This window comes from Streptomyces sp. NPDC059037 (assembly GCF_042740015.1).
In the GTDB taxonomy this organism is placed as follows: domain Bacteria; phylum Actinomycetota; class Actinomycetes; order Streptomycetales; family Streptomycetaceae; genus Streptomyces.
Genome location: NZ_JBHYIG010000009.1, coordinates 1 through 45,484 on the forward strand (window position 1 = coordinate 1; position 45,484 = coordinate 45,484).

Here is a 45,484-nt window from a genome sequence, read left to right on the forward strand (position 1 = left end):
GGTCCGACGGGTCCGACGGGTCCGACGGGTCCGACGGTTTCAACGAATCCGACGGGTCCGACGGTTTCAACGAATCCGACGGGTCCGACGGTTTCAACGAATCCGACGGGTCCGACGGTTTCAACGAATCCGACGGGTCCGGCGGGTACGGCGGGTCCGGCGGGTCCGGCGGGTCCGGCGGGTCCGGCGAGTTCAACGGGTCGGAAGGCGAAGGCCCTTGGGCCCACAACGTCTCCGGTCGGCTGGGCAGTGGGCCTACGGCGGAGCACGAGCGCGAGCTGACCCAGTGGCCTCCCTCTGGCGCCGAGGCACTCGATCTCACCGACGCGTACGCCGCGGTCGCCGCTGCCGGACTCGCCTACGGGCCTGCCTTCCAGGGGGTCGGCGCGGTCTGGCGGCGCGGCGACGACGTCTTCGCGGAGGTCCGGCTGCCCTCGTCGCACATCGGGGAAGCGGGCCGTTTCGGGCTGCACCCGGCGCTGTTCGACGCCGCGGCGCACGCATGTCTGTTCGCCGCACCCGCCGACACGGGCACGGTGCGGGTGCCGTTCGCGTGGAGCGGGGTGCGCCTGCACGCCTCGGGAGCCACGGAACTGCGGGTCCAGGTGGTTCGGACCGGCGCGGACACGGTCTCGCTCACGCTCGCCGACCCGGCCGGGCGACTCGTGGCCTCCGTGGACTCCCTCACCACGAGGGAACTCCCGGCCGAGACCACGAGTCAACTCCCCGCCGATCGTGCCGACATGACGGACGAGCTCGCGGCAAGGGCTCTGCTGCGCCCCGAATGGGCCGCGCTCGAACTCTCCGGTGACGCCGATGATCGCGGCTGGACGGTGCGGGGCCGGGACGACTTGAACCTCGCCGGGTTCCTGCCCACCGCCGCACACCCTGAGTTCATGGCCGTCAGTGCTGTCACCGCCGCCGCGACCGGGTCCGACCCGCTGTCGGCCGTACACGAGTCGACCGACCGCATGCTCACGACACTGCAGGACTGGCAGGGCGATCCGGGCGCGGCGGGCTCACGCCTGGTGGTGGTGACGCGCGATGCCACGGCCCCGGTGCCGGACCTGGCGGGTGCGGCGGTGTGGGGACTGGTGCGTACGGCCCAGGCGGAACTGCCCGGTCGTGTCGTCCTGGTGGATGCGGACGGGCGGCCCGAGTCCCTGCGGCTGCTCCCCGCGGCCGTCGCCACCGGTGAGCCACAACTCCGGGTACGGGACGGGCAGGTGACGGTTCCGCGACTGGCCGTGGTCAAGGATGCCGAAGGCTCAGCGGTGGCCGCCTTCGGTGCGAACGGCACGGTATTGATCACCGGAGGAACCGGCGCGCTGGGCGCGGAAGTGGCGCGTCACCTCGTGACGGAACACGGCGTACGGCATCTGCTGCTGACCGGACGCCGTGGCCCGAAGGCGCCCGGAGCCGAGCAACTGCGCTGCGATCTGCACAAGTTGGGGGCACAAGTCGACATCGTCGCCTGCGACGCGGCCGATCGTGCCGCACTGGCCAGGGTCGTCGAGCGCTGCGATCCTCCGCTGGCGGCCGTGGTGCACGCCGCCGGGGTCCTCGACGACGGCGTGCTGGACTCGCTGACTCCCGATCGGATGGCGGCCGTTCTGGGACCCAAGGCAGACGCAGCCTGGCATCTGCACGAACTGACCCGGGGCATGGGCCTTTCGGCGTTCGTCGTGTTCTCCTCCGTCTCCGGTCTGCTCGGCCGGGCGGGCCAGGGCAACTACGCGGCCGCGAACGCCTTCCTCGACGCCCTCGCCCACCGCCGCGCCGCCGAACGACTGCCGACGCTCTCGCTGGCATGGGGCCCGTGGGAGCACTCCGGCGGCATGGCGGCGGGGCCGGTTCCCGACCAGTCCCGACAACGTCCACAGCCACGTGAAGTGCTCGTGCCGCTGTCGACTCAGCGGGGCCTCGCCTTGTTCGACGCCGCGTTGCGCTCGACGGAGCCGGTACTCGCGCCGATGCTCCTCGACCGAGCCGCGCTCCAGGCAAGTACGGAGCACCAACTCCCGGCGCCGTTACGCGGATTCGTCCACCGGAAGCGGCCGACCGCGGCCACGACGACCACGGGCTCGGGCTCCGGCTCCGGCCCCGAGCAGGCCGTTGAGCCGGGAGCCTGGCGGAAGCTCCTGGGCCAACTGCACGCGGACGAGCGGGAGTCGGCGCTCGTGGAACTGCTGCGGGCCGACGTTGCCGCAGTGCTCGGGTACCCGCACGCCGACGCGCTGCCGGTCGGCAAGTCCCTCGCCGAGCTGGGGTTCGACTCCCTGACCGCCGTACAGCTCCGCAATCGGCTGAGCACGGCGCTCAAGGTCCGACTGCCGGTGGCAGTGGTGTTCGAGCACCGCACCGCCGAGGAACTGACACGCCACCTGCTCGGCATGCTGGACGACGAAGCAGGTGCCGCAGCCGCCCCTGAGCCCTCTGGGGCACCCGAGACCCCCTGGGCCGAGCGCCCCACGTACACCCTCTCCTCTCTCTTCCGGAAGGTCAGCGCCGCCGGACAACCGGTGGCGGCGATGCACCTGCTCGTCACCGCCTCCTGGGCGCTGCCCACCTTCACGGCCGCCCAAGGCCACGAGCACGCCCTGCCACCCCGCCGCCGCAGCCACGGACGCCGCGCCCCCGGAGGGCCGACCGTCGTCTACTTCCCGGCCTACCATCCGTCGCTCGCACCGGACGGCGGAGACTTCCCCCGCTTCCACGAAGCCCTCCAGCACAACCAGAACGACCTGCACGACCTGGGCACCCTGAACATCCTGGAGTTCCCACACCCCGGCATCGGCGCCGGCGCCGCGGTGCCGGAGGACCGCGCCGCCCTGGCGCGCACCCAGGCGGAGAGCGTGCTGCGGCATGTCGGTGACGGGCCCTTCGTGATCGTGGGACGCTCGGCGGGCGGCAATGTTGCGCACCTGGTGGCCCACCACCTGGAAGGCACGGGCCGGGCACCGACCGGCCTCGTACTGCTGGACACGTACCACATCACCCCACACAACAGCGGCAAGGACTGGCTGCTGTCCCTGGCCGCCCCACCGCCGCGCGAGACCAGAGGGACCGACTTCGGCGACGACGACAGCACTCTGGCCGCGGTGGGCGCCTACAACCGGATCTTCCTCGACTGGGCTCCCGAACCGGTCGCCACGCCCACCCTCCTGGTCCGCGCGTCGCTCCCCACGCCGGCCATGGCGGCCTACGCGGAGGCCGACGACTGGCGGACGTCCTGGCCGTCGGCGCACGAGGTGGTGGACGTCCCCGGCGACCACCTGACGATGATGCGGGAGCACGCGGAAACCACCGTGTCGGCGATCCACACATGGATCCGGGCATGCACGGCGAAAGCGACCTCCTGAGCGGCGCGCGCACGAACGACGAAGGAGGACCGGCGAGTTCAGCACAGCCCCGGAAAGAGTTCGCCGTCATCGCGGTCGGCGGCGAGTCCCTGCTCCCCTGACGACGGTCACAGCGGCCCAGAGGCCGATGGCGGCCGCGCCTACGCGTCACATCACTGATCGCGCAGCTGCTCGGCGGCTTCCTGGTACGCCTCGGCGGCACGGGCGAAGTAGTCGAAGAGGACGTCGAGTTGCTCCGGTGAGTACCCCTCGAGAATCTGCCCGATCTTCTGCCGCGCGGGGGCCATGACGCGGTCGAGGTCCGCGGGTTCGCCGAGCGGCTCGACAGTGACCTTCCGCCGGTCGCCGGGGTCGGGCACGCGGCGCACGTAGCCCGCCTGCTCCAGGCGGTCGATCAGACGGGTGGTCGGCCCGGTCGTCAGACCGGTGCGCGCGGACAGTTCACCCGGGGTCATCGCGCCCGTCAGCTGCAGGATGTTCAGCGCGTACAGATCGGTGCCGCCGAGCCCGCAGGCCCGGGCGCTCGCATGACCGTGGAGCAGCACCGCGCTGAGGTACTGGCGGTAGATCTGGCCCGCATCGGGGCGCATGGCCGGCGTTGACAAGGGCTCCTCCACTCCCTAATCTCTTCCTTGATGAAGAGACTTCGTCTGCGCAGTAACTTCACCTACGAAGTTATCACGGGAGGCCACGACCATGAACGCCACCAGCACAGCACAGTCCGAGCACAACGAGCCCACCACCGCCCAGACGCCGGCCCCGAAGAACCGCCGTCGCCGCCGCATCAAGATCGCCCTGGGCGTCACCGCGCTGACGCTGGTCGCGGCCGCGGGCGGCGGATACCTGTGGCTCAACGCCATCTCCGACGCGAAGAACCTCGGCGTGAGCGACTGCAACGCGGTCAAACCCGAAGTCACCGCCACACCGGCCGGCACCGCGACCGCCGACGACCAGCGGGCGGTCTGCCGCACCCTGCGTTCGATGAAGGACGCGTGGGCCCGGCACGACGCCACCGCGTACGGTGACCAGTTCGCCAAGGACGCCACGTACACCAGCTACGTGGGCACCGCCTACCAGGGCCGGCGCGACATAACCGAAGGCCACCGCGCCCTGTTCGACGGATTCCTCAAGGGCACCAAGCTCTCCGACTCCTGGCTCAGCATCCGCTTCTACGGCCCTGACACCGCCGTGGCCACCAGCCGGGGCGACACCTACGAGGGCGGGAAGCCGAAGGCCGCCGACCTCTCCAAGACGCAGACCTACACACTGGTCCGCCAGGCAGACGGCACATGGCGCATCGCCGCCTTCCAGAACACCAAGCGCCAGCGCGTCATGGAACGCATCTCATTCCTGTTCTCCCCCGACACCAAGCCCGCGGCCGAGAAGTGAGCCCGTGCGGCGACAGGGACCGCGACGTACCGAGAGCCGCCGGCAGGGCGACCACCGCGGTTCACCAAGCCCCGCCGGAACCTCAAGAGGGCGGCGGGGCCGGTACGTCGGGCTGCGTGTGCGTCAGGCCACGACTGGTGTCGGCTGCTCGGCCTCGGTCTTGGCGTCGGCCGTCCGAGGGGCGAGGAGACGCTGCGCCAGGGCTCCGAAGAGGATGCCGAAGACCGCCCACAGCACGGCCTGGATCGCCAGTGAAGCGACTCGGAACTCCCACAACAGGGCTGCGGGGAACCCGGCCTTGACCGCGTCGTCGTTCGCGGGCAGGAACACGAACGCGACAGCGACCACGGCGATGAACCCCGCCCCGGCGGCAAGCGTCGCGTTCCAGTTGCCCAGACGCGGTGCCAGTCGCCGCCCGATGATGACGGCGGCGATGCCGAGCAGCACGCTGAGCAGGATCATCAGGAAGAACAGTGTGGTGCGCTTCGAGATGGTGTCCGGGTTGCCCACCGCGGGTGGGGTCGCCGGGTACTTCAGGAACGGCACGAGGTAGACGGTGGTGAAGGCGGCGGCGGCCGTGAGCGCGGCGGTCGCCCGTGGGCTGAACCGGCCGACGCGGCCCAGCGCGAAGGAGAACGCCAGGGACGCGATGCCGCCCAGAGCGACCCCGTACACCAGAACACCCGTGGCCAGACCGGCGGTCGACTGCACCGACCGGCTGACCGCTTCTTCCTCCTCGGCGGCGTCCTCGGAGGCGGCGCCACCGTGCCCCGCGTGGGGCGCTTCCTCGGCGGCCTGGGCCTCCTCCACGGCGATCGAGCCGTCGACGGGCGGCTCACCGATCGCGTAGGCCACACCGAAGGCGAAGAGTCCGGCGATCAGGCCCGCGAGCATGCCACGGACCAGCAGATTTCTCACAGTTGAGGCGTGCACGTACTTGTCGCCTCTCAGTGGCACGGGAAGCCGAGCAGATGACGACCGTCGTGGACCCACTCGTGCACGTCGGTGCCGGCGAACACAGAGGTGGCCCCCTGCTCGGCACCCACGAAGTACAGCGCGATCAGCGCCAGGAGCCCCGCGAACAACGCCCAGGGCAGGACAGCCCGTACGGGCAGAGCAGCCGGTGCAGGAGCGGGAGTGGCGGAAACGGCAGCATTGACGACAGCATCGGCCATGATGAAACCTCCTTGGGGAACACGCGTCCCATACGGTGGTGCAGGACGACGGTCCACGGGTCTGACTCACCGCGGCGTCACCCTCGAAGGGTTCCGCTGCGGCTCACAGTGGCGCGACCGTGCCGGACTTGCACCGGACTTCCGTCTCGCCGTCGTCACGTTCTGTTGAAATGTTCGCCGTGACCGTACCGCGCGCCGGACCTCCGGCCAAGGGCGTGAGTCCTGTATCACGCCGGTACGCCCCCATCACGCCGACACGCCCCCGCAGATAGGGTTGCCGCGGGTCAACGGCCATGTGAAGGCCCTGCGGAGGAATCGATGACCGTACGTCTCACGCTGATATCTCCCGCCACGAGTGAAGCTTTGAAGGAGGTCCGGTTCGACGACGGCAGTCCTCTCGACCCGGCGGGAATCGCACGCGCCGAGGCGGCCGCCGGCTCACTCCCCCCGGCGGTTGCCACCTACACCTCACCGTCCCCGCGCTGCCGCCGGACCGCCCACGCACTCGGCCTTGCCCCCGCCGAACCTCTCGCCGCCCTCGCCGCCTGCGACATGGGCCGCTGGCGAGGACAGACGCTGGACTCCGTGGCAGGCGCCGAAGCGGAGGCCGTCGCCCTCTGGCTGGACGATCCGACTGCCGCACCCCACGGCGGCGAATCACTGCGCGAGGTACGCCACCGTGTCGCGGCCTGGCTCGATACGTTGGGCAGCCAGGCCGGACACATTGTCGCCGTGGTCGAGCCGGACGCGATCCGTGCCGCCGTCGTCCACGCCCTGTCGGCACCCGACCAGGCATTCTGGCGACTGGACGTCCGCCCGCTCACCGCCACCCGGCTCAGCGGCCGCAGCGGGCGATGGAACCTCCTCAGCGGTCACGCCCTGGCACCGTAGGGAAGTAAGTACCGATGCGGGCGGCCCCGCTGGGCCGTGGTCAGATCACGACACCTGCCCACAGCGGGTCATGGTCGGAGTGCGTGGCGTGGGTGGCATCGGCCCAGGTCACGTCCGTGCCAGAGGGCACGAAGAGGTAGTCGATCTTTCCTTGGCTGTGGGTGGATTCGCCGGAGCGGCAGTAGATGTAGGCGGGCGGGAAGGTCCAGATCCAGAATCCCCGCTTGATCTCGTTGCCGCAGGGGCTGTCGGCCTCCTTGAACTCGCCGTGCGCCCCTCGCTGGTAGTTCGGGTGGTAGAAGTTGTCGGTCGCTCCGGAGAGCGCGTCGTCGTTGAGGTCCCCGCCGAGCACCTTGGTGTATCCGGCGTACGTGTTGGCGAGGATCCCCTTGGCGACGGATGCTTCGTGACGCCGGGCCCGCAGGTGCGGGCCGTCGTTGCCCACGGTCAGGTGTGTGCTGCAGGCGACGGTCTTGCGGGACTCGGAGCGTACGCACAGCATCTCGCGCTGTTCGTAGCCGCCCGGGGACTCCAGCGGGTGCGCCACTGCCGTCGCCGCGTCGAAGCCCAGGTCGTTGCGGAAGAGCACGGCGTTGCCGAAGTCCGACGGGTGCTTGCACCTGGCCGTCGTGCCGTCGCCACCGGTGACCGGATCGAACACCACGGTGTAGTCGGGCAGTTGGCTCTGCAGCCGCTCGTTCCAGTCCCGGCAGGTCTCCTGGAGTGTCATGAGCGCCGGATTGCGGTCGTTGACGCTGCTCACCAGCGCGTCGGGAACCTCGTTGCCCTTCGGGCCGTGCTCCTCGTTGCCGCCGGCCATGTTGAACTGTCCGATGGTGTTCTCCGCCGGGACGACGGCCGGTGCGGGTTCGTCGGCGTAGGCGCCGGGCGCCCCGGCGACGAATCCGGTTCCCAGCAGGATGCCGCTCAGTGCGAGCGCCGCTTTCTCACGTATGCGCATGCCTTCTCCTGTTCCTCACTTCATCGCGCCGCTGTACGGCTTGGTACGGAGCTGGTCAGGCGTCAGGCGCTGGGCTTGACGGCCGCCTTGAGCATCCAGTGGTCGCTGAGCTCGCCGAAGTCGTAACGCCACGACCCGACGTAGATCGGACGCCCCTGTTCCAGGTCCCAGCCGTAGTCGCTGAAGAAGAGGTAGTCGAGCTTCGAACCGGCGACGTTGCGGCAGCCCTTGAGATACCAAGGCCCGGTGGTGGTGCACTTCTCGTCCGAGTCACCCTCGAAGTTGCCGTCGTAGAGGGGATCCATCCCGTCGTCACCGGGCTCGAGGTTGAGGTCGCCGCCGATGATGGTGCGGTAGCCGCCGTTCTGCCAATCCCGCGCCTGATCACGGAAGTCCTGGGCGGAGGCCTTGCGCAGCGCCTTGGACGGGTCCGCGTTCTTGTTGGCGAAGTGGCTCGTACAAGCCAGGAGCTTGTTGCCGCGGTCCTCGATGCAGGCGGCGCCCTGCGTGTGCTTTCCGCCGGGCTCCGACGTACTCCCGAACGTCATGTCCCAGCCGGGCTCACCCCGACCGTCATGGACCAGGTCGCTGCCCGGCAGCTTCTTCATCGCGATGGCCACGCCCGCCTCGTACTTGCCGCTCCTGGGGCACCGCACCGGGTTGTCCGTCCCGATGGTCTTGGCCGTACGGTGGCGGACCACCCACTCTCCGGAGGTGTCGCGATTCAGCGCGGTCTCCAGCGGTGTGGAATGCAGGCTGTCGCAGGCTTCCTGGATCATGACGACGGCAATCGAGTCGTCGTCCTGGACCCGGTCGACGAGCTCGTTGATCTTCCGTGACGGGCGATCGCTGTTCGGACAGCTGTTGATGGCGCCGCAGATGTTCCAGGTCAGTACGCCGACTTTGGGCGGCACGCTGCTGGGCGCCGCGTCCGCCGCGTCCACCGCGTCCGCCGACTTGGCCGCGGGCGGGTTCGTGGGCGCCTGCGCGCCGGCCGGCTGCACCTGTACGAGTGCGAGAACGGCCGCCGCCAGCGCGGTTCCTAAGACAGCCCTGCTTCGGATTCCCTTCACTGTTCCCCCTCTGCCGTGGAGTGCGGTCACGGGGGAAGGCGGACGCATGTTCCGCCGCCTGGCTCGCCCCCCGTTGAGCACATGGCTTGCTCCCGCCCCGTTGGTCGGCGGGAGCGGCTCTGCAACTTTCTAGGGGCGCCGATTGGCATGTACAAGCTCAGTTTGGGCCAACTCCGCCCGCCAGAAGCCGAGGAGTGAGACCCGCGGCTCCATCCTCGACCGCTTCCCCGGGCCCCTCAGCTGCGGCGATCGACGCGATGGCGGTCAGCATCACGACGTAAGGACGCTGAGCGGCGTGCTCGTCGCGTTCGACACCGTGAGAGCGATGAGCGAGCCCGTGCCTGGGTGAGTGCCCCGAGGATGTACAGCTTCAACGGCACGTTGGCGGCGTACATGCTGCAAGGGATGTCAACGCCGGCTGGCGGCAGGGGGATCAGCCCGCCGATGATCCCGCCCAGATCCGACGGTCCCTCTTGCTCTGCCGTGCCGTCCGCCATGGGGGTTGCTCCTCTGGCCAAGGGGGCAAGCAGCCGAGGCGAGCAAGCCACTCCTTGATCGCGGACATCGCCGCAGGAGAGCCCCCGGAAGACAGGGCGAACGGACGCCCGACGGACTGGATGCGCCACCTGAAAACGCCACGTCGCGCCACCCCTTCCGCCACGTAGGGATATCTACCAGCATGAGCATGGCGAACCGGGCCAGAGCGCCGGAGTCGGGCATTTTCGCGGTCTGCCGAGGGGGTCAGATCTGGCACTACGACATCAGCCTCACGGAGGAGAGCCATGAGAAGTCACGCGAGACAAGCAGTTGAGTGGCTCGCCGCCGCCGCGACGGACCCCCGGGCATGCAAGCGGGCATGGCACGCAGAGAGCGGGACCGCAGTACTGGCATCCGGACGGTTCTGGGATGTGCTGAGCGTGCCGGAGGAGCTGGGCCTTTTCACCCTCGACGTCCTGTTGCGCACCCCGCTGCAGGAGCCCGGCCCCACACTTGCGGACTTCGCCGCGCACCGGGTGGGCTTCTTCCTGCCCCCGGATCCCGAAAGTCGCTGGGTCGGCCCCGGCATCCGTTACGCGGGCAAGGGCGCGTGGATTGCCGCACCGGCTCCCCACCGGGCAACCGGCTCTCTGCGGTGGCTTGTCCCTCCCGACGGCTGCGGCACCCTGTTTGCCCCAACCGCCGTGGAACTGGCGCTCCATCAGGCCACCGGGATACTCACCACCCTGCTAGAACCGGTCGCACCCCACGACGCCGGCCGGACGACCGCCGGCAGCGCGCTCCGTCGCGGCCGTCGCTACCCGCGCGGAACGAGCGCACTGGACGGCAGCAGGCCGGAGTGATCGCCTACGTCCGTGCGGGTTTCTCAGCCGAGAGGATCCGCCCCAACCCGCGAGACGGCCACGCGCCCCCATCGCCCCGCACCGGACCCGGAGCCCACGTCGTCGTCACGTTTCCAGGTCTTGGGCGGGGTGGTCAGGGCAGTCCATTGCGCATCTTGCCAGCCAGGCACCATCCGCCCCTTGGCCCACCACTCAGCCACCAAGGCGGAGTAGATCGGCGGGTTGATCCCGTACGCATCGGCGAGTTCGGTGTAGGGCGGATCGGGTGCCTCCTGGTCCAGCAGGCACCCGATCGTGGTGGAAGTGCTGTCCATGCCGCTGCAACATGGGCGGGGACGCCGACGGTACGCCCGCCCCGGACGATGCCCCCGAATCGAGTGAGCACGCCCCCTCTATCGGGGCCATGTACTTGTCCGATAAGAGCCTCCGGACCGGCCATCGCGTCGCCTCTCATCCGCGCTCGTCGCCGGGGTCCTCGCGCGTACACGACACGGCGCCGGGCAACAGCGATGACCAAGCGGCTGCAAGGGCTTGGGTGACCCCATTGCGGGCCTGAACTCGGCGCCGTGGGCGCGGGCGATGGCGGCAAGGTTCTCCGGACGCGGTAGCGGCGGTACGACGCGACCGTGCCGCGTACACGTACGCGTACCGGCTCCTGTCGGGCGCGGTGTCGACGTGCGGCCCGGATCGCTCGGCATTCTGAGGGCATGGATCATCGCAGCCTCGAACCGGCGGAAGCAGCGGCCCGGGACTACTCCGGCGCGGTCTACGGCTCGCTCCTTGCCGCCTCGGTCATTGCCACGGTGGGGACGCTGGGTCCCTTCCCCCGGCTCCAGCTCGTGGTCATGTTGCTCACCAACGGTCTGGTCTTCTGGATCACGCACGTCTATGCCCGCGTCGTGGGCGACAAGCTGGCACATCAGGCGCTGTCGTGGGAGGTGATCCGCCGCGAGGCACGCAGGGAATGGCCGATCGCCGGGGTCGCCCTCCCGCCGGCTGCCGCCGTGGTGGTGTGTCCTTCCCTGGGGCTCGGGCCCGAAGGCACCGGGTGGGTTGCCCTCGGCGTCGCCCTCGCCGAGCAGGTCGGCTGGGCCACCGTGGCCCTCGTCAGAGCCGGTGCCCCGCGCCGGCTGATCGCCATGACCGGTGCGGTCAACCTCTTCGTGGGGCTGCTCCTCGTGGGCGCGAAGGTCCTGGTCAAGCACTGAACTGCCGCACGCGTGCGCAGGGGGTGCACCAAGGAATGCGGGAGACCTCAAGTGCCTCGGCGACCCATCACGAAGGGGGCGCAGGGTACGTGGCTCCACGCTGCGACGATACCCACAAGGTATGGGCGTCGCGGAACAGGTCTTGGACAGTCGCGGCGCCTTGGCGGTGCACTCGGAACATGACCGACGAAGCCAAGACCAGCGAACCGCAGGCCACACCGGGCACCGCCTCGCCATCGCCGAGTCCGTCGACCGGTGACCGTGGATGGGAATCATGAACATCGCATACTGGCTCGTCGCCGGACCGCTCGCCCTCTTCTACCTCTATGCAGGCGCGATGAAAGTGATCCGCGGCCGCGATCAGCTCCGCCCGATGATGGCCTGGGTCGACCGCATACCCCTGCCCGCCGTCAGGGCGCTGGGTACGGTCGAAATACTCGGCGCGACCGGGCTGATCCTGCCGCCACTGACCGGCATCGCGCCCTGGCTGGCACTGGCCGCGGCCATCGGATTCGTGCTCCTGCAGATCGGTGCGATCGCCGTCCACCTGACCGGCGAAGATCGCCGGCTCACACTCAACATCGGGCTCATCGCGACCGCGGCCCTGGTCATCTGGCCGGCCACCACCTGGCTGTGATCGCGCACAGTTCCCGACCGCGGGGACGCGACTGCCTGCGAGCGGCCCCACGGCCATATCTGTCGTCGTCGCTACTCGTGAACAGAGCCGGCGGTGGCTGGGAACAAGAGTTACTCCTCCTGCGGAAACCGCGCCTACCTGCGCAGACGCCGGATCAAGGTGGTCATCCCGGGGAAGAAGGACCAGGCTGCCGACCGGGCGGGATCAAGGACCTCACGCGGGCCCGGCGGCCGTGTCCGGAATCGAGGCGAAACTGGAAGAAGACACCGATGAGGAGGTCTCCCGATGAGCACTCCCCTTAACCCCCGCCTCGCAGCACGCCTGTCCTCCGACCACCGAGACCGGCTGCTGAAGCACGCCCGCCCGGTGGACATCCCTGAAGGAACCCGACTGTTCGAGGAAGGCGGCCATGCCGACCGGTTCTGGATCGTCCGTACGGGGACGGCCACTCTGGACGTACGCGTGCCCGGCAGGCGGCCTGCCGTGGTCGACAGCGTCAGCGCCGGTGAACTGCTCGGCTGGTCGTGGCTGTTCGAACCGTACCGCTGGCATTTCGGGGCCGAAGCCATGACACGGGTACGGGCGGACGAGTTCGACGCGCCGACCGTACGCAGGATGATGGACGCCGATCCGAGCTTCGGCTTCGCGCTGGGGCACTTCGTCGGACAGATGCTCGCTCACCGTCTCTTCTCCGCCCGTGTGCGGCTGCTGGACCTGTACGCCCCGCATGGGAGCGGCCTCTAGAGACACACCCCACCGGGAGAACCGCCGTCCAGATCGGCCGTGACGTACCCCTACTGTCCGTAGCGAACGGACATCGCCAGCGGGATGCCCGGACCGCCTCATGCCGCGGTGGGACCGGTCAGTGGGTTCAGTGGGTCGTGGGTTCAGTGGGTGGCGGTGAGTTCGGCTCCGATGTGGTGCACCCATTCCTGGACACGCTGCGGGTTGCGGAAGTCGCCACCCTTGCCGTACTGGACCATGGCGCGGACAACCGGGCCGGGCGTCCGCGCGGTCACGGCTGCCCCAGATCCCGCTCGGACAGGTCGAGGCGTGAGCAGAGTTCCGCGCGACGAGTCGACGGCGCCCGTTGAAGGGCGGTGAGCAGGTCGAGGGTCTCGGCGCCGGTGAGTTCCGGCGAGGCACCGCAGCGTCGTCGTGTTCCCGGCGCCGTTGGGTCCGAGGAAGCCGAAGACCTCCCTGGTTCCGACGGTAAGGGACAGTTCCTCGACACCTACGACGGATCCGTAGCGCTTGGTGAGCCGGTGCAGTGCGATGGCGTGTTCCTAGCCCATGCCTCCAGTCTCTGCCCGTCCTCCGGCCTTTGCCCGCCCTCGGGCGGCGCGCCACGGACGGCGATGCGGTCACGGTCGGTGATGATGCCGTCGAGCCGGTCGTCCGGCCCGCAGCAGGGCGCCGGGGTGGACGTTGCTCGCGGATCGACGCCGAGCAGTAGCGGATCGACGCCAAGCAGTATGTCGTTCACACCTCCTCATCCCGCTCGACGAACGCCGGTGGGATGACCTCCACAGGGCAGTGGGAGTGGTGGAGCAGGGTGTGCGCCACACGTCCCAGGGAGGGCCACCCGCCCAGCGCGCCGCCTTCGCGCCCCATGACGAGCAGGTCGGTGTGTGCGCTCGCCTCGACCAGGGTGCCGGACGTGCTCGTACCCGTCTCGACGTGGTGTCCGACGATCAGGTCGGGGTAGGCCTCCCGCACGCGGTCGGCGAGCGCCTTGACCTCGTGCACGCGCTGCTGGGCCACCTCATCGAGGTCGTGGAGCATGTTCGCGACTCTGCCGGCGTGCAGGAGCAGGTTCCAGACGCTCACCAGTCGCAGCGGGGCCTTGCGGGCGTCCGCCTCGGCGGCCGCGAGCAGCAGCCAGCCGAGATCCGAGGGACCCTGTACAGCCGCGGTCACCGAGCCGGCCTCGGGACGGTCGCTCTCGCCGCGTACGACGATCACGGGCACCTTGGCCCGCGCGGCCACCCCGAGCGACACCGAGCCGAGCATGAGACTGGCGAAACCGCCGTGCCCCCTGTTGCCCAACACGATCGTGCCCCGTTTGCCGGCAGCTGCCCGGAGGCCGGCAAAGGGCTCCTGACGGGACAGCTCCGTGGTGACGGAGAGTTGAGGGAAGCGTTCGTGGACTGCCTTCGCCGTGTTGCTCAGGAGGTCGCGGCCCGCTTCCCGAACCGCCTCCAGCGTCTCGGCTGTGCAGAATCTGCCCCGCCTGTCGAGGTCGGCGGCGTGGACGAGGTGCAGTGGGCCGCCTCGTCGGTCGGCTTCGGCGGCGGCCCACAGAGCGGCCGTTGTCGCGAAGGGCGATCCGTCGACCCCGACGATGATGTTGCCCAGTTCCGGCCGGGCGGGGATGTCGCTGGTCATGGCTCCTCCTCGGGGCATGTGCCGCGGTTGGGGAGGCCGTCCCCAAAGGAACACTTCCCACACTCGCACCACGAAGGGGTACGTGCGCATCCCGGTCACACGTCGGGGGGGACAGCAGCAGCCCCGCGACCTGCCCGCGTGCCGGGATCGCGCTGCCGGGCCCGTTCCGCCGTCGCGCCGACGATGTGCTCGCCCAGCACTCCGACACCGCAGGACAACGGAGGAACAGGGCCGGTCCGGGTCGACGAAAGGGACCGACCGGCCCATGCGGGGACCGTCGGTCCGGGACAGGCTGGAGGTGCCGAAGCCGGCGGATCCCCGGAGAGGAATCGTCATGAAAGCGCTCGTCTTCCACGGTCCGGGCCAGTCCGCCTGGGAGTCCGTCCCCGACCCGGGCATCCAGGACGCCACCGACGTGATCGTCCGGGTCGACGCCGTCACGATCTGCGGTACCGACCTGCACATCCTGAAGGGCGACGTGCCGGAAGTACGCCCCGGAACGGTCCTCGGCCATGAAGCGGTCGGTGAGGTCGTCGAGGCCGGAGGCGATGTGCGCACGGTCCGTCCCGGCGACCGGGTTCTGGTCTCGTGCATCACGGCGTGCGGCCGGTGCCGCTTCTGCCGGGAGGGCTCCTACGGCCAGTGCCTCGGCGGCGGAGGCTGGATCCTCGGCCACCGGATCGACGGCACACAGGCCGAGTACGTGCGTGTTCCTTACGCGGACCTGTCCGTGCATGCGCTGCCCGGCTCGGTGCAGAGCGCGGACGCCGTGCTCCTGGCCGACATCTTCCCCACCGCCTACGAGGTGGGCGTGCTGAACGGCCGGGTACGGCCGGGTGACACCGTCGTCGTGGTCGGGGCCGGTCCCATCGGGCTCGCCACGATCGTGACGGCAGGTCTTTTCACCCCTGAGCGGATCATCGCCGTGGACCTTGCCCGCACCCGGCTCGACGCGGCCAAGCGGCTCGGTGCCGACGTAACGGCCGACGCGGGCAGTGGACCCGAGCAGCTGGTCGCCGACCTCACCGACGGACTCGGGGCAGATGTCGTCATCGAAGCGGTAGGGGTGCCCGAGAGCTTCGAGATGTGCACGCGCATGGTGCGGCCCGGAGGGCATGTGGCCAACGTCGGTGTGCACGGCAAGCCCGCGACACTGCACCTGGAAGACCTGTGGATCAAGGACGTGACGATCACCACCGGTCTCGTGGACACCTCCTCCACGCCCACGCTCCTGCGGATGCTGGCGGCCGGCCGACTGCCCACGTCGTCCATGGCCACCCACAACTTCCCACTGGACAGCATGGAAGAGGCGTACGACGTCTTCTCCCGTGCGGCCGACACCGGCGCGCTCAAGGTCGTCCTCGGCGGGCAGTCCCACTCCGTTCTGGCTCCCAGGACGTCCTCACCCGAGGAGTGATCTCCCATGACCGGATCGCAGTCGTCGAACGCCGGGCCGACACCAGCGGCAGGCCCGCGCGGGGACATCGGGCGCCGGCTTGCCCAGCGACGCGAGCAACTCGGTCTCACCCGGCAGGAGACGGCCCACCGCGCGGGTACGGCCCCCGGCTACCTCCAGCACCTGGAGGAACACCCCACCGCCGCACCGGGCATCGGTGTCCTCATCCGGCTGGCCGACGCCCTGGAAACCACCGTGGCCGCGCTCTGCGGCGGCGGCATCGACCAACCGCCCGGCCTCGGCCAGGCAGCACACCACCCCGAGTTGGCGGAGCTGAGCGCCGAGGAGTGCCGGGCGCGGTTGTCCACCCACGGCGTCGGACGACTCGCGGTGTCCACCCGTGAGGGACCGGCGATCGTCCCCGTCAACTACACCGTCATCGACGACGCGATCGTCTTCAGGACCGAGCCCGACACACCGCCCGCCGAAGCCGTCGGAAACGTGGTCGCCTTCGAGGTCGACCACATCGACGAGGCGCTCAGCCGCGGCTGGAGCGTGCTCGTCCGCGGGCACGCCAGGGCCGTGACGGACGCCGAGGCCGTACGCCGGTTGCAGGAGCAGGCCTACAGCGCGCCCTGGGCCGGAGGTCAACGCGATCTGTGGGTGCGCATCGAGCCCGACAGCATGGGCGGACGCGGGATCACCGTGAACGGCGCTCGCGCCGGAGGGGGTGAGTGATGTGCTCGGCAACCGCGTCCGGGAGCTCGACCGACAGGAGTCTCTGCGCCTGCTGTCCAAGGCCTCGGTCGGCCGCATCGTGCACACCCGCGACGCGCTGCCCGCAGTCCTTCTGGTGAACTTCGGCCTGGACGCCGACTCCGCCGTCCTGGTCCGCACCGCGGCGGACTCGGAAGTGGCCCGTGCACTCGACGGCGCGGTGGTCGCCTTCGAGGCGGACGAGATCGACGGCGCCGCGCGTTCCGGCTGGAGTGTCGTCGTCATCGGCAGGTCCACGGTGGTGAACGGCCCCATGGACGTCGTGGTCCGCGTCGATGCAGAACTGGTCACCGGGCGTGAATTCACCGGCGGGCCGTCCCGCGCGAGGGCTCGGAACGGCTGAGGGGCGATCCCTGCTGCGGACTCCACCGCCGAGCGCATCGGCGAAGTCATGGCCGAGGAGGGGCTGACGGTGAACGTGGCGCAGGACCTGCCGGGGAACGTGGCGCGGGACCTGCCGGGCCGTCCGCAAAGTCCCTGACGCACAGTCCCTGACGCACAGTCCCTGACACCGCCGGGTTCGACGGGCCTGTGGGCGAGGTGTCAGCCATGTGCGACGACGGCGACGGGGGCGGTGGCGTGGTGCAGGACCGCGTGTGTGATCGGGCCGATGTGCGTGCCGATCGGGCTGCGGCGGATCCGGCGGCCCACCACGACCAGGGAGGCTTCAGGCGAGGCGTCCACAAGGTGGTTGGCGGGGTTGCCGGAACGGGACTCCTCGACGACCTCGACGCCCGGGTACTTCTGCCGCCAGGGGATCAACGCCTCGGTGAGCTCGGCGGCCTTGTGGCGGGCGAGCTCGTCGTGCTGGTTCAGATCGGCGGACAGTCCGTAGACGTAGTACGGCGGCAGGTTCCAGCCGTGGACGACCCGCAGGGCGGTGTCACGGCGGGCGGCCCCCTCGAAGGCGAAGGCGAGCACCTTGTCGTCGGGGCTTTCGGTGTCGAAGCCGAGCACGACCGGGCGGAACGGGCCCACCGCGGACGAGACGGCGACCGGGTCCACGGTGTGTTCGTCGGTGGCCTGCTCCCCGGCCCGGACGAGGACCACGGGGGTCCCGGTGTGCGCGACGACGGCCAGCCCGACGGATCCGACCAGGAACCCTCCGATGCCGCTCAGTCCGCGCGAGCCGAGGACCAGCAGCTCGGCATCCTTCGCCGTGTCCACCAGGACGTCGGCGGGTCGGCCCTTCAGCTGCACCGCGGTCACCGTGACACCGGGGTGGCGCGGTTCGAGCGTCTCGGCGGTCTCGCGCGAAACCCGCTCGCTCCAGTGCTGCTGTGTTTCGACGCCCAGGAGCGGAGCCTGTGTCACGGGCTCCGGTACGGGTTCCCAGATGTGGACAACCTTCAGCGGCAGGCCGCGCAGCCGCGCCTCGCGGGCCGCCCACTCGGCGGCGGCTCGGCTCTCGGGCGAACCGTCGAGGCCGACGATGACGGTGCGGGACATGGTGTCCACCTCCTGAATCGGGGCTCTCTTTCCATGGTCGTGACGGAAGTGGCCGCGGGGCAGGGGCCGCGGGTCCCCGACCGGGTCCGACCGGCCCCATTGGTTACGGGAGAAGTCCCGCGGGAGGCCGGCCTCGGGTGCCGCCGCTCCGGCGACGCGTGAGTACGCCGTTCTCCCTCGACGCCAATGAAGACCTGCACTCCAAGGGCCGAACGGCCCCGCCGACGCCCCCGTCGGCCCCTCGCTCGGCCGCACGGTGTGCGTTCCAGTGGACCTTGCCGTGCACCTCGGTGGGGCCATTCGGCTCTGGACCAGCCATCGGGACAGGCGCAGGCTGAAGGAGGAGAGAGGCAAGGACGCGGCCCCGCCCTCACCTCCTCCGCACAGGAGTGATCACGATGGAAGCCAAGCAGTGGACCGTACAGATCTACATCACCGAGGAAAGCGACGAGACCCTCGCGCGTGCCGTTCTGACCACGCGTGACACGTCGACGGTCACCGGCAGGGGCGCGGCGAGGCGCAACCCGGTCGACCGTCCCATCCCCGAGATCGGCGACGAACTCGCCGCCAGCCGCGCCCTCGAGGACCTCGCCATCCGGCTGCACGACGTCGCCTCCGACGACATCGTCCAACTGGCCGGCCCCGTCGAGCGCTGACAGCTCCGGGACCGACAACTCGTCCCGGAGGACGTCCGTGGGACAAGAGGCCGTCCAGGGAGACTGCCATGACAGAACCGCGCTGCGCTGGCCATCCGCGGCCGGCCGGCCGCCCGAAAGCGATCGAGTCCGTCCCGTGTCCGTCTCCGAATGATCGGCCCCGACCGCTACGACGAAATCACAGAGCGAGGCCACTCGGGTTACGACGTCGGCGACTGCCCGGCAGGTTCACGCGACAGGCACGTCCGGCCGGACGATGGTCACCGGGCAAGGGGCGTGCAGCGCCACCTGCTGGCTCACCGAGCCGAGCAGGGCACGCCGGAAGCCACCGCGACCGTGGCTGCCCACGACCAGCATGTCGGCTCCCTCGGACTCATCCACCAGGACCCCGGCCGGGTGGCCGTGCACCAGGCGTTCGTGCACCAGGGAGGCGCCGTCCTCACCGAGTACGGTGCGGACCTCCTCCACCAGACGCCGCTCGGCGTCTTCCTCATCGAACGTGGCGTCCACCGCCGGAGCCGACCACGCCGCCTCACCGGGTACCTCCCACGCCGTGACCGCCACCACCTTCCCGGATACGAGACCGGCATACCGGACCGCCCAGCGCAGTGCGGCTTGGGATGAGGTCGATCCGTCGACGCCCACGACGATGCGCGGAGCCTCATGCTGTGTGTCCATGCCTGTCACCTTTCGACGTTCTGCATCCAGCGTGTGCGAGCCGCGAACACGCTGCCACGCGAGACAGTCGTGACCGGGGGTTCGTCGCGCGGGTTCGGAGCCCTGCTGTTTCAAGGCCCGGGTACGGATGTCAGGTCACGGTGAGAGTGCCTTTCATGCTCGGGTGGAGGGTGCAGATGTAGGAGTAGCTGCCGGATGCGGACGGAGCGGTGAAGGTGGCTGTCCCCCCGCCGCTGATGTTGCCCGTGTCGAATGCCTTGTCCCCGGTGGCAGTCACGGTGTGCGCGGCCGAGTCTTGGTTCACGACGGTGACCTTCGCCCCCGGCCGCACCTCAAGTTTGGCCGGGCTGAAGGCGAAGTTCTTGATCACGATGCGCGCGGTGCCGGGGACGGCACTGGTCGCGGTGGACGCGGCGCTGGTGGTGGCGGGGGCAGTGCTGTCGCCGCTGCCGCTGCCGCTGCCGCTGCCGCTGCCGCTGTTCGAGCAGCCGGACAGAGTGAGCAGGGCGCAGACTCCCCCCAGGGCGAGAGCGGTGCGGCCCCTGTACGGATAGGTGAGTGACACGCGGGGCGGCCTTTCTGAGGAGTACGGAGTGTTCGCGGCGTGACCGCAGTCGGCCGTCGCCCCCAGGTTCGCCCCCTCCGGCAATGCTTGCCAGGGCCGCGCCGCCAGATGCCGCCAAGTGGGTCAACCGCAAGGCGGCGGCCCCGGCAGGCCGGGGGCGCCCCAGAGCGGGAACCCGGCTCCATCTCGTCACGCCTCGCCACCCGGCTTTCCGCCCGCCCCGCCCAGTTGCGCGGAGAGGGTGGAGAACATGGCGGCCGGCGCAGTACCGGGCCGGATCACCGCGACGTCGCGGTGGGCGACATGGGAGAGCTCGTGCGCGAGGCCGCCTTCGAGTTCGTCGGTCTCGAGGCGACGCATCAGTCCGGTGGTGACGCAGACGACGGCGTGGTCGGCGTTGCGGCCGGTGGCGAACGCGTTGGGCAGGTCCGTCTCCGAGATGGCCACCCGGGGTTCGGGCATGCCCGCGGTGGCACACAGCCGGTCGACGACACCGTGCAACTCGGGCTGTTCCTCTGCCGTGACGGGGTGGCCGTGCATCGCGTACAGAGCAATCCGGCGGAGAACCAGAACTGCGCGCCCAGCAGTCCGGCGGCGATGAACGCCACGTACACAAGGTCGACGTGACGGCCTCAGAGATACGGGGCTGCGCCTCGGCCACTCGTCATGAACAGCTGAGGAGGGAGCGGTCACGGCTGCAGCGGATGATCACGCAACCAGTCCTGATGGGCCGACACGGCCGTGTGCAGGGTGGGGAACATCAGCTCTTCGCCGATCTCGGCGGTGAGCCCGTACGCGTCGAGGTCGTCGCGCAGATCCTGTTTGACCCGGGCGAGCGCGTACACGATGCCGCGATCACGCAGTTGACGGCAGAGACTCTGGACCGAGTCGAGCGCCGTGATGTCCACCTCGACGCTGGCCTCCGTATTGAGCACGTACCAGCGACGGGCCCCTCGTGGTCGTTCACCGCTGCCAGCGAACGCCGCAGGAAATCCTGGGCATTGGCGAAGAAGAGAGGCGAGTCGTAGCGGTAGACGACCACGCCGGGAATCGTGTGGGCCTGCCGATAGTCGTCGACGTCGTGCATCCCTGCGAGGCCCTCGACCTTGCCCGGGATCGCATCGTGCGGGCGAGCCACCCGGACCAGCATCTCCGCGACCGAAAGCACCACCGCCAGCAGGATGCCGCGCAGCGCGGCGTAGACGACGATGGCGGCGAGCAGCGCCGCCAGGGCGGTGAGCGAGTACATCTGTGTGCGCCCGCCCGCCGAGTCGGCGAGTGCCGTGCGGCTTGCGCTGCAGCTGACCGGGAATCCGCGCAGCACGCCGGAGCCGAGGTTGGCGGCGCCGAGTGCGAGGAACTCCTGATTGGCGTCGATGCTCCGGCCGGTACGGGACGCGAACGCCCTGACGGTGAGGACGACGTCCGCATAGCCCACGAGCAGCACGCCCACGGCAGGCAGCACCAGGTCGGGGGCGTCATGGAGAGGGGGCATCCCGGGCTGCGGCAGCCCTGCAGGGATGTCTCCGATCACGCGGATGCCCCGCTCCTCCAGGTCGAGCACGACGACCGCGGCAGTGGCGATGACAACGGTCAGCAACGGACCGGGAGCCTTCGGCCACCGCCGCTGCAGGAGCAGGAGGAGGGCGAGCACCGCCGCGGCGAATCCAGCCGTCACAGGAGGGCCCGACCGAAAGCTGCCGGGACGAGCCGAGCAACGCGTAGACGGTCATCGCGGGCAGGGCCGCCCACAGACCGGTGATCGGAGGCAGACCGGCCAGCACGGCGTAAGCCATCACCTGGGGGATCAGATACGCGGCCACGGTGAGGCCGGCGAGCAGATCACCTCGCAGATCCGCACGCCGGTAATGGGCCAGAACTGTCAGCCCCGGCGCCACTCGGCCCAGAAAGGCAGCGCCTCGTCGGCGCGGCTCGGCCATGGGCGCCGCCGCCTTCCCTGTGCGAGAGCTGCTTCGCTGTTCAGCGTGTGCCCGGCCGTGGTGACGACGCATGGGCCTGTCGGTCCCGCAGTGGGGTACACCCGGCCCCACCGAACACGCCGGAACGGGGCGACCATGGAGGCAGAAGTACGCAGGCACACGATGGACGCTGTCTGGAGGCACCCGCCGTGGACCTCTCCGCGATCGCCCCGGACGCCCTGCGCCAGGACGCCGGCGCACCGCCCGAACACGCCGGGCCGGCCCTCCTGACCTTCCTCGGCGGAGCGGGAACGGTCACCGGCAGCAAGTTCCATGTCGAGCGCGACCACGCACGGATCATGGTCGACTGCGGTCTGTTCCAGGGGCTCACGGACCTACGGCGCCGCAACTGGCATCGGCCCTACGAGGCGTCGTCGATACGGTCGGTGGTACTGACGCACGCTCACCTCGACCATTGCGGATACCTACCCCGCCTTGGACGTCATCGGACGGACCCTGGCCCGCAAGGGAACCGTGGTCATCCCGGCGTTCGCGGTGGACCTCACCGAAGTCATCCCGCACGAACTGGCGGAACTGAGCCGCACCGGCCAACTACCCACAGGCGTCCCGGTGTTCGTCGACTGGCTGCGCGACCCGCCCGCACCGCACGCCACCTGCCTGGTACACGGCGAGGAGGAGGCGGCCCGGACGCTGCGTGACCGGATCGATCGCACCCTGGGGTGGACGGCCGTCGTGCCGCGCTCCGGCGAACGCGTCCTGGTCCGCTGAGAACGATCTGAGGAGGAAGGGACGACATGGCCACCGCTACCAATCTGCTCAACGTACTACCGCCCGAAGGGCGTGAACGCCTGCTGACACTCAGCCGCGAAGTGACGTTCCCCGCCGGGGAGCGGATCTTCAACGAGGGCCGGCTCGCCGATCGCTTCTGGATCATCAGTACGGGCCGTGTCGACCTGGACATCCATGTGCCGGGGCGACAGTCGGCCGTGGTCGAATCGCTCGGCCCCGGCGACCTGGTGGGCTGGTCCTGGCTGACGGCACCGCATCAATGGCACCTGGGTGCCGAAGCGGCCTCGACGGTGCGGGCGCTCGAGTTCGACGCCGTCGCGGTACGGGCCGTCTGCGCCGCGGATCCGGTGCTCGGTCTGGCCCTGGCCTGCCGTGTCGCGGAGATCATCGGCCACCGGCTGCAGGCCGCCCGGGTGCGCCTGCTCGACCTGTACGGCCCTTACGGCAGCAGCACCAACCCGCCGTCGGACTGAGGAGAATCCCATGCACCACCACGGTCCGTACCGCGTGAGCGATGTGATGAGCCGGCCCGCGGTCGCTGTCCTGCGGAACGCAGGGTTCAAGGAAGTGGTCGAAGCCATGGCCCGATGGCAGGTCAGCGCTCTTCCCGTACTGGACGGCGAGGGCATCGTGGTCGGTGTGGTCTCCGAGGCCGACCTGCTGCCCAAAGAGGAGTTCAGAAGCAGCGATCCGACCTGGCGGGAACAGCGGGCGCGCCTCGATGACCTGGCCAAGGCCGGGGCGGCGACCACCGAGCAGATCATGACAAGGCCGGCTGTCACGGCTCGTGCCCGGATGAATCTCGCCCAGGCAGCACGGATCATGGCGGTCAACAGGGTGAAACGACTGCCCGTGGTCGATGCCGATGGCCGTCTCGAGGGGGTCGTCAGCCGCCGTGATCTCCTCAAGGTCTTTCTGCGCACGGACGAGGAACTCGCCGACGAAGTCCGTCGGGAGATCGACGGCCTGCTGTCCCCAGGGTTGTTCCCCGGCGAGCTGTGGGTCCATGTCACTCAGGGCGTGGTCACCCTGAGTGGCCGGATACATGACACCTCGCTGGTACCGGTCGCGTCCCGGGTCATCCGTGCGGTGGAGGGCGTGGTGGATGTGGAGTGGGAACTCGACGTCCGGGGAGCACGGCCTCGGATGCACCCCTCGGGAGCCGATGACTGATCTGATGGGGATCCGGAACCAGCGGGCGGCACAGCGCGCAAGGGGCAGACATGGCGGACGTACGAGCGTTCTCGGAAGAGTCGCCGATCAAGGTCTTCCTGGTCGACGACCACGAGGTGGTGCGGCGTGGGCTGCATGACCTCCTTGATGCCGAACCCGACATGGTGGTGGTCGGAGAGGCCGGCACCGCGTCCCACGCCCTCGCCCGGGGGCCCGCTCTGCGCCCCGATGTCGCCGTGCTCGACGTGCGGCTTCCGGACGGCGACGGCATCGCCGTCTGCAGGGAACTGCGGGCACGTATGCCAGACCTGGCCTGCCTCATGCTGACGTCGTTCGACGACGACGATGCACTGCTCGACGCGATCATGGCTGGGGCGGCGGGCTACGTGCTCAAACAGATCAAGGGCTCCGACCTGGTCGAGGCAGTCCGTACGCTGGCCGCGGGTCAGTCGCTCCTCGATCCGGAGACGACGACGCGGCTGATGCGGACGCTGCGCCACGACCCGGCAGATCAGGATGAGCCGGTACTCTCGCGCCTTTCCCCGCGCGAGAGCGAGGTCCTGGTGCTCATCGGCGAGGGGCTGACCAACCGCGAGATCGCGAAGCGGCTCTTCCTGTCGGAGAAGACCGTGAAGAACCACATCTCCCGGCTGCTCGCCAAGCTCGGCGTGGAGCGACGTATCCAGGCAGCGGTCCTGGCGACCCAGGCGCACCCGCGCCCGTCCGGGGAGAACGAGCGCCCCTGAGCGGCTTCGGGGGCCCCGCCGTCAGGGCTGCAGCGGCGCCTGCCAGACCAGGCGGGTACCGCCGCCGTCCGGCGAGTCCAGCGTCAGGGTGCCGTCGAGCGCGGCGGCTCGCTCTTCGAGGTTCCGCAGACCACTTCGCCGACCACCGGTATCCGGTATCCCGATGCCGTCGTCACGCACCGTGAGCGTGAGGAGGTCTGCTTCGACGACCAGCGATACAACGGCCGACCGCGCCCGCGCGTGCTGTGCCACGTTGGACAAGGCCTCCTGCAGGACGGCGACGACGTTGTCGGCGAGCGCCGGTGGCACATCGGTGTCGACCAGCCCTTCCATCCGCAGCAGCGGTGTGAAGCCGAGCGCCGCGACGGCCTCCTGAACCGTCTTGACCATGTGCGTGCGCAGTCCACGGGCGGCGGGCCCGGTCTCCTTCGCGCGCAGGCCGAAGATCGTGGAGCGGATGACCTTGATCGTCTCGTCGAGGTTGTCCACCGCCCGCAGCAGCCGCTCCTCGGCCTCGGGATGCTCGACGAAACGCAGTGCGCTCTGCAATGTCATGCCGGTGGCGAACAGCCGTTGAATGGCCAGATCGTGCAGATCGCGGGCGATCCGGTCGCGGTCCTCGAGCAGGGCGATCTGCTCGGTCTCGCGGCGTCGCTCGGCCAGTTCCATGGCCAGCGCCGCCTGCCCGGCGAACGCCAGGAGCGGCGCCGTCTCGGTGGCGGTGAAGGCGGTACCCGCCGCGGTGCGGGCCAGCAGCAGCACGCCCCGTACGCCGTCCTTCGTACCGATCGGAACGGCCACGGCAGGCCCGAACTCCGACCAGCGCGCCGGGCCCGCCGTGACCTGGGGGTCCTTGGCCAGATGGGTGCTGGTGACCGGTTCGGCCCGGGTCATGGCGGTACCCACGAAGGAACCCGTCCGGGGCAGCCGCATCTTGCGGTACGTCTCCGCGCCGACGCCCTCGGCCAGAGCCACCAGCAGCTCGTCCGTGTCCGTCAGCGGGACCGCGATGACGCCCAGATCGGCCCGGAGAATCCGGCGGGCACGTTCCACGACGAATCTCAGTACGTCGAGCTCCTCCTCACCGGACAGGAGGAGCGCCGTGACGTCCTTGTTGGCCTCGAGCCAGCTCTGGCGGTACTGGGACTCCGCGTAGAGGCGGGCGTTCTCGATGGCCACGCCGGCCGCCACGGCCAGTGTGGCGAGTACGGTCTCGTCCTCGTGGTCGAACTCCTGGCCGCCGCGCTTCTCGGTGAGGTACAGATTCCCGAACACCTCGTTACGCACCCGGATCGGCACCCCCAGGAACGAGTGCATCGGCGGGTGGTGCGGCGGGAATCCGTAGGAGGCCGGGTGTGCCGACAGCTCGGCGAGGCGCAACGGCCGGGGGTGGCGGATCAGTTCTCCGAGAATGCCGTGCCCCGACGGCAGATGTCCGATGGCCTCCGTCTGCTCCGCGCTCACCCCGACGGTCAGGAACTGGGAGAGCTGCTGGTCATCGCCGATCACCCCAAGGGCGCCGTACTCGGCGTCGACCAGTGACACCGCGGTCTCGACGATGTGCCGCAGGACCTGGGGGAGGTCGAGGCCGCGGCCGACCGCGAGAACCGCCTCAAGCAGCTCATCGACCCGATGCTGGGTACCGCGGATGGCGTCGATCCGCACCTGGACTTCGGCAAGCAACTCGGCCAGGCGCAGCCGTGGCAGGTGCTCGGGGCCTGTCCCGCTCTCCCGCGCCATCACATTCCGCCCGTACTGAGACGACGTCCTTTCACCGCTTTCCACCGTAGCCCGGGGCGGACCGCCGGGCTCTTCGGCTGTGCTCCATGGCCCGGTTCAGCCGCTCCGACATGCCCGTTCGCTTGTCCTCCGCCTTTTCACCACCGCCTTGACAGCGATGGTCGTGAAGCACGCCTAGTCGGCGCTGCGGTCGGTGCCGTCCCCGTCCGGACCGGGGGTGTTCTGCCCCAGGCCCCGGCGGATCGCGATCTCCACGGGTGAGTAAGCGCCGTCGGCCCGTTCCAGTTCGTACGGTGCGGCCGGCATCAACGGCGGCTGGGCCATGAAGCGCGGCCGCACCCCATGGTGCGGTTGCGCCGAGTGCACCAGGAACGGATGGCACAGGAAGACGTCGCCAGGGGACCCGGTGGCGAGGGCGAGTGGCCGGTGGTCGGACGCCGCCACCAGATCGGGCGCGAGGGCCAGCCCGCTCGCCCCGTCCTCCCCGTACTTCTCAAGGACCTTCGGCACGTCGAGGTGCGAGCCGACCCGGATCCGGGTCGGGGCGTCCTGTTCACCGACCTCGCTGAACAGGAACAGCATCAGCAGCGCCCGGCCCTGGGAACGCAGATTCGTGAAGTACCAGCTCTCGCCCTCCGGCAGATAGCTCCCCTCGATGTGCCAGCCCGCGTCGTCCGGCTCCTCCTCGTGCGGGAAGCGCAGCGGGAACGTGCCCAGCGAGTAGCGCGGCTCCCAGCGTCCCGCGCCGACGAGCAGGTCGTACGCGCGCTGCAGGGCGGGTGAGTTGGGTGCGGCGGCGAACGGCCCCTGCGCCATGCCGGCCACCCAGTGCACGGGCTGCGTCCACGTCGACGGGTCGTCCGGGTCGCAGCCCGTCTCTCGCCACAGCAGCCGCGCGCAGTCCGCGGCCACGCGCGGCGCGACGGCGCCCTCCAGTTTCACGAAGCCGTCGCGGAGGAAACGGGATACCAAGGTCTTGTCGTCCATGCCCCCATGGTGTGGCGACACCGGCCCTGGTCACCCGACACTTTCCGCACCGCCTTTATCGGGTGATCACCGGAGCGCGGTCAGGCGGCGCGCGTGCCACCTACCCGGCCGTGATCGTTCTCGGCGTAACCGGAATCTGACCTGTCGCCCTCTCCCGATCCGTCGCCGTCTGACTACTGTGTGGGGCATCTCTGCATCGCCTGTCTGACAGACCCCGGCGGAGGCAGCACATGGGTGGGGAAGAGCGCAGTGGGTCGGGACAGTTGCCCCGATTACGGCTGGATGAGCTGCTCGAAGAGCTTCAGGTACGGATCGACGCGGTTCGCGGGACCCGGGACCGACTGCACAGTCTGTTGGAAGCGGTCCTTTCCGTGGGGCGGGAGCTGGACCTGCCGCAAGTGCTGCGGCGCATCGTCGAGACCGCCGTGGCACTGGTGGACGCGGAGTACGGTGCGCTCGGCGTCATCGGCGCGGGGGACATGCTGGACGAATTCCTGCCGGTGGGGATCAACGAGGAGCTGCGGGCTCAGATCGGCGACCTGCCATCGGGGCACGGGCTGCTCGGTGAACTGATCCGGCATCCCGAGCCGTTGCGGCTGAGGGAGCTTTCGGAGCACTCTGCCTCGTCCGGCTTCCCGGCCCATCATCCACCGATGCACTCGTTCCTCGGCGTGCCCATCCGGGTGCGCGAGAAGGTGTTCGGGAACCTCTACCTCACCGAGAAGCGCGGCGGGGGCGAGTTCGACGCCGAGGACGAGGCGGTGCTTTCCACCCTCGCCGTGGCGGCGGGCGTGGCCATCGAGAACGCCCGGCTCTACGAGGAGGCACGGCTGCGGGAGCGCTGGCTGACGGCGAGCGCCGAGTTCACCAGCTCCCTGCTGTCCGGCGCCTCGGAGTCGCGCGTACTGGAGTTGATGGTCGAGCGTGCCCGGGAGATCACCTCCGCCGACATCGGTGTCGTCGATCTGGTGGTGGCGGGGAACGAAGAGCTGCGCGGCGCACTCGCACTCGGCGAGGGCTCAGAGGCGCACCGGGGCCGGCGCGTTCCCCGCGAAGGGACCCTGGCCGGCGCGGCGTTGAGCGACGGCGGTCTGGTGACCACCATGGACGTGAGCAGCGATCCGCGGGTCACCTTCGCGCCGGAGAGGTGGAAGGGTCTGGGGCCTGCGGTCGCCGTCCCGATGGGGACGGCCGACGGGCTGCGCGGCGTCCTTGTCCTTGCTCGGCGGACCGGGCGCCCCGCCTTCGGCGACGCCGAGATCGCACCGCTGCCCGGATTCGCCGGACAGGCCGCGCTCGCCCTGGAACTGGCGGAACGACGACGGGACGCCGAGCAGATGAGCCTGCTGGAGGACCGGGACCGGATCGCCCGTGATCTGCATGACCTGGCCATTCAGCGTCTGTTCGCGACCGGCATGACGCTGCAGAGCGCCCAGCGTTTCGTCCAGCACCCTGAGGCTTCCGAACGTCTGATACGGGCAGTGGACGATCTCGACACCACGATAAAGATCATTCGGTCGACCATCTTCGGGCTCCGGGCCCATGAGGCGAGCGCGGCAGGCGTTCCCGGGTTGCGCATGCGGACCACGCGGACGGTGGAGGAGGCGATCGCCTCACTTGGCTTCACGCCCGCCCTGCGTACGGAGGGCCTGATCGACACCGATGTGCCGGCCGTCATCGCCGACGACGCCGTGGCCGTGCTGAGCGAGGCGCTCGCCAATGTCACCCGGCACGCACAGGCGTCGGCCGCGGAGATCTCCCTCGTCGTGGGCAGGGGAAAGCTGACTCTGACCGTGACGGACAACGGCGTCGGCATCGGCGGGGGCGGGCGTCGCAGCGGCCTGCGCAACATCGCCGAGCGGGCCGAGCGTCTTGGCGGCACGCTGACGCTGAGCGCCGGGCCGGACGGCGGAACACGCTTGGAGTGGCAAGTGACGCTGCCGGTCCGGTAAGTCCGCGGGGACGGTCAGCGCGGGGTGCCCGGATCGACGTGGGCGGCGATCACTGCGGCCTGGATCCTGCGTTCGACGCCCAGCTTCGCCAGGAGGCGCGAGATGTGGTTCTTGACGGTCTTCTCCGAGAGGAAGAGCCGCTTGCCTATCTGCCGGTTGGTGAGGCCTTCGCCGATCAGGGCGAGGATGTCCCGTTCGCGTTCCGAGAGCCCTGCCAGCCTGGCGTCCTGCGACGACGCGGCCGTCGCGTCCGGACCGCGCAGAGTGCTCATCAGGCGAGACGTGGTGGCCGGGTCGAGCAGGGACTGCCCGGCGGCGACGGTACGTACCGCGTCGATCAGGTCCGTGCCCTTGATCTGCTTCAGGACGTAGCCCGCAGCGCCCGCCATGATCGCGTCCAGGAGCGCGTCGTCGTCATCGAAGGACGTCAGCATCAGACAGGCCACCTCCGGCATCCTGGACCGCAGTTCACGGCAGACGGTGATGCCGTCGCCGTCGGGAAGACGGATGTCGAGGATCGCCACGTCCGGACGCAGTGCCGGGCCACGGACCAGCGCCTGTTCACTGGTACCCGCCTCCCCGACGACCTCGATGTCGGCTTCGGAGTCGAGCAGATCGTGGACTCCCCTGCGGACGACCTCGTGGTCGTCGAGGAGGAAGACCCGTATCGGGTGCTCCGGCGAGAAGGCGCGTGCGGCCATGACTGCCCCCTGACTGTCGACGGTTCCGTTCCGATCGTGTCGGGTGAGTGGGGTGGCGCACCAGGGCCGAGTGGGCCCGATCGGTACGGCAACCGGTGCCATCTCTCAGCAGATGCGCGGGAGTTGCTCACCGATCGGCATGTCGACCACCCTGCGCGCGCCGATCAGCGTGCGCAGTACGACCCGGCCGGAAGGCCCTGCCGTGCAGTGTCCGATGGGTACGGCCGCCGCTCCCTCGGGGTACGAACGGAGCGCGGTGAGCGCTTCTTCCGCCACCTCGGGCGCGACGAAGGCGATCAGGCAGCCTTCGTTCGCGACGATCAGCGGGTCGAGGCCGAGCAGGTCGCAGGCCGCGGCGGCGGCCTGGGGCACGGGCACGGTGCTCTCTTCGATCTCCACGCCGACACCCGAGGCGCCGGCGATCTCGTTGAGCGAGGCGGCCACCGCCGCGGGTGGGGTCACGCAGGCTGTGGACTGCGCCGCCGAGGTGGGCGAGTGCCCGGACGAGGCCGTGCAGGGGGCGGGTGTCGGAGGCGATGTCCGTCTCGAAGCCGAGCCCTTCACGGGTCGAGAGTACGGCGGTGCCGTGCAGGCCGATCGGCCCTGAGAGCAGGACGACGTCGGCGGGGCGCGCGCGGGCCGCGGAGGGATTCAGGCCCGGGATGCGGCGGCCGATGCCGGTCGTATTGAGGAAGAGGCGGTCGGCGGCGCCGCGTCCGACGACCTTGGTGTCACCGGTGATGACGGGGGCTCCGACCTGGTGCGCGGCCTTCCCCGCGGAGGCCAGGACGGCACGGAGTTCCGCGAGCGGCAGGCCCTCCTCGGCGATCACCGCGAGGGTGAGGGCGAGGGGCAGGGCGCCACGCATGGCCAGGTCGTTTACCGTGCCGTGGACGGCAAGCGAGCCGATGTCCCCGCCGGGGAAGGTCAGCGGGCTGACCACGAACGAGTCGGTGGCGACGACGAGTTCGTCCCGGTCGGGAAGCAGGGCCGCGTCTTCGAGCGGACCGGACGGGGGCCCGCCCAGTGCGGGCAGGACGAGCGCGTCGAGCAGCTCCGCAGTGAGCCGTCCGCCCGCGCCATGACCCAGTTGGACGACTTCGTTCTCGTCGTACGGAAGGGGGCAGTCGAGGTTCATGCCGGTGCGCTCCTGGTTCGTCCGGCGGCGTGGAAGGCGGCGCAGGTGCCCTCGCCGGAGACCATGGGGGCGCCGAGCGGGGCGCGTGGCGTGCAGCGCACCCCGTAGGCGGCACAGTCGGTGGGCAGCCGGGCGCCGGTCAGGATGGCCCCGGCGATGCACTCGGGGTCCTCGGTGGGGTGCAGGCCGGCCACGTCGAAGCGCCGCGACGCGTCGAAGTCGGCGTATTCCGGGGCGAGTTCGAAGCCGCTGGCCGGGAGTGTCCCGATGCCGCGCCAGGCCCGGTCGGTGATGCGGAAGACGCGGGTGAGGACGGACCGGGCTTCGGTGTTGCCCGTGCGGCGCACGGCCCTTGCGTACTGGTTCTCCACCACGTGGCGGCCCTCTTCGAGCTGAGTGACGGCCATCAGGATGCCCTCCAGGAGGTCCAGCGGCTCGAACCCCGTGACGACGACGGGGACTTGGTGCCGCGCGGCGATCGGTTCGTACTGCGTCCACCCCATGACCGCGCACACGTGCCCCGCGGCCAGGAACGCCTCGACCTCGCAGCCGGGATCGTCGAGCAGGGCGGTCATCGCGGGCGGTACGAGGACATGGCTGACGAGGAGCGAGAAGTTGGTGAGGCCGAGGTGTGCGGCGTGCAGGACGGCCATGGCGTCGGCGGGCGCGGTGGTCTCGAAGCCGACGGCGAGGAAGACCACTTCGCGGCCGGGGTTCTTCTCGGCGATGCGCACCGCGTCCATCGGCGACTAGACGACCCGGACGTCCGCGCCACGGGCCCGCAGGGCGAGCAGGTCGGTGGCGTGGCCCGGGACCCGCAGCATGTCGCCGAAGCTGGTGAGGATCACGCCGGGGCGCGCCGCGACGGCCATGGCGCGGTCGAGGGTCTCCAGCGGCGTGACGCAGACCGGGCAGCCGGGGCCGTGGATCATGCGGATGCCCGCGGGCAGCAGTTCGTCGATGCCCTGCCGTACGAGGGTGTGGGTCTGGCCACCGCACACCTCCATGATCTGCCAGGGGTGTGTCGCGGTGCGCTCCAGCTCCGCGAGCAGCTGCCGGGCCAGGGCCGGATCGCGGTACTCGTCGAGGTACTTCACCGGGGCGGTGTCCGTGGCGCCGGTTCGGCCGGTTCCACGCGTACGTCGACGACGCCTTCGACGGCCCGCGTGAGCCGGGCGGCCACCGGCACGAGTCCTGTCGCGGATCTCTCCGCCGAGGGTGACCACGCCGCCTTCGACCGCGACCGTGACGGCCCCCTCCGGGAAGAGGAAGGCGGTCACGGTGCGGGTCACCTCGTCCGCGAGTTCCTCGTCGGTGCGCAGGGACACCTTCAGCAGGTCGCTGCGGCTCACCACGCCCTGCAGCAGGCCGTGGGCGTCGATCACAGGGAGACGTTTGATGTGCCGCAGGGCCATGATGCGGGCGGCCTGCGGGAGGATGGTGTCCGGGTGGACGCTGACGGCGGGGGTGCTCATCACCTCGCCCGCGGTCAGGCCTCACGGCCCACGGCGATGACAGTGTGGGTCATCACGTCACTCACGGTGCGCGGGGAGTGGAGCACGGCGTCCTCCTGGGGAGTTGGGGGCGGTCGGTGGTCAGGTGCGGTCGACGGTCAGGTCGAGGAAGTGGGTGGAGCAGGAGATGCACGGATCGTGGTTGCGGATGGCCCGCTCGCACAGCCGCGTCAGCTCCTGGTCCGTCGTACCGTTTTGGGTGATCGCGGACTGGGCGGTGCGGCGCAGGTCGTCCTCGATGGCGCCCTGGTTCTGCGCGGTGGGCGGCACGAGGCGGGCGTCGGTGACGGTGCCGTCGGCGTCCAGCAGGTAGCGGTGGTAGAGGAGTCCGCGCGGGGCCTCCGTGGCACCGTGTCCGGTGCCGGCGGCGGCCGGGACCTCGTTGTACGGGCGGAGCGGCGGCTCGTACGTGTCGATGATCCGCAGCGCTTCGTCGACGGCGTACACGACCTCCACGCCCCGGACGAGGATCGAGCGGTACGGGTTGCGGCAGACCGCCCCTTCGTACGGGTCACCGAGCCCGGCCGCGCGGGCGGCCTCCACCGCCGTGCGCGACAGCCAGCGCCCGCTGATCGCGAACCGGGCCAGTGATCCCGTGAGATGACGGCGCCCGTCGAGAGTGGAGTGCAGGGCGGTCGAGTGCGGCAGGTGCTCCTCCCGCACACGGTCCAGGAAGGTGTGGAGCGGGAAGCTGCTCAGCGTGCCGTCCGCGCGCAGGACCGCCGGCGTGCCGTTCTCGATGGCGTACGTTCCCGGGGCGGCCAGCGCGAACAGGTCGGCGTCGGTCTCGGCGTCGGGGAAGTCGAAGCCCGCCACCCACTCGACGGTCTGCCAGGCATCGTCCGCGGCACGCCTCAACTGCTCTCCCAGCGCCCGCAGTTCGTGGTGCGTCGGGGTGCGGTGGAAGCCGCCGAGGCGGACGTTGACGGGGTGGATGGCGCGGCCGCCGAGAAGTTCGAGGATCGCGTTCCCCGCCTGCTTCAGGCGCAGCCCGCGCTCGACGTGTGCGCGGGCGGTGCGGGCAAGCTCGATGGCGCCGTCGCAGCCGAGGAAGTCGGGGGCGTGCAGGAGGTAGATGTGCAGGGTCTGGCTCTCGATCCATTCGCCGCAGTACAGCAGCCGCCGCAGTTCACGCAGGGCCGGGTCGACGGTGGCCCCGCAGGCGTCCTCGATCGCGGCGCAGGCGCTCATCTGGTAGGCGACGGGGCAGATCCCGCAGACCCGGGCGGTGATGTCCGGCGGTTCGGTGTACGCCCTGCCCCGCAGGAAGGCCTCGAAGAACCGCGGCGGCTCGTAGATCCGCAGCCGCGCCTCGGTGACCGTCCCGTCATGGACGCTCAAGCGCAGGGCGCCTTCGCCCTCGACCCGGGAGAGCGAACCGACGTGCAGGACGCGGGATCCCCGGTGCGTCATCGGCGTAACTCCTCTTCGAACGCGGCGGTGTTGAAGGTGTGCAGGAAGCGTTCGGTGTCGCGGTCGTCCATGCCGTCGCGGTGCAGCACCGGGATCAGCGCGGGCAGGTTCACCGACCCGGACGGGCCGAAGCAGCCGTAGCAGCCGCGCCCGTACGCCGGGCAGATCGCCCCGCACCTGGCGTGCGTGACCGGGCCCAGACAAGGGGTGCCATGGGCGACGGTGACGCAGACCGTGCCGCGCCGCTTGCACTCGAAGCAGACGCTGTTGTTCGGGATGTCCGGCTTGCGGCCCGCCAGATACGCGGTGATGACCTCCAGGAGCCGGCGGCGGTCGACGGGGCAGCCGCGCAGCTCGAAGTCGACGTCCACGTGCGCGGAGACGGGGGTGGAGGTGGCGAGCGTGTCGATGTAGTCGGGGCGTGCGTAGACGGTGCGGGTGAACTCCTCGACGTCCGCGAAGTTCCGCAGCGCCTGGATGCCGCCGGCCGTCGCGCAGGCCCCTATCGTCACCAGGCGGCGGGAGGCGGCCCGGATCGTGTGGATCCGCCCGGCGTCGGCGTGCGTGGTGACGGAGCCCTCGACCAGCGCGAGGTCGTACGGTCCTGGCCGGACCGCGCTGGAGGCTTCCAGGAAGTGGGCTGACTCCACCTGCCCCGCGAGGCCGAGGAGTTCGTCCTCGCAGTCGAGCAGGGTGAGCTGGCAGCCGTCGCAGGAGGCGAGCTTGAACACGGCCAGCGTCGGCAGACTCATCTCACAACTCCCTTACGTAGAGCAGGGGTTCGGCCTGGTTCCAGGTGACGACGGGGCCGTCCCTGCACAGCAGCAGCGGGCCGAGCTGGCAGTGGCCGCAGTGTCCGGTCGCACAGCGCATGTTGCGCTCCAGGGAGACCCTGACGCGGTCGGCGGGCAGGCCCCGGTGGAGCAGGTCGCGGGCCGTGGCCCGGATCATCGGCTCGGGGCCGCAGACGAACGCGGTGGTGTTGTCCGGCGTGAAGTGCGCATCGCCGAGGAGCTTGGTGACCACGCCGATGTGGCCCGCCCAGCGCGCGTCGGGCCGGTCGACGGTGACTCCCGTGTACGCGGTCTGCCACTGCCGGGTTTCGATCCTGGCCATCAGGTCGTCGGGGGTGCGGGCGCCCACCAGGACGTTCAGCCGGCCGTACGGTTTCGGGTCGGCCTCCGCGTCGCGGATCAGGGGACGCAGCGGGGCGAGGCCGATGCCGTCGGCGACGACCAACAGGTCCTGTCCGACGGCCTTTTCGAGTTCCCAGCCGGTGCCGTAGGGGCCGCGCAGTCCGAGTACGTCACCGGCTTCGGCGGCGTACAGCCCCTCGGAGACCGCACCCACGCCGCGTACCGTGTGCGCCAGGCCTCCGGTGGTGGGGATCGCGCTGACCGACAGGGGGATCTCGCCCCTCCCGAACGCCCACACCATCGCGAACTGGCCCGGCACAAAGGCGGGCAGCGGCTCCCCCACCGGCTCCACACGCAGGGTGACGGTGTCCGGGGTCTCCGCCCAGCGGGCGATCACCCGGTAGGGAACCGGCACGGCGGTCATCCCCGCACACCGCTTCCACTGCCGTAGGGGGCGTACAGGTCGAGCAGCCGGGTCCTGGCCGACTGCAGCCGGTGGGCGAGCACCCGGCCCACCCACTGGCCGACGACCGCCCCCAGGGCCGGGTCGTCCTCACACATCAGCCGGACCGCGAGGGCATCGAACTCCTCGGCCCGCACGGGGCTCTGCGCCACGGCACCGAGCTGCCAGACGTACGGCGGGAACAGCCAGGACCAGCCGACCAGTTCACCGTGGCCCAGCGTCTCGATCGAGGGCGAGCGGCGGCCGGGGACATGCATGTCGAGCACGACCGATCCGGTGCGGATGATCCAGAACCGGTCGGCGCGCCCGCCCTCCTCGAAGATCCGCGTCCCGGCAGGGAAGGACACCTGCCGGGCGATCCGCATCAGCCGATCGCGGTGCTCGACCGGAAGAGCGCTCATCATGGTCGTGGTGCTGGTCATCGCCCTGTCTCCTTCTTGTCCGCCTCGTCCTTGAGAGCCGCCACCTCTTCGGTGATGTCGATGCCGACCGGGCACCAGACGATGCAGCGGCCGCAGCCCACACAGCCGGAGCTGTCGAACTGGTCGTGCCAGGTGCCGAGTTTGTGGGTGAGCCACTGGCGGTAGCGGCTGCGGCCCGAGGAACGCACCGGCCCGCCATGGACGTACGAGAAGTCCAGGTCGAAGCAGGAGTCCCAGCGCTGCCGGCGCTCCGCGTGGTCGCCCGTGAGGTCGGTGACCTCCTCGGTCGTGGTGCAGAAGCAGGTGGGGCAGACCATCATGCAGTTCCCGCAGGTCAGACAGCGCGACGCGATGTCGTCCCAGCGCTCGGCCTCCAGGCTCGAACCCATCAGCTGCCGCAGGCTCACCGGCGGCATGGCCCGCCTCATCCTGTCGACGACCTCGGTGAGCGCGAGGTCGAAGCCCGCGTCGGCGCCGGGGCCGCCGCCCATGGAGACGCAGAAGCAGGTGGCGCCCGGCTCGGTGCACTCGGCGGCTATGAGGAACGCACCCCTCCGGCGTTCCTCATAGCCGGTGTCCTTGAAGTGACCGCCCGTCAACACCCGGTCCTGGATCGCGATGGCCCGCAGATCGCACGGGCGCACGCCGAGGAAGGCGTACGAGGGCCGGTCGGCGGTCTCGGTGCTGATGGCCACCGTTCCGTCGGGGGCACGGTCCGCGCTCCACAGCTTCTCCCGCTGTGGATGCAGGAAGTTCTTCCAGGACTGCGGACCGGCCGAGTGCGCGAAGGCCGCTCCGTCCCCGCGGCGCCGCAGCCGGTAGTGCCCGGCCTCCAGCTCCACGCCCCAGCCGTAAGGGAGTTGATCGGCCGATTCGAGTTCGGCGAGGACGATCGCACCGTCGCGGACGGTGGGTCCAACGACCCTGCGGCCGTCGGCATTCAGCTCCGCGACGAGGGCGTTGAGGCCGTTCCGGTCGAGGACTGCCGTGGCTGCGCCGGTCGTCATGTCCGTCCTCCCACTCGTCGGGGTGGTTCTGTCCGGGTGGTTCTGTCCGGGTGGTGCTGTCCGGGTGGTTCTGTCCGGGTGGTGCTGTCCGGGTGGTGCTGTCGGGGTGGTTCCCTGCACTCACCAGGCTCGAAGAGGCGCCTCCTGCGGGGCAGGGGCCGAGCGGCCCTATTCGGGCCCGGCCGGGCCCGGTTCAGGCCTCACCACCGGTCCACCGCGGTTCCGTCCGCGCCCACGCCTGCTCCCACTCGGCCATGCGCCGGCGGTGCGCCACAGTGCGTACGGTGATCCAGGCGCCCCCGATGAACCCCCAGGCCACAAGGCTCGCCGCGCCGCCCACGGCGATCGCGGTGCCCCACTGGACGTCCTCGGCCATCGGGGCCGTGGTGACCCTGCCGTGGGCGTCGAGCCAGACGTCGGTCCGGCTACCCGTCGTGGCGCCTGCCTCGACCTTGGCAACGGCCGTGTGCGCGGTGCCGCCACGATCGGTCCAGCGCACCTTGACCGGGTGGGTCGTACGGGAACCGACTCTGCCGGCCGCCGGAGCATTCTCGATCAGTGTGGCCCGTACGACGTGGCCGTCGGCCCGTTGCCGTTCGGCCTTCGCGTGCGCGGTGTCGTAGGTGAAGGCCCCGGCGAACGCCCCGGCCAGGGGCGCGACGAACAGCATCGCGGCTCCCAGCAGCAGTCCCGTCCACGCCTCGACGACGTCGCTGCGACGGCGCAGCGGGCTTCGCCGCCATCGCCAGCCGGCGGCGCGCCCGTGCGGCCGGGTTCGGGTGTCCACGCCCTCAGCTCCGCTGTGTCCCGGCCGCGACGGCATCCCGCAGCTCGGTCGCGTCGGCGACGAGCACCTTGGCGGTCATGGCGATCCGTCCCTTCTCAGAGTTTGCGCAGCCAGTCGTCGGCCACGCCTCGCAGGGCCTGATCGTTCGGCTGAAGACGGGAGTCGTCCACACGGTGGGTGAGCTTGTCCACGACCGCCACGACACCATCGATCTCACGCGTCATGTGCAGGGCGATGGGTACCTCGCTGCGGCGCTCCAGCTGGCCCTCAAGGGTCACCACGCCGTCCTGCACCTCGATTTTGATGGTCTGGGGTGCCAGCCACAGGGTGCGCACCAGGACCTGTTCGATCACTTCGTGGCGGATGTCGTCATCGGCGCGCAGGAACACCTGAAGAAGGTCGCGCCGGGTGACGATGCCGACCAGGCGGTCCTCTTCGTCGACGACGGGCAATCGCTCCACCTTGTGCTGGGCCATGCAACGGGCGCCCTCGGCAATGGTGTTGTCGGCGTGTACGCAAACGGGCGGCGTGGACATGAGCTGTCCCGCTGTCCGCGCCGTGGCCTTGGCCCGGTCCTTCCGTCCGCCCTTGCCCATCCGCCGCAGCCGGAAGCGGCGCGGCGCCTGGTACGGGTCGGGCGCCTGCGCCTCGCGCACCAGCAGGTCCGTCTCGGAGATCACTCCGACGACCTTGTCGTCGGCGTCGATCACGGGCAGCCCGCTGATGCGGTACTCGGCGAGGCGCTTGGCCACCTCCTTGAACGGCGTGCCGTACTGGGCGCTGACGACCTCACTGGTCATCACCGAACCGATCTTGCTGTGCTTCATCTCTGTCTCCTTCTCGGCGCAGTCGTTCACTCGGCGCAGTCGTTCACTCGGCGAGTCGTTCTCAGCGCAGTCGGCGCAGATACGGGTCGTGGGCGGTCCGAGGCAGCAGCCGTACGCGCACGTCGAGTGCCGTGGTGCCGCCCGGCCATGCCAGGACGGGGTTGAAGTCGGCCTCGGCGAGCTGTGGCAGGTCGCAGGCCATCCGGGACAGCCTGTGCAGCAGTTGCTCCAGGCCTTCGAGGTCGACCGGACCGCTGCCGCCGTGCCCGAAGAGCAGCGGGGCGCAGTGAGGCGAGGTGATCAGGTCATGGACGTCGAGGTCGGTGAGCGGGGCCAGCCGGGCGGCGTGGTCGGCGAGCAGCTCGGTGGCCGTGCCGCCGAGTCCGAAGAGGACCAGCGGCCCGAAGACCTCGTCCTGGACGACGCCCGCGAACAGTTCGGTGCCGCGCTCGGCGAGTGGCTGGACCACCACGCCGGTCAGCAGGCCGGCGAATCGCGTCTCGAAGTCCCGGAAGGCGGCCCGCACATGGGCGTCTCCCCGCAGATCGAGGTGGATGGCGCGCTGCTCGCTCTTGTTCAGCAGGCCGGGCCAGTGGGCCTTCAGCACCACCCTGCCGTCCGGACCGCGCAACCGCTCTGCGGCGCTGACTGCTTCGTTCTCGGTCTCGGCCCAGGCCCAGGGCAGCTGCGGTATGCCGTAGCAGGCGAGGAGCTCGGCGCAGGCGCGCGGGTCCAGCCAGCCGCCTTCGGGGTGCCTGGCGAGCCAGGTCTCGGCCACCGCGTGGGCGTGTTGCGTCTCCACCCCTGCGAGCGCGGGGACGGTGCCGGGCGGACGCGCCAGCCACTGGGCGCGGTGTACGGAGTGGGCAAGGGCGCATGCGGCTGCCTGTGGGTCGGCGTAGGCGGGTATGGAGCCGCCTCCCGTGGCGGGCAGCAGCCGCACGGGCAGTGCCTGGTCGAGGCGGACCGCGACGACCGTCCGAGTGCGTTGGGCCGGGCCACCGGTGAGCGCCCGGACGAGATCCTCGCCGGTCGCCGCCGCTACGGCGGTGGGCACAAGCACCACCAGCACGGCGTCGATGCCGCCGTGCCGCATCAGCCGGTCCACGCAGTTCCTGAGCTGCTCCTCGGTGACGGCGGCGGTGGCGTCGACCGGGTTGGCAGTCGAGGCACCCTCGGGCAGGACGTCGAGCAGGTCGTCGACGAGGCCGGCCGGGAGCAACGGCAGTGTGAGTCCGGCCTCTGCGCACGCATCCGCCGCGAGGACGCCCGCGCCGCCCGCGTTGGTGACGATGACGACCCGGTTTCCGGCGGGTGCGGGCTGGGAGTGCAGGAGGGCGGCGGTCTCGAGGAGTTCACCGATCGTCCGGGTGGCCGTGATGCCCGCCTGGGTGAACAGCGACTGCCGGGTCATGGTCCGGGTGGCGGCCGCGGCGGAGTGCGAGGCCGCGGCTCGCCTGCCGGCGTCGGTGCGGCCCGCGTCGACGGTGAGGACGGGCATGCGCCGGGTGACCCGCCGCGCGGTGCGGGAGAAGGCCCGCGGGTTTCCGAAGGACTCCAGGTGCAGCAGGGCGAGGTCCGTGACGCCGTCGCGTTCCCACCACTGGAGCAGGTCGTTGCCGCTGACGTCGTACTTGTCGCCGAGCGAGACGAAGCTGGAGACGCCGAGGCCGAGCCGGGACAGGCCGTCGAGCAGGGCGATTCCCACTCCCCCGGACTGCACGGCGACACCGGCGGTGCCGCGGCGCGGATGCCGGGCGGCGAAGGTCGAGTCCAGCGACAGCGCCTTGTCCGTGTTGGAGATGCCCAGGCAGTTGGGGCCCACCAGACGCATGCCGTACGTCCGGCAGGTGGCCAGCAGGGCGGCCGACTGTTCGGCTTCGAGACCGGCCGTGACGACCACCAGGGCGCGTACGCCCGCCTTGCCGCACTCTTCGGCCATGGTGGGCAGGGCCCGCGCAGGTACCGCGAGGACCACCAGGTCGGGCACCTGGGGCAGCTCGGCGACCGACGGAAAGGCGGGCACGCTCAGCAGCGACGACACGCTCGGGTTGACGGCGAAGAGCTGCCGCGTGAAGCCGCCGGTGCGCAGATTGCGCAGGACGGCCCGGCCGACCGAACCGGCCTTGCGGCCCGCGCCGACCACGGCGATCGAGCCGGGCCGCAGCAGCGGCTGGAGACTGGCCACGTCGGCCGTGCTGCCGCGCGCCTCGACCGCCGTCAGGTAGGTTTCGTCCTCCTCCAGCTGGATGGTGCAGCGCAGTTCGGGGCCGTCGAAGCGGCGGGCGGTGCGCAGGCCGAGGTCGGCGAAGACCTTCAGCACCTCGTGGTTCTCGGCGAGTGCGTCGGCGGTGAACGCGGTGATGCCGTCGGCGCGGGCGGCGGAGACGAGGTGTTCCAGGAGCAGGGTGCCGATCCCCCGGTGGTGCAGTCCCTCGGCGACGGCCAGCGAGATCTCGGCGGTCTCGGGCTCGTCCGTCCGCTCGTACTCGGCCAGGCCGATGATCTGGTCCTTGGACTCGGCGAGCAGCGCTCGGTATCCGGGGCGGGGAGCGGCGCAGGCCCGGTCCGCGGCCTGCACGGCGGACCGGCGGCTCGCGGCGAAGAACCGCAGCCGCAGGTTCGCCGGAGACATCTCCTCGTAGAGGCCCTGCAGTGGGGAGTGATCGTCGGGGCGGACGGCCCGTATGCAGGCCGTCGTCCCGTCGGCGAGCAGGGCGTGGACCGGAGGTCGGCTTCGCTCGTCGTGCGTCATCTGGGGCCTCCTGACGGCAGGTTGACCCTTCGAGAATCGGGCGGAGAGGGACGGCGCCCCAGGGGCTGGCCGGGTAGGGCCGAGGGCCGACCGGCCCTATGTGGCCGGGCCGGGCAACGGTTCGCCGAGTTCGGCCTCCACCGCACCCGTCATCGCCCGCAGGACGTCCGGCGTCCGTTCGGCCTCGGCTTCGTCGACCTCGGTGATGGCGAATCCGACGTGCACGATGACGTACGTACCGACCGTGGCCGCAGGTGTGCAGGCGAGGCACGCCTCACGCCGCACGCCGCCGAAGTCGACGGTGGCCATGCGCAGTCCGGCGTCGTCACGGATCTCCAGGATCCGCCCGGGAATGCCCAGGCACATCGCGCTCACTCCTTCGCGAGCCGGGCGGCGGCGACCGCGGCCTGCCCGTAGCTGACACCGCCGTCACCGACCGGTACGGCGCTGGAGACCAGGACCCGCACCCCCTGCGCGCGCAGTCGGCGGCTGACCTCGGTGAGCAGACGGCGGTTGAGGAAGCAGCCGCCGGCGAGGCAGACGGTGCGCGGGGCTCCGTCCTCGACGGCGTACGCGACGAGTTCAGCGGTCACGAGGGCCAGGGTCAGGTGGAAGGCCGCGGCGAGCTCGGGGACGCTCTCGCCGCTGTGCTGCCGGTCCAGGAGGTCGATGAGGGTCGGGCCCGGGTCGTAGACCCACAGCCCGTCCGCCCGCACCAGTCGGTGGTTCAGTGGCAGCGCGCTCACGCTGCCGGCCGCGTCCTCCAGGGCTGCGGCCGCTTCCCCCTCGTAGCTCACCGAGTGGACGAGGCCGAGCAGACTCGCCACGGCGTCGAAGAGCCGTCCGGCGCTCGAAGCGCGCGGGGAGTTGATGCCCCGGGCCACCATGGCCCGTACGACCGCGGCTTCGTCGGGATCGAGCCGGTCGGTGAAGGGTCGCGTCAGCCAGGGGTACGGGCGCGGGCTGCCGAGCAGTTCCGTTCCGTGCAGGTAGCCGAGGGCCATCCGGTACGGGTGGCGGATCGCGGCTTCGCCGCCGGGCAGCGGCGCGGTCGCGAAGCGGCCCGCCCTTCGGTGGCCGGTCAGGTCGGCGACGAGGATCTCTCCTCCCCACAGCGTCCCGTCGTCGCCGAGCCCCAAGCCGTCGTAGGCGACCCCGACGAAGGGGGTACGCAGTCCGTGCTCGGCCGCGCATGCCGCCAGATGGGCGTGGTGGTGCTGGACGGGCATGCAGGACAGTGGCTGGGCCTGAGCCCACTGGGTGGAGAGGTAGCCGGGGTGCAGGTCGTGCGCCACGACGGCCGGTTCGACGCCCGTGAGCCGGACGAGATCGTCGTACGCGTGCGTGAAGGCGTCCAGCGTCGTCGCGTCCGCCAGGTCCCCGCCGTGCGGGGAGAGGTGCGCGCCGTGCCCGTCCGCGAGGGTGAACGTGTGCTTGAGCTGCGCGCCGACCCCCACCAGGGGCACAGGGGCGGCGACGCCGAGGGGCAGCGGCGCCGGTGCCAGGCCTCGCGCCCTGCGGAGGGTGAGGATGGAGCGGCCGACGGTCTGCACGACCGAGTCGTCGTAGCGGGCGCGGATCGGCCGGTCGTGGGCGAGGAATCCGTCGGCGACCGTGGCCAGCGTGCGGCGGGCCTCCGTGTCGTCGGTGGCGATCGGTTCGTCGGCGAGGTTGCCGATGGTGACGACGAGCGGGCGCGTGAGTTCGCCGAGCAGGAGGTGATGCAGCCCGGTGGTGGGCAGGAACAGGCCGATCCGGTGCGTGCCCGGATGCACGGCGGGCGCGAGGCCCGGACCCCGTGCGGCGAGGAGCACGACGGGTCGCGCCGCCGAATCCAGAACGGACCGCTCGGCCCGCGACGTCCGCGCCAACTCCCGTGCTGCACCAAGGTCCTGGACCATGACGGCGAAGGGCTTGGCCGGTCGGTGCTTGCGCTCCCGCAGCGCCCGCACCGCCTCCTGATCGGTGGCATCGCACACCAGCTGACAGCCGCCGAGACCCTTCACCGCGACGATGCCTCCGCTCTCCACGGCCTTGACCGCGGCGCGCAGCGCGGTTTCCCCACTCAGCGCGTCCCAGGAGAGCTGTGGCCCACAGTCAGGGCACGCCAGAGGTTCGGCGTGGAAGCGCCGGTCGGCGGGGTCCGCGTACTCCGCCGCGCAGGCCGCGCAGAGCGGGAAGCGCCGCATCGTGGTGCGGATCCGGTCGTACGGGAGGTCCTCGATGACGGTGGCGCGCGGGCCGCAGTCGGTGCAGTTGACGAACGGGTAGCGGAACCGGCGATCGGTCGGGTCCAGGAGCTCAGCCAGGCAGGCGGCGCAGATCGCGGCGTCGGGCGGGATCTCTCGCGGGCCTCCGCGTAGCGCACGGCCTGCCTCGCTGTGCCGGATGGTGAAGCCGTGCGCGGGCAGCGGGAGTTGCCCGCACACGGCGGTCACGCGGACCTGCCGCACCTGGGCAAGCGCGGGAGCGCCGGTGCGCAGCCGTGCGGTGAACTCCTCGACGGCGTACGGAGATCCGGCGACCTCACCCTGCACGTGTCCCTCGGCGTTGGCAGCCCAGCCGTCCAGGCCGAGGCCGGTCGCGAGCCGGTGCACGAAGGGCCGGAAGCCGACCCCCTGCACGGTGCCGAACACCTCGAAGCGCAGTGCGCGGCGCTCCGGCATGGCCACCCCTCTCAACTGCGCGCGGCGGCGTCGCGGTGCCGCACGATCTCGTCCTCGATGTCTTCGGCGAGCGGCTCCACCACAGCCTCGACGCTCGCCGAAAGGCCGGTGCCCAGCGCACTGTCGGCGCCTTCCACCGCGTACCCGACCAGTCGGCCCGGCAACCGGCCGAGGGCCCGGGCGAGTTCGACGGCCTCGCCGAGCCCGAGCCCGTGCGAACTGGTCGTCCTTGGCCGGTCCAGCGCGTCGGCGTCGAGAGCCAGCCGGTGCACGCGTCCGGGGTGGGCGGGGTGAGTGTGTGCGGCGTCCACGACCACCGCGAGGTCGGATCCCTCCCACAGGCCGATCAGGCGGGCGGGGTCGCCGTCGCAGGTGGCCAGGACCGTCCCGGCCGGCAGGGGCCGTTCAGCGGCCCGCTCGCGGAGCCGGGCGACCACTGCCCGGCCCAAGCCGTCGTCGCGCCGGAACTCGTTGCCGATGCCTATCACCGCGATAGGTGTCCGGGTGGGCATCGCTCTCCTTCCGCCGGGCCGTGCTGCCACTGTGCGGATCCGCTGGTGGCCTCGACAGGGGCCGAATGTCCCCTACCGGGGCCGGTTCGCCCCTCCCCGGCCCGCGCTCCTCAGTGGAACCGTCCGAAGCGGAGCCCCTGCCCGGGGGCATGCCGGAAGGTGGTGGCATCGTGGACAAGCCCCTGATCGTCGGAGTCGACGGCTCGGATCCGAGCCTGGCCGCACTGGACTGGGCCGTGGACGAGGCCACGGCGCACGGGGTACCGCTGCGTATCGTCCATGCGTCGCGGTGGGAGTGGTACGAAGGGCACGAGCCGTCCTTCGGCGTCAACCGCTCCTCCGTCCAGGCCCTCTCGGACCACATCGCCGCCTCGGCGGTGGAGCGCGCCCTGCGCCGCACGTCCGCCGTGAAAGTGACGAGCGAGGTGGTGTCCGAGGATCCGGCCGCCGCGCTGGCGCGGCTGAGCGCGGAGGCCGACGCCGTCGTCGTCGGCAGTCGCGGGCGCGGTGAACTCGCGGAACTGCTGCTCGGCTCGGTGAGTCTGTCCGTCGCCGCGCACGCCGTCTCACCGGTGATCGTCGTACGCGGCACCGAAGGGAAGGTGACCGGCGGGCTCAGTACCGTCGCGGTCGGCGTGGACGATCCCGAAGAGGCCGCCCATGCCGTGCGGTTCGCTCTTCGCGAGGCTCAGGTGCGGAAGGCCGCCGTGGTCGCCGTTCACGCCTGGCGCTGTCCCGCCCGGGAGATCCCCGACTTCCCCGCCCTGACGGACGACGACCATCGGCGCCGGGCCGAGCAGCTCGTCGAGGAGGCCGTGCGGGGCGCGGCCGCGGTCCCGCCGCCCCAGCTCACGCTGCCGACGACGCCACG

General features: G+C 70.7%; 44 protein-coding genes, 7 pseudogenes and 1 riboswitch. Of the genes and pseudogenes, 19 read left to right on the top strand and 32 right to left on the bottom strand.

Going from position 1 to position 45,484, the window contains the following annotated elements; genetic code table 11:
• A partial coding sequence (locus ACFWY6_RS03495) for a type I polyketide synthase (RefSeq protein WP_384685950.1) occupies positions 1-3,362 on the top strand: 3,362 nt, incomplete at its 5' end.
• Positions 3,338-3,463 carry a hypothetical protein gene (locus tag ACFWY6_RS03500; RefSeq protein ID WP_384685952.1) on the top strand — a complete coding sequence of 42 codons (126 nt, stop codon included), beginning with the start codon at positions 3,338-3,340 and terminating at the stop codon, positions 3,461-3,463. The genes ACFWY6_RS03495 and ACFWY6_RS03500, both read left to right, overlap by 25 nt.
• A 51-nt stretch (positions 3,464-3,514) precedes the next feature.
• Here the strand turns inward: ACFWY6_RS03500 and ACFWY6_RS03505 are convergent, their stop codons facing one another.
• Positions 3,515-3,967, bottom strand: a complete 453-nt coding sequence (locus ACFWY6_RS03505; RefSeq protein WP_384685954.1) for a MarR family winged helix-turn-helix transcriptional regulator — start codon at positions 3,965-3,967, stop codon at positions 3,515-3,517.
• Positions 3,968-4,058: 91 nt separating this feature from the next.
• Between ACFWY6_RS03505 and ACFWY6_RS03510 the strand changes: the two genes are divergently transcribed.
• Positions 4,059-4,751 (top strand): SgcJ/EcaC family oxidoreductase, encoded by a 693-nt coding sequence (locus tag ACFWY6_RS03510; RefSeq protein ID WP_384685956.1) that lies wholly within the window; start codon positions 4,059-4,061, stop codon positions 4,749-4,751.
• Between the two features lie 123 nt (positions 4,752-4,874).
• On the opposite strand, the gene ACFWY6_RS03515 is transcribed toward ACFWY6_RS03510, so the two are convergent.
• Both ACFWY6_RS03515 and ACFWY6_RS03520 read right to left on the bottom strand, forming a co-directional pair.
• Complete coding sequence (locus ACFWY6_RS03515) at positions 4,875-5,684, bottom strand: CbtA family protein (protein WP_384685958.1); 810 nt, start codon at positions 5,682-5,684, stop codon at positions 4,875-4,877.
• Positions 5,685-5,698: 14 nt separating this feature from the next.
• A complete protein-coding gene (locus tag ACFWY6_RS03520) occupies positions 5,699-5,926 on the bottom strand; it encodes a CbtB-domain containing protein (protein WP_384685960.1) in 228 nt (75 codons plus the stop codon).
• 59 nt (positions 5,927-5,985) lie between these two features.
• A riboswitch (cobalamin riboswitch) is annotated at positions 5,986-6,069 on the bottom strand.
• Between the two features lie 175 nt (positions 6,070-6,244).
• Between ACFWY6_RS03520 and ACFWY6_RS03525 the strand changes: the two genes are divergently transcribed.
• A complete protein-coding gene (locus ACFWY6_RS03525) occupies positions 6,245-6,817 on the top strand; it encodes a histidine phosphatase family protein (RefSeq protein WP_384685962.1) in 573 nt (190 codons plus the stop codon).
• Between the two features lie 40 nt (positions 6,818-6,857).
• Here the strand turns inward: ACFWY6_RS03525 and ACFWY6_RS03530 are convergent, their stop codons facing one another.
• The gene (locus ACFWY6_RS03530; protein ID WP_384685964.1) at positions 6,858-7,778 is read right to left on the bottom strand and encodes an endonuclease/exonuclease/phosphatase family protein; all 921 of its coding nucleotides are present in this window, start codon (positions 7,776-7,778) and stop codon (positions 6,858-6,860) included.
• Between the two features lie 62 nt (positions 7,779-7,840).
• Positions 7,841-8,782 (bottom strand): endonuclease/exonuclease/phosphatase family protein, encoded by a 942-nt coding sequence (locus ACFWY6_RS03535; RefSeq protein WP_384685966.1) that lies wholly within the window; start codon positions 8,780-8,782, stop codon positions 7,841-7,843.
• An 851-nt stretch (positions 8,783-9,633) separates the two neighbouring features.
• On the opposite strand from ACFWY6_RS03535, the gene ACFWY6_RS03540 reads away from it, so the two are divergent.
• Positions 9,634-10,191 carry a hypothetical protein gene (locus tag ACFWY6_RS03540; RefSeq protein WP_384685968.1) on the top strand — a complete coding sequence of 186 codons (558 nt, stop codon included), beginning with the start codon at positions 9,634-9,636 and terminating at the stop codon, positions 10,189-10,191.
• A 23-nt stretch (positions 10,192-10,214) separates the two neighbouring features.
• Here ACFWY6_RS03540 and ACFWY6_RS03545 read toward each other — a convergent pair whose 3' ends face one another.
• Positions 10,215-10,505 (bottom strand): hypothetical protein, encoded by a 291-nt coding sequence (locus ACFWY6_RS03545; protein ID WP_384685970.1) that lies wholly within the window; start codon positions 10,503-10,505, stop codon positions 10,215-10,217.
• 393 nt (positions 10,506-10,898) lie between these two features.
• Here ACFWY6_RS03545 and ACFWY6_RS03550 point away from each other — a divergent pair, with 393 nt between their 5' ends.
• The 3 genes from ACFWY6_RS03550 (at position 10,899) to ACFWY6_RS03560 (ending at position 12,780) form a co-directional block, all read left to right on the top strand.
• Positions 10,899-11,399, top strand: coding sequence for a hypothetical protein (locus ACFWY6_RS03550; protein ID WP_384685972.1), 501 nt, complete (start codon positions 10,899-10,901; stop codon positions 11,397-11,399).
• Positions 11,400-11,673: 274 nt separating this feature from the next.
• A complete protein-coding gene (locus ACFWY6_RS03555) occupies positions 11,674-12,036 on the top strand; it encodes a DoxX family protein (protein WP_384685975.1) in 363 nt (120 codons plus the stop codon).
• Positions 12,037-12,321: 285 nt separating this feature from the next.
• Positions 12,322-12,780, top strand: a complete 459-nt coding sequence (locus ACFWY6_RS03560; protein WP_384685977.1) for a cyclic nucleotide-binding domain-containing protein — start codon at positions 12,322-12,324, stop codon at positions 12,778-12,780.
• 143 nt (positions 12,781-12,923) lie between these two features.
• Here the strand turns inward: ACFWY6_RS03560 and ACFWY6_RS03565 are convergent, their stop codons facing one another.
• From ACFWY6_RS03565 to ACFWY6_RS03580, 4 genes and pseudogenes are all read right to left on the bottom strand, one after another.
• Positions 12,924-13,055 (bottom strand): hypothetical protein, encoded by a 132-nt coding sequence (locus ACFWY6_RS03565; RefSeq protein WP_384685978.1) that lies wholly within the window; start codon positions 13,053-13,055, stop codon positions 12,924-12,926.
• A 117-nt stretch (positions 13,056-13,172) separates the two neighbouring features.
• A pseudogene (locus ACFWY6_RS03570) lies at positions 13,173-13,313 on the bottom strand (ABC transporter ATP-binding protein); the annotation flags it as partial.
• Positions 13,271-13,522, bottom strand: coding sequence for a hypothetical protein (locus tag ACFWY6_RS03575; protein WP_384685980.1), 252 nt, complete (start codon positions 13,520-13,522; stop codon positions 13,271-13,273). The pseudogene ACFWY6_RS03570 and the gene ACFWY6_RS03575, both read right to left, overlap by 43 nt.
• Positions 13,519-14,424, bottom strand: a complete 906-nt coding sequence (locus ACFWY6_RS03580) for a universal stress protein (protein WP_384685982.1) — start codon at positions 14,422-14,424, stop codon at positions 13,519-13,521. Before ACFWY6_RS03580 ends, ACFWY6_RS03575 begins: the two co-directional genes overlap by 4 nt.
• A gap of 334 nt (positions 14,425-14,758) precedes the next feature.
• On the opposite strand from ACFWY6_RS03580, the gene ACFWY6_RS03585 reads away from it, so the two are divergent.
• From ACFWY6_RS03585 to ACFWY6_RS03595, 3 genes are read left to right on the top strand one after another with little or no spacing between them, the layout of a single operon-like run.
• Positions 14,759-15,841: a zinc-dependent alcohol dehydrogenase family protein gene (locus ACFWY6_RS03585; protein WP_384685983.1), complete on the top strand. Its 1,083-nt coding sequence runs from the start codon at positions 14,759-14,761 to the stop codon at positions 15,839-15,841.
• A gap of 6 nt (positions 15,842-15,847) precedes the next feature.
• Entirely contained in the window at positions 15,848-16,558 is a 711-nt protein-coding gene (locus tag ACFWY6_RS03590; protein ID WP_384685985.1) for a helix-turn-helix domain-containing protein, read from the top strand.
• Position 16,559: 1 nt separating this feature from the next.
• On the top strand, positions 16,560-16,940 hold the full coding sequence (locus tag ACFWY6_RS03595) for a pyridoxamine 5'-phosphate oxidase family protein (RefSeq protein ID WP_384685987.1): 381 nt from the start codon (positions 16,560-16,562) through the stop codon (positions 16,938-16,940).
• Positions 16,941-17,140: 200 nt separating this feature from the next.
• Here ACFWY6_RS03595 and ACFWY6_RS03600 read toward each other — a convergent pair whose 3' ends face one another.
• The gene (locus ACFWY6_RS03600) at positions 17,141-18,046 is read right to left on the bottom strand and encodes a universal stress protein (protein WP_384685989.1); all 906 of its coding nucleotides are present in this window, start codon (positions 18,044-18,046) and stop codon (positions 17,141-17,143) included.
• Between the two features lie 398 nt (positions 18,047-18,444).
• On the opposite strand from ACFWY6_RS03600, the gene ACFWY6_RS03605 reads away from it, so the two are divergent.
• On the top strand, positions 18,445-18,702 hold the full coding sequence (locus ACFWY6_RS03605; protein WP_384685991.1) for a DUF1876 domain-containing protein: 258 nt from the start codon (positions 18,445-18,447) through the stop codon (positions 18,700-18,702).
• A 228-nt stretch (positions 18,703-18,930) separates the two neighbouring features.
• On the opposite strand, the gene ACFWY6_RS03610 is transcribed toward ACFWY6_RS03605, so the two are convergent.
• The 4 genes and pseudogenes from ACFWY6_RS03610 to ACFWY6_RS03625 form a co-directional block, all read right to left on the bottom strand.
• Positions 18,931-19,380, bottom strand: a complete 450-nt coding sequence (locus ACFWY6_RS03610; protein WP_384685993.1) for a universal stress protein — start codon at positions 19,378-19,380, stop codon at positions 18,931-18,933.
• A 130-nt stretch (positions 19,381-19,510) separates the two neighbouring features.
• Positions 19,511-19,945 (bottom strand): cupredoxin domain-containing protein, encoded by a 435-nt coding sequence (locus ACFWY6_RS03615; RefSeq protein ID WP_384685995.1) that lies wholly within the window; start codon positions 19,943-19,945, stop codon positions 19,511-19,513.
• 276 nt (positions 19,946-20,221) lie between these two features.
• A pseudogene (locus tag ACFWY6_RS03620) lies at positions 20,222-20,559 on the bottom strand (M48 family metalloprotease); the annotation flags it as partial.
• 75 nt (positions 20,560-20,634) lie between these two features.
• A pseudogene (locus tag ACFWY6_RS03625) lies at positions 20,635-21,885 on the bottom strand (SulP family inorganic anion transporter).
• A gap of 338 nt (positions 21,886-22,223) precedes the next feature.
• On the opposite strand from ACFWY6_RS03625, the pseudogene ACFWY6_RS03630 reads away from it, so the two are divergent.
• The 5 genes and pseudogenes from ACFWY6_RS03630 to ACFWY6_RS03650 form a co-directional block, all read left to right on the top strand.
• A pseudogene (locus ACFWY6_RS03630) lies at positions 22,224-22,313 on the top strand (hypothetical protein); the annotation flags it as partial.
• Positions 22,314-22,359: 46 nt separating this feature from the next.
• A complete protein-coding gene (locus tag ACFWY6_RS03635; RefSeq protein ID WP_384685997.1) occupies positions 22,360-22,653 on the top strand; it encodes an MBL fold metallo-hydrolase RNA specificity domain-containing protein in 294 nt (97 codons plus the stop codon).
• Between the two features lie 26 nt (positions 22,654-22,679).
• Positions 22,680-23,147 carry a cyclic nucleotide-binding domain-containing protein gene (locus tag ACFWY6_RS03640; RefSeq protein WP_384685998.1) on the top strand — a complete coding sequence of 156 codons (468 nt, stop codon included), beginning with the start codon at positions 22,680-22,682 and terminating at the stop codon, positions 23,145-23,147.
• A 10-nt stretch (positions 23,148-23,157) separates the two neighbouring features.
• Positions 23,158-23,847 carry a CBS domain-containing protein gene (locus tag ACFWY6_RS03645; RefSeq protein ID WP_384686000.1) on the top strand — a complete coding sequence of 230 codons (690 nt, stop codon included), beginning with the start codon at positions 23,158-23,160 and terminating at the stop codon, positions 23,845-23,847.
• A 50-nt stretch (positions 23,848-23,897) separates the two neighbouring features.
• Positions 23,898-24,593, top strand: a complete 696-nt coding sequence (locus ACFWY6_RS03650) for a response regulator (protein WP_384686002.1) — start codon at positions 23,898-23,900, stop codon at positions 24,591-24,593.
• Between the two features lie 21 nt (positions 24,594-24,614).
• Here the strand turns inward: ACFWY6_RS03650 and ACFWY6_RS03655 are convergent, their stop codons facing one another.
• Both ACFWY6_RS03655 and ACFWY6_RS03660 read right to left on the bottom strand, forming a co-directional pair.
• On the bottom strand, positions 24,615-26,333 hold the full coding sequence (locus ACFWY6_RS03655) for a GAF domain-containing protein (protein WP_384686004.1): 1,719 nt from the start codon (positions 26,331-26,333) through the stop codon (positions 24,615-24,617).
• Positions 26,334-26,507: 174 nt separating this feature from the next.
• Positions 26,508-27,320, bottom strand: a complete 813-nt coding sequence (locus tag ACFWY6_RS03660; protein ID WP_384686005.1) for a phytanoyl-CoA dioxygenase family protein — start codon at positions 27,318-27,320, stop codon at positions 26,508-26,510.
• Positions 27,321-27,550: 230 nt separating this feature from the next.
• Between ACFWY6_RS03660 and ACFWY6_RS03665 the strand changes: the two genes are divergently transcribed.
• Entirely contained in the window at positions 27,551-29,272 is a 1,722-nt protein-coding gene (locus ACFWY6_RS03665; RefSeq protein ID WP_384686007.1) for a GAF domain-containing protein, read from the top strand.
• A gap of 14 nt (positions 29,273-29,286) precedes the next feature.
• On the opposite strand, the gene ACFWY6_RS03670 is transcribed toward ACFWY6_RS03665, so the two are convergent.
• The 15 genes and pseudogenes from ACFWY6_RS03670 to ACFWY6_RS03740 all read right to left on the bottom strand — a co-directional run bounded on the left by ACFWY6_RS03670 (position 29,287) and on the right by ACFWY6_RS03740 (position 44,613).
• Positions 29,287-29,973 (bottom strand): response regulator, encoded by a 687-nt coding sequence (locus ACFWY6_RS03670; RefSeq protein WP_384686009.1) that lies wholly within the window; start codon positions 29,971-29,973, stop codon positions 29,287-29,289.
• A gap of 105 nt (positions 29,974-30,078) precedes the next feature.
• Positions 30,079-31,111 (bottom strand): annotated as a pseudogene (gene hypE, locus ACFWY6_RS03675) (hydrogenase expression/formation protein HypE).
• Positions 31,108-32,208 (bottom strand): annotated as a pseudogene (gene hypD / locus ACFWY6_RS03680) (hydrogenase formation protein HypD). The pseudogenes hypE and hypD overlap by 4 nt, the downstream one beginning before the upstream one ends.
• Positions 32,205-32,604, bottom strand: a pseudogene (locus tag ACFWY6_RS03685) (CBS domain-containing protein); the annotation flags it as partial. The pseudogenes ACFWY6_RS03685 and hypD, both read right to left, overlap by 4 nt.
• Before the next feature lie 102 nt (positions 32,605-32,706).
• The gene (locus ACFWY6_RS03690; protein ID WP_384686011.1) at positions 32,707-34,038 is read right to left on the bottom strand and encodes a Ni/Fe hydrogenase subunit alpha; all 1,332 of its coding nucleotides are present in this window, start codon (positions 34,036-34,038) and stop codon (positions 32,707-32,709) included.
• On the bottom strand, positions 34,035-34,790 hold the full coding sequence (locus tag ACFWY6_RS03695; RefSeq protein WP_384686013.1) for an oxidoreductase: 756 nt from the start codon (positions 34,788-34,790) through the stop codon (positions 34,035-34,037). Before ACFWY6_RS03695 ends, ACFWY6_RS03690 begins: the two co-directional genes overlap by 4 nt.
• Position 34,791: 1 nt before the next feature.
• Entirely contained in the window at positions 34,792-35,598 is an 807-nt protein-coding gene (locus tag ACFWY6_RS03700) for an FAD/NAD(P)-binding protein (protein ID WP_384686015.1), read from the bottom strand.
• Positions 35,595-36,059, bottom strand: a complete 465-nt coding sequence (locus tag ACFWY6_RS03705; protein WP_384686017.1) for a Crp/Fnr family transcriptional regulator — start codon at positions 36,057-36,059, stop codon at positions 35,595-35,597. The genes ACFWY6_RS03700 and ACFWY6_RS03705 overlap by 4 nt, the downstream gene beginning before the upstream one ends.
• A complete protein-coding gene (locus ACFWY6_RS03710) occupies positions 36,056-37,066 on the bottom strand; it encodes a 4Fe-4S dicluster domain-containing protein (RefSeq protein ID WP_384686019.1) in 1,011 nt (336 codons plus the stop codon). The genes ACFWY6_RS03705 and ACFWY6_RS03710 overlap by 4 nt, the downstream gene beginning before the upstream one ends.
• A 193-nt stretch (positions 37,067-37,259) precedes the next feature.
• Positions 37,260-37,853 carry a hypothetical protein gene (locus tag ACFWY6_RS03715; RefSeq protein ID WP_384686021.1) on the bottom strand — a complete coding sequence of 198 codons (594 nt, stop codon included), beginning with the start codon at positions 37,851-37,853 and terminating at the stop codon, positions 37,260-37,262.
• A 95-nt stretch (positions 37,854-37,948) separates the two neighbouring features.
• Positions 37,949-38,680, bottom strand: coding sequence for a CBS domain-containing protein (locus ACFWY6_RS03720; protein WP_384686023.1), 732 nt, complete (start codon positions 38,678-38,680; stop codon positions 37,949-37,951).
• A gap of 61 nt (positions 38,681-38,741) precedes the next feature.
• Positions 38,742-41,435 (bottom strand): GNAT family N-acetyltransferase, encoded by a 2,694-nt coding sequence (locus ACFWY6_RS03725; RefSeq protein WP_384686025.1) that lies wholly within the window; start codon positions 41,433-41,435, stop codon positions 38,742-38,744.
• A 96-nt stretch (positions 41,436-41,531) separates the two neighbouring features.
• Positions 41,532-41,801, bottom strand: a complete 270-nt coding sequence (locus ACFWY6_RS03730) for a HypC/HybG/HupF family hydrogenase formation chaperone (RefSeq protein ID WP_384686027.1) — start codon at positions 41,799-41,801, stop codon at positions 41,532-41,534.
• 5 nt (positions 41,802-41,806) lie between these two features.
• Positions 41,807-44,101 (bottom strand): carbamoyltransferase HypF, encoded by a 2,295-nt coding sequence (hypF, locus tag ACFWY6_RS03735; protein WP_384686029.1) that lies wholly within the window; start codon positions 44,099-44,101, stop codon positions 41,807-41,809.
• An 11-nt stretch (positions 44,102-44,112) separates the two neighbouring features.
• Positions 44,113-44,613 (bottom strand): hydrogenase maturation protease, encoded by a 501-nt coding sequence (locus tag ACFWY6_RS03740; RefSeq protein WP_384686031.1) that lies wholly within the window; start codon positions 44,611-44,613, stop codon positions 44,113-44,115.
• Positions 44,614-44,783: 170 nt separating this feature from the next.
• Between ACFWY6_RS03740 and ACFWY6_RS03745 the strand changes: the two genes are divergently transcribed.
• A partial coding sequence (locus tag ACFWY6_RS03745) for a universal stress protein (RefSeq protein ID WP_384686033.1) occupies positions 44,784-45,484 on the top strand: 701 nt, incomplete at its 3' end.

Coding starts and splice junctions, on each gene's coding strand:
- ACFWY6_RS03500 (WP_384685952.1), top strand. CDS start 3,338: ATGCACGGCGAAAGCGACCTCCTGAGCGGCGCGCGCACGAACGACGAA.
- ACFWY6_RS03510 (WP_384685956.1), top strand. CDS start 4,059: ATGAACGCCACCAGCACAGCACAGTCCGAGCACAACGAGCCCACCACC.
- ACFWY6_RS03520 (WP_384685960.1), bottom strand. CDS start 5,926: ATGGCCGATGCTGTCGTCAATGCTGCCGTTTCCGCCACTCCCGCTCCT.
- ACFWY6_RS03525 (WP_384685962.1), top strand. CDS start 6,245: ATGACCGTACGTCTCACGCTGATATCTCCCGCCACGAGTGAAGCTTTG.
- ACFWY6_RS03530 (WP_384685964.1), bottom strand. CDS start 7,778: ATGCGCATACGTGAGAAAGCGGCGCTCGCACTGAGCGGCATCCTGCTG.
- ACFWY6_RS03540 (WP_384685968.1), top strand. CDS start 9,634: ATGAGAAGTCACGCGAGACAAGCAGTTGAGTGGCTCGCCGCCGCCGCG.
- ACFWY6_RS03545 (WP_384685970.1), bottom strand. CDS start 10,505: ATGGACAGCACTTCCACCACGATCGGGTGCCTGCTGGACCAGGAGGCA.
- ACFWY6_RS03550 (WP_384685972.1), top strand. CDS start 10,899: ATGGATCATCGCAGCCTCGAACCGGCGGAAGCAGCGGCCCGGGACTAC.
- ACFWY6_RS03555 (WP_384685975.1), top strand. CDS start 11,674: ATGAACATCGCATACTGGCTCGTCGCCGGACCGCTCGCCCTCTTCTAC.
- ACFWY6_RS03560 (WP_384685977.1), top strand. CDS start 12,322: ATGAGCACTCCCCTTAACCCCCGCCTCGCAGCACGCCTGTCCTCCGAC.
- ACFWY6_RS03580 (WP_384685982.1), bottom strand. CDS start 14,424: ATGACCAGCGACATCCCCGCCCGGCCGGAACTGGGCAACATCATCGTC.
- ACFWY6_RS03585 (WP_384685983.1), top strand. CDS start 14,759: ATGAAAGCGCTCGTCTTCCACGGTCCGGGCCAGTCCGCCTGGGAGTCC.
- ACFWY6_RS03590 (WP_384685985.1), top strand. CDS start 15,848: ATGACCGGATCGCAGTCGTCGAACGCCGGGCCGACACCAGCGGCAGGC.
- ACFWY6_RS03600 (WP_384685989.1), bottom strand. CDS start 18,046: ATGTCCCGCACCGTCATCGTCGGCCTCGACGGTTCGCCCGAGAGCCGA.
- ACFWY6_RS03605 (WP_384685991.1), top strand. CDS start 18,445: ATGGAAGCCAAGCAGTGGACCGTACAGATCTACATCACCGAGGAAAGC.
- ACFWY6_RS03610 (WP_384685993.1), bottom strand. CDS start 19,380: ATGGACACACAGCATGAGGCTCCGCGCATCGTCGTGGGCGTCGACGGA.
- ACFWY6_RS03640 (WP_384685998.1), top strand. CDS start 22,680: ATGGCCACCGCTACCAATCTGCTCAACGTACTACCGCCCGAAGGGCGT.
- ACFWY6_RS03645 (WP_384686000.1), top strand. CDS start 23,158: ATGCACCACCACGGTCCGTACCGCGTGAGCGATGTGATGAGCCGGCCC.
- ACFWY6_RS03650 (WP_384686002.1), top strand. CDS start 23,898: ATGGCGGACGTACGAGCGTTCTCGGAAGAGTCGCCGATCAAGGTCTTC.
- ACFWY6_RS03655 (WP_384686004.1), bottom strand. CDS start 26,333: ATGGCGCGGGAGAGCGGGACAGGCCCCGAGCACCTGCCACGGCTGCGC.
- ACFWY6_RS03660 (WP_384686005.1), bottom strand. CDS start 27,320: ATGGACGACAAGACCTTGGTATCCCGTTTCCTCCGCGACGGCTTCGTG.
- ACFWY6_RS03665 (WP_384686007.1), top strand. CDS start 27,551: ATGGGTGGGGAAGAGCGCAGTGGGTCGGGACAGTTGCCCCGATTACGG.
- ACFWY6_RS03670 (WP_384686009.1), bottom strand. CDS start 29,973: ATGGCCGCACGCGCCTTCTCGCCGGAGCACCCGATACGGGTCTTCCTC.
- ACFWY6_RS03690 (WP_384686011.1), bottom strand. CDS start 34,038: ATGACGCACCGGGGATCCCGCGTCCTGCACGTCGGTTCGCTCTCCCGG.
- ACFWY6_RS03695 (WP_384686013.1), bottom strand. CDS start 34,790: ATGAGTCTGCCGACGCTGGCCGTGTTCAAGCTCGCCTCCTGCGACGGC.
- ACFWY6_RS03700 (WP_384686015.1), bottom strand. CDS start 35,598: ATGACCGCCGTGCCGGTTCCCTACCGGGTGATCGCCCGCTGGGCGGAG.
- ACFWY6_RS03705 (WP_384686017.1), bottom strand. CDS start 36,059: ATGACCAGCACCACGACCATGATGAGCGCTCTTCCGGTCGAGCACCGC.
- ACFWY6_RS03710 (WP_384686019.1), bottom strand. CDS start 37,066: ATGACGACCGGCGCAGCCACGGCAGTCCTCGACCGGAACGGCCTCAAC.
- ACFWY6_RS03720 (WP_384686023.1), bottom strand. CDS start 38,680: ATGAAGCACAGCAAGATCGGTTCGGTGATGACCAGTGAGGTCGTCAGC.
- ACFWY6_RS03725 (WP_384686025.1), bottom strand. CDS start 41,435: ATGACGCACGACGAGCGAAGCCGACCTCCGGTCCACGCCCTGCTCGCC.
- ACFWY6_RS03730 (WP_384686027.1), bottom strand. CDS start 41,801: ATGTGCCTGGGCATTCCCGGGCGGATCCTGGAGATCCGTGACGACGCC.
- hypF (WP_384686029.1), bottom strand. CDS start 44,101: ATGCCGGAGCGCCGCGCACTGCGCTTCGAGGTGTTCGGCACCGTGCAG.
- ACFWY6_RS03740 (WP_384686031.1), bottom strand. CDS start 44,613: ATGCCCACCCGGACACCTATCGCGGTGATAGGCATCGGCAACGAGTTC.